At 35.1% G+C, this 57,671-nt stretch carries 42 protein-coding genes and 1 tRNA gene (1 of these 43 only partly in view); 29 read left to right on the top strand and 14 right to left on the bottom strand.

Going from position 1 to position 57,671, the window contains the following annotated elements; all coding sequences use genetic code 11:
* The 7 genes from ACO5GE_RS00820 to ACO5GE_RS00790 form a co-directional block, all read left to right on the top strand.
* On the top strand, nt 1-865 hold the 3' portion of the coding sequence (locus tag ACO5GE_RS00820) for an elongator complex protein 3 (protein WP_484829021.1). It extends 257 nt beyond the left edge of the window; only the last 865 of its 1,122 coding nucleotides appear in the window; the start codon falls outside the window, past its left edge; it ends in the stop codon at nt 863-865.
* Nucleotides 866-1,092: 227 nt separating this feature from the next.
* Nucleotides 1,093-4,635 (top strand): chromosome segregation protein SMC, encoded by a 3,543-nt coding sequence (smc, locus tag ACO5GE_RS00815; RefSeq protein ID WP_484829020.1) that lies wholly within the window; start codon nt 1,093-1,095, stop codon nt 4,633-4,635.
* 62 nt (nt 4,636-4,697) lie between these two features.
* Nucleotides 4,698-5,843: a signal recognition particle-docking protein FtsY gene (gene ftsY / locus ACO5GE_RS00810; protein WP_484829019.1), complete on the top strand. Its 1,146-nt coding sequence runs from the start codon at nt 4,698-4,700 to the stop codon at nt 5,841-5,843.
* 230 nt (nt 5,844-6,073) lie between these two features.
* Entirely contained in the window at nt 6,074-6,883 is an 810-nt protein-coding gene (locus tag ACO5GE_RS00805; protein WP_484829018.1) for a stalk domain-containing protein, read from the top strand.
* A 30-nt stretch (nt 6,884-6,913) separates the two neighbouring features.
* Nucleotides 6,914-8,917 (top strand): stalk domain-containing protein, encoded by a 2,004-nt coding sequence (locus tag ACO5GE_RS00800; RefSeq protein ID WP_484829017.1) that lies wholly within the window; start codon nt 6,914-6,916, stop codon nt 8,915-8,917.
* A 295-nt stretch (nt 8,918-9,212) separates the two neighbouring features.
* Nucleotides 9,213-10,313, top strand: a complete 1,101-nt coding sequence (locus ACO5GE_RS00795) for a TolC family protein (RefSeq protein WP_484829016.1) — start codon at nt 9,213-9,215, stop codon at nt 10,311-10,313.
* Between the two features lie 590 nt (nt 10,314-10,903).
* Nucleotides 10,904-13,144 carry an O-antigen ligase family protein gene (locus tag ACO5GE_RS00790; RefSeq protein ID WP_484829015.1) on the top strand — a complete coding sequence of 747 codons (2,241 nt, stop codon included), beginning with the start codon at nt 10,904-10,906 and terminating at the stop codon, nt 13,142-13,144.
* A gap of 68 nt (nt 13,145-13,212) precedes the next feature.
* Here ACO5GE_RS00790 and ACO5GE_RS00785 read toward each other — a convergent pair whose 3' ends face one another.
* Nucleotides 13,213-14,385: a glycosyltransferase gene (locus ACO5GE_RS00785; RefSeq protein WP_484829014.1), complete on the bottom strand. Its 1,173-nt coding sequence runs from the start codon at nt 14,383-14,385 to the stop codon at nt 13,213-13,215.
* Between the two features lie 514 nt (nt 14,386-14,899).
* Here ACO5GE_RS00785 and rplS point away from each other — a divergent pair.
* From rplS to ACO5GE_RS00755, 6 genes are all read left to right on the top strand, one after another.
* Nucleotides 14,900-15,247: a 50S ribosomal protein L19 gene (gene rplS, locus ACO5GE_RS00780; protein WP_484829013.1), complete on the top strand. Its 348-nt coding sequence runs from the start codon at nt 14,900-14,902 to the stop codon at nt 15,245-15,247.
* Nucleotides 15,248-15,667: 420 nt separating this feature from the next.
* Complete coding sequence (locus tag ACO5GE_RS00775; RefSeq protein ID WP_484829012.1) at nt 15,668-18,868, top strand: WG repeat-containing protein; 3,201 nt, start codon at nt 15,668-15,670, stop codon at nt 18,866-18,868.
* 192 nt (nt 18,869-19,060) lie between these two features.
* Complete coding sequence (locus ACO5GE_RS00770) at nt 19,061-19,273, top strand: hypothetical protein (RefSeq protein WP_484829011.1); 213 nt, start codon at nt 19,061-19,063, stop codon at nt 19,271-19,273.
* A 326-nt stretch (nt 19,274-19,599) separates the two neighbouring features.
* On the top strand, nt 19,600-20,088 hold the full coding sequence (locus ACO5GE_RS00765) for a low molecular weight protein-tyrosine-phosphatase (protein WP_484829010.1): 489 nt from the start codon (nt 19,600-19,602) through the stop codon (nt 20,086-20,088).
* Between the two features lie 717 nt (nt 20,089-20,805).
* Nucleotides 20,806-21,660, top strand: coding sequence for a CbrC family protein (locus tag ACO5GE_RS00760; RefSeq protein ID WP_484829009.1), 855 nt, complete (start codon nt 20,806-20,808; stop codon nt 21,658-21,660).
* A gap of 142 nt (nt 21,661-21,802) precedes the next feature.
* Nucleotides 21,803-22,174, top strand: coding sequence for a nitrous oxide-stimulated promoter family protein (locus ACO5GE_RS00755; protein ID WP_484829008.1), 372 nt, complete (start codon nt 21,803-21,805; stop codon nt 22,172-22,174).
* 169 nt (nt 22,175-22,343) lie between these two features.
* Here ACO5GE_RS00755 and ACO5GE_RS00750 read toward each other — a convergent pair whose 3' ends face one another.
* Nucleotides 22,344-23,888 (bottom strand): ClC family H(+)/Cl(-) exchange transporter, encoded by a 1,545-nt coding sequence (locus ACO5GE_RS00750; protein WP_484829007.1) that lies wholly within the window; start codon nt 23,886-23,888, stop codon nt 22,344-22,346.
* Nucleotides 23,889-24,479: 591 nt separating this feature from the next.
* Here ACO5GE_RS00750 and ACO5GE_RS00745 point away from each other — a divergent pair.
* The 10 genes from ACO5GE_RS00745 (at nt 24,480) to ACO5GE_RS00700 (ending at nt 37,239) form a co-directional block, all read left to right on the top strand.
* Complete coding sequence (locus ACO5GE_RS00745; RefSeq protein ID WP_484829006.1) at nt 24,480-25,877, top strand: efflux RND transporter periplasmic adaptor subunit; 1,398 nt, start codon at nt 24,480-24,482, stop codon at nt 25,875-25,877.
* Nucleotides 25,831-26,583 carry an ABC transporter ATP-binding protein gene (locus ACO5GE_RS00740; protein WP_484829005.1) on the top strand — a complete coding sequence of 251 codons (753 nt, stop codon included), beginning with the start codon at nt 25,831-25,833 and terminating at the stop codon, nt 26,581-26,583. The genes ACO5GE_RS00745 and ACO5GE_RS00740 overlap by 47 nt, the downstream gene beginning before the upstream one ends.
* 1 nt (nt 26,584) lies before the next feature.
* A complete protein-coding gene (locus ACO5GE_RS00735) occupies nt 26,585-27,811 on the top strand; it encodes an ABC transporter permease (RefSeq protein WP_484829004.1) in 1,227 nt (408 codons plus the stop codon).
* Nucleotides 27,812-28,110: 299 nt separating this feature from the next.
* Nucleotides 28,111-29,241: a TolC family protein gene (locus ACO5GE_RS00730; RefSeq protein WP_484829003.1), complete on the top strand. Its 1,131-nt coding sequence runs from the start codon at nt 28,111-28,113 to the stop codon at nt 29,239-29,241.
* A 12-nt stretch (nt 29,242-29,253) separates the two neighbouring features.
* Entirely contained in the window at nt 29,254-30,123 is an 870-nt protein-coding gene (locus tag ACO5GE_RS00725) for a copper amine oxidase N-terminal domain-containing protein (RefSeq protein WP_484829002.1), read from the top strand.
* 253 nt (nt 30,124-30,376) lie between these two features.
* The gene (argC, locus tag ACO5GE_RS00720) at nt 30,377-31,426 is read left to right on the top strand and encodes an N-acetyl-gamma-glutamyl-phosphate reductase (RefSeq protein WP_484829001.1); all 1,050 of its coding nucleotides are present in this window, start codon (nt 30,377-30,379) and stop codon (nt 31,424-31,426) included.
* Nucleotides 31,427-31,491: 65 nt separating this feature from the next.
* A complete protein-coding gene (argJ, locus tag ACO5GE_RS00715) occupies nt 31,492-32,718 on the top strand; it encodes a bifunctional glutamate N-acetyltransferase/amino-acid acetyltransferase ArgJ (RefSeq protein ID WP_484829000.1) in 1,227 nt (408 codons plus the stop codon).
* Between the two features lie 20 nt (nt 32,719-32,738).
* Nucleotides 32,739-33,620, top strand: a complete 882-nt coding sequence (argB, locus tag ACO5GE_RS00710) for an acetylglutamate kinase (protein WP_484828999.1) — start codon at nt 32,739-32,741, stop codon at nt 33,618-33,620.
* 110 nt (nt 33,621-33,730) lie between these two features.
* The gene (locus ACO5GE_RS00705) at nt 33,731-34,945 is read left to right on the top strand and encodes an acetylornithine/succinylornithine family transaminase (protein ID WP_484828998.1); all 1,215 of its coding nucleotides are present in this window, start codon (nt 33,731-33,733) and stop codon (nt 34,943-34,945) included.
* A 377-nt stretch (nt 34,946-35,322) separates the two neighbouring features.
* Nucleotides 35,323-37,239, top strand: a complete 1,917-nt coding sequence (locus ACO5GE_RS00700; RefSeq protein WP_484828997.1) for an S-layer homology domain-containing protein — start codon at nt 35,323-35,325, stop codon at nt 37,237-37,239.
* A gap of 203 nt (nt 37,240-37,442) precedes the next feature.
* Here ACO5GE_RS00700 and gpmA read toward each other — a convergent pair whose 3' ends face one another.
* Nucleotides 37,443-38,195: a 2,3-diphosphoglycerate-dependent phosphoglycerate mutase gene (gene gpmA / locus ACO5GE_RS00695; protein ID WP_484828996.1), complete on the bottom strand. Its 753-nt coding sequence runs from the start codon at nt 38,193-38,195 to the stop codon at nt 37,443-37,445.
* Between the two features lie 192 nt (nt 38,196-38,387).
* Between gpmA and glpX the strand changes: the two genes are divergently transcribed.
* The 4 genes from glpX (at nt 38,388) to ACO5GE_RS00675 (ending at nt 44,055) form a co-directional block, all read left to right on the top strand.
* A complete protein-coding gene (gene glpX, locus ACO5GE_RS00690) occupies nt 38,388-39,371 on the top strand; it encodes a class II fructose-bisphosphatase (protein WP_484828995.1) in 984 nt (327 codons plus the stop codon).
* Nucleotides 39,372-39,744: 373 nt separating this feature from the next.
* Nucleotides 39,745-40,977, top strand: coding sequence for an arginine deiminase (gene arcA, locus ACO5GE_RS00685; RefSeq protein WP_484829040.1), 1,233 nt, complete (start codon nt 39,745-39,747; stop codon nt 40,975-40,977).
* Nucleotides 40,978-41,771: 794 nt separating this feature from the next.
* Nucleotides 41,772-43,019 carry a DnaD domain protein gene (locus ACO5GE_RS00680; RefSeq protein WP_484828994.1) on the top strand — a complete coding sequence of 416 codons (1,248 nt, stop codon included), beginning with the start codon at nt 41,772-41,774 and terminating at the stop codon, nt 43,017-43,019.
* Nucleotides 43,020-43,062: 43 nt separating this feature from the next.
* Nucleotides 43,063-44,055, top strand: a complete 993-nt coding sequence (locus tag ACO5GE_RS00675) for an ATP-binding protein (protein ID WP_484828993.1) — start codon at nt 43,063-43,065, stop codon at nt 44,053-44,055.
* A gap of 175 nt (nt 44,056-44,230) precedes the next feature.
* On the opposite strand, the gene ACO5GE_RS00670 is transcribed toward ACO5GE_RS00675, so the two are convergent.
* The 7 genes from ACO5GE_RS00670 to ACO5GE_RS00640 all read right to left on the bottom strand — a co-directional run bounded on the left by ACO5GE_RS00670 (nt 44,231) and on the right by ACO5GE_RS00640 (nt 49,844).
* Entirely contained in the window at nt 44,231-44,368 is a 138-nt protein-coding gene (locus ACO5GE_RS00670) for a hypothetical protein (RefSeq protein WP_484828992.1), read from the bottom strand.
* 6 nt (nt 44,369-44,374) lie between these two features.
* Complete coding sequence (locus ACO5GE_RS00665; protein ID WP_484828991.1) at nt 44,375-45,103, bottom strand: ATP-binding cassette domain-containing protein; 729 nt, start codon at nt 45,101-45,103, stop codon at nt 44,375-44,377.
* 1 nt (nt 45,104) lies between these two features.
* Entirely contained in the window at nt 45,105-46,646 is a 1,542-nt protein-coding gene (locus ACO5GE_RS00660; protein ID WP_484828990.1) for an ABC transporter permease/substrate-binding protein, read from the bottom strand.
* Nucleotides 46,636-47,073 (bottom strand): MarR family winged helix-turn-helix transcriptional regulator, encoded by a 438-nt coding sequence (locus tag ACO5GE_RS00655; RefSeq protein ID WP_484828989.1) that lies wholly within the window; start codon nt 47,071-47,073, stop codon nt 46,636-46,638. The genes ACO5GE_RS00660 and ACO5GE_RS00655 overlap by 11 nt, the downstream gene beginning before the upstream one ends.
* 394 nt (nt 47,074-47,467) lie before the next feature.
* Nucleotides 47,468-48,169, bottom strand: a complete 702-nt coding sequence (cuyB, locus tag ACO5GE_RS00650) for a cysteate racemase (RefSeq protein WP_484828988.1) — start codon at nt 48,167-48,169, stop codon at nt 47,468-47,470.
* 106 nt (nt 48,170-48,275) lie between these two features.
* Nucleotides 48,276-48,352: transfer RNA gene (locus ACO5GE_RS00645), tRNA-Arg, on the bottom strand.
* Between the two features lie 421 nt (nt 48,353-48,773).
* The gene (locus ACO5GE_RS00640) at nt 48,774-49,844 is read right to left on the bottom strand and encodes a hypothetical protein (protein WP_484828987.1); all 1,071 of its coding nucleotides are present in this window, start codon (nt 49,842-49,844) and stop codon (nt 48,774-48,776) included.
* A gap of 861 nt (nt 49,845-50,705) precedes the next feature.
* Between ACO5GE_RS00640 and ACO5GE_RS00635 the strand changes: the two genes are divergently transcribed.
* Together ACO5GE_RS00635 and ACO5GE_RS00630 are read left to right on the top strand one after the other, a co-directional pair.
* Nucleotides 50,706-51,872, top strand: a complete 1,167-nt coding sequence (locus ACO5GE_RS00635; protein ID WP_484828986.1) for an iron-containing alcohol dehydrogenase — start codon at nt 50,706-50,708, stop codon at nt 51,870-51,872.
* A 113-nt stretch (nt 51,873-51,985) separates the two neighbouring features.
* Nucleotides 51,986-52,678 carry a GTP pyrophosphokinase gene (locus ACO5GE_RS00630; RefSeq protein WP_484828985.1) on the top strand — a complete coding sequence of 231 codons (693 nt, stop codon included), beginning with the start codon at nt 51,986-51,988 and terminating at the stop codon, nt 52,676-52,678.
* A gap of 200 nt (nt 52,679-52,878) precedes the next feature.
* On the opposite strand, the gene ACO5GE_RS00625 is transcribed toward ACO5GE_RS00630, so the two are convergent.
* The 4 genes from ACO5GE_RS00625 to ACO5GE_RS00610 all read right to left on the bottom strand — a co-directional run bounded on the left by ACO5GE_RS00625 (nt 52,879) and on the right by ACO5GE_RS00610 (nt 57,422).
* Nucleotides 52,879-53,745: a VanW family protein gene (locus ACO5GE_RS00625; protein ID WP_484828984.1), complete on the bottom strand. Its 867-nt coding sequence runs from the start codon at nt 53,743-53,745 to the stop codon at nt 52,879-52,881.
* Between the two features lie 381 nt (nt 53,746-54,126).
* Complete coding sequence (locus ACO5GE_RS00620) at nt 54,127-55,125, bottom strand: electron transfer flavoprotein subunit alpha/FixB family protein (protein ID WP_484828983.1); 999 nt, start codon at nt 55,123-55,125, stop codon at nt 54,127-54,129.
* A gap of 17 nt (nt 55,126-55,142) precedes the next feature.
* Entirely contained in the window at nt 55,143-55,931 is a 789-nt protein-coding gene (locus ACO5GE_RS00615; protein WP_484828982.1) for an electron transfer flavoprotein subunit beta/FixA family protein, read from the bottom strand.
* A 180-nt stretch (nt 55,932-56,111) separates the two neighbouring features.
* Nucleotides 56,112-57,422 carry a Na+/H+ antiporter NhaC family protein gene (locus ACO5GE_RS00610; RefSeq protein WP_484828981.1) on the bottom strand — a complete coding sequence of 437 codons (1,311 nt, stop codon included), beginning with the start codon at nt 57,420-57,422 and terminating at the stop codon, nt 56,112-56,114.
* Between the last annotated feature and the right edge of the window lie 249 nt (nt 57,423-57,671).

The following is a 57,671-nucleotide window of genomic DNA, read 5'->3' as shown; positions in this document are numbered from 1 at the left end:
TCATAAATATATTTTGACCGGAGAAGCGAAGTCCATTCGTATCTCCACAAGACCGGATGCGATTGATGAGATGATATTGGAAGAGTTGCAACGATATGGAGTTGAAGTGATAGAATTGGGAGTCCAATCTTTGGATGAAAGAGTATTGCAAGAGAGCAATCGAGGACATGATACCGCTTGTGTTTATCGTAGCGCAAAACTGATTCGAAACTATGGATTTCAGCTGGGATTGCAGATGATGATCGGACTTCCGTTTGACAGTGAAGAAACAGTTTGGTTTACAGCAAATGAATTTGTCAAAATCAAGCCGGATATGGTACGAATTTATCCAACTTTGGTGGTAGAGGATACGGAGCTTGCCACTTGGCTGAAAGAGGGAACATATCAAGCTCTTTCGGTAGAACAAGCAGTGGAACAGGCGAAAAAGTGCAAGGTTCTTTTTGCTTGTCATGATATTCCGGTGATTCGAATGGGATTGCAGGCGACAACAGAAATACAGGAAGGTAGTTCCGTTTTGGCAGGACCATTTCATCCATCGTTCGGAGAAATGGTCTACTCTGCTATTTATCAGGATTTTTTGGAAGAAAAATATTGGTGGAGAAAAGAAGAGGAACAAAGAGAGTTGATGTTTTACGGACGATTGTTAGATGACGATACCGTTGTAAAAGTTACTGTACCAAAAAGACAAATTTCTTGTTGGATTGGTAATCATGCAAGTGTCAAACAATACTTCCAAAAAAAATATTCCGTTTCATTACAGGTAATGGGAGAAATAAGAGAAACTGTTAGATTGTATGGAAGAGAGTATTGTGAGAAAGAAATCTTTGAGGTAGTGTTGCAAAAGTATTTAGAAGAAAAAGAATGAATGATATGCAGTAGAATGGGATAGTTTACGAAACTGAATTCAATTACCATAATCGTAAATTGGAACAATGCTCCTTTCGTGATACTTGAATCAGCACATTGATGTAAGGGAAAATAAGAGTACGGATAGTAGTTAGAATGAAGAGAATAATTGAAATAGATAGAAGTATTAGAAGAGATGAACGATAGAAATGAATTTCTTTGAAAAAAGATGAGGTGTCATAGGTATTGAAATTAAAGTCGATTGAACTAAAGGGCTTTAAATCCTTTCAAAACAAAACAAAAATAGTGTTTCCCGTAGACGGTTTGGTGAGTATTGTGGGTCCGAACGGAAGCGGTAAGAGCAATGTGCTGGATGCTTTTCGTTGGGTGCTTGGAGAACAGAGTGCCAAAACGCTACGTGGTGAAAAAATGGAAGATGTTATTTTTTCGGGGACACAGTTTAAAAAACCGTTAAATATGTGTGAAGTGGAGATTGTGTTTGATAACAGTAGCCATACACTTGATTTGGATTATGATGAAGTGAGTATTCGCCGAAAAGCGTATCGAACAGGAGAGAGCAGTTTTTATATCAATAACAAATCTTGTCGATTGAAAGATATTCGGGAGTTGTTTATGAACTCCGGTATCGGACGGGAAGGGTACTCCATTGTAGGACAGGGTAAGGTAGATGAAATTGTAAATGCAAACTCTCAAGAAAGACGAAAAATATTTGAAGAAGCTTGTGGTATTACAAAATATCGATATAAAAAAGAAGAAAATGAACGAAAACTCTCTCGTGTCAAGGAGAATTTGGATAGAATCGACGATGTATATGCAGAAATAGAGCGTCGAGTGTTGCCGTTGGAGAAAGAAAAAGAAAAAGCGGAGCAATATTTTTTGCTCAAAAAAGAGCTGAAAACTTCTGAATTGAATTTGATTTTGAAAGAAACAGAAGGAATTGTGGAACAGATTCAATCGGATGAAGAGGAATTACATCAAAGAGAGCAGGAACGATTGTCCAAAGAGTTGCAATTGAGTGAGTTGCAAGTGCAGAAAGAAGAACAGGACAATCTTCGAAAAGAACAGGAAAAGTTGCAGAAACGGATGCAACAACAGTTGATAGAGAAAGAAGAGCAACAAAAGAGCTTGGATTACAATATTCTAAAAAATGATGAAATTGTAAAGTCAATCCATATACAGGAAACGTATTTGAAAAATGAATTGATTTCCTTGGAGAACGATATTGTTCGATTGAAAGAAGATAGAAAGAAGCAAGAACTCCTGTTACAACAAAAACAAGAGGAAGGTAAAGAAAAGCAACAACAACTTGAAAAAATGACTTCTAAAGAAGGAGAGGTTGTTTCTTATTTTAGAGAATTGGAAGAACGAATCAAAGAAGAACAAAAGTTATTTTTTGATAAAACAAGTCAAAAAAATGTACTTTTATCAAAAAAAGAACAACTTGAAATGCAACAGAAGGAATCTAAGACAGAAGAAACGGAGCATGAGAGTAGAAAAACAGAGTTGGAGGCAGAGAGATTCCAAGTTGTTCAAGAATTGGAAAAAAGCTGTCATGTATTAGAAATTGTACATGCAGAACAGATGTGTTTAGAACAGAATTTTCGTGAATTAAGAGAAAAAATGGAATCCTACAAAAAACAGATAGATTCTTTAACCGGAGAGTACAATGCATTTCAAGTGGAAGTCAATACCTTAGATTCCAAACGAAAAATGCTTGAAACGATGCAAAGAGAGTATGAAGGAATGCCACACGCAATTAAGCATCTGATGAAGGATTCCAAGTTGGACGGTATCTATGATGTTGTAGCAAATTTAATTGATATCGATAAAAAATATGAAACAGCGATTGAGTCGGCTTTGGGAAGTGCAATCTATCATATTGTTGTAGAGGACAGTTTTGTTGCAAAAAAAGCAATTCAGTTTTTGAAAACAAAGCAGTTGGGTAGAGTGACGATGCTTCCGATACAGAATATGAAGTCGAAATATCCGCATAGTGGTGCAAAACACGAAACTTTTGCAAATCAAGTAGTACGTGTAAACCCTAAATATCAAACGGTAATTGATTCGTTGCTAGGGCGAACGATTTTGTGTGATACCATTGACCAAGCGATTGAAACTTCTAAAAAATATGACTATCAGTACAAAATTGTGACCTTGGAGGGAGATATCTTTAATGCAGGAGGTTCCGTAACAGGCGGTTATCGTTCTAAAAAGGTAAACTTGCTTGCAAACAAGAGGTTGCAAAAAGAACAAGAGGCACTCTTTTTGCAAAAACAACAACAATTATCAGAGTTAGAAAAGAAACGAGAACAGTTGTTGGAAGAAGAAAAAGATGCTTGGCAACATCAACAATTATTGTGGAATCAGTTGGAGGAGAAGAAGAAACAAAAGGAAGAAATACAATTTCAGAAACACCAACGGGAACAAAAAGAAATAGAGTTAGCACGCAGAATTCAAGAAAAAATTAGTCTGTTGCAGCAGTTGAGAGAAAAGCAAGAACAACGTAACATTCAAATAGTATCATTTGAGCAAGAGATTGCCAAACTGGAAGAAGAACAGAAGGTTCATGAAAATTTAATTTTAGCCAAAGAACAGGAAAAAACCGGTTTTGAACAACAGAAACAATTACATGGGAAAGAATTGGAAACCCTCCGTTTAGATGCTATTTCATTACTTCGTCAAATAGAAGGATTACAACATACGATTCAAATTCAGACAGATAATTTGGAGTCTGTTTCCAGACAGATTACTGAAAGAAAACGACAAGAACAAGAGAATCAAGAGAGAGTTGCCAAACTTATAGCAGAACAAGAGAAATTTTCTTTGGAGAAGAAGAAGATACAGGAAGAGAGTATCGTTTTGCAACAGCAGGTGGCTGAATTGGAAAATAAGGAACAAACAAAGCTTGCAGTCGAACAACAGTTGGAAGAAAGAATAAAACAGTTGGAAAGTGAACAACTGAAAGAGATGAGAGCCACATTTGAATTGGAGAAACAACTCAATAAAAATAAAATGATTATTGAGCATTACAATGAAAAATTGGAAGAGGACTATCATCTTGAAATCAGTCAAATTCAAGCATTTTACGATGAGAATGCAAACACGAAAAAGACCTATATCCAAGAGTTGAGAAGAAAAATAGATTCTTTAGGAAATGTAAATCTGAATGCTATTGAAGAGTATGCCGAAGTAAAAGAACGATATGAATTCTATCGAGAACAAAAGCGTGATTTGGCAGAGGCGATGGAAACAACGGAGAAAGTTATTTCAGAGTTACAGTACACGATGTCAAAGGAGTTCAAACAGGAATTTGCAGAAATCAATCGTTGTTTTCAACATACATTCCGTGCTTTGTTTGGAGAAAGCGGAACAGCAGAATTAGTGTTGGTAAACGAAGAAGATCTACTCCATTCCGAAATTGAAATTAAAGCACAACCACCCGGAAAAAAAATTAAGAGTATTGCAGCGATGTCAGGTGGAGAAAAAGCATTGACGGCAATTGGAATTGTGTTTGCAATTCTGATGAGAAAACCTGCACCGTTCTGTTTCTTGGATGAGATTGATGCACCTTTGGATGATATCAATGTCCATCGGTTTAATGAATTTTTGAGTCATCTGTTAGAAGACACGCAGTTTGTAACAATTACACATCGACGTGGAACGATGAAGTCATCCAAATATATCTATGGAGTGACCATGGAAGAAAAAGGAATTTCTAAATTGTTGAGTATGGAATTACAAGAAGCGGGAGATTTTATTGAAGAATAGAAAGTCGGATGGAATCGGACGAAACATAAGATAGAAAATCGTAAAAGAAAGGAAAATACAATATGTTTAAGAAATGGTTTTCGTTTGGAAAAAATGATGAAGAAAACAATAATACAGAAGAGAAAACAACAGACGATATCTTAGAAGAGCAAGAAAAAGTATCGGAAGAATTGGAAGATAGTGCAGAAGAGCAAGCAGAAGAAGTGGAAGAATTGGAAGATACTGCAGAATACCAAGCAGAAGAAGTGGAAGAATTGGAAGATGGTATCGAAGAAGGAACAGAAGAACCTGGCAAGAAAGGTTTTTTTGCACGCTTAAAAGAAGGTCTTTCAAAGACAACGCAAAACATTACGGGAAAGATAGATCAAATGCTTGGAAATTACACTAAAATTGATGATGATATGTTGGAAGAATTGGAAGAAATTTTGATTACATCTGATGTGGGATATGAAACAACGATAGAGATTGTGGAGAGATTACGTCAAAATTTAAAAGCAAAATTGATTGATGATCCTGCAAAAGTGAAACCGGAATTACAACTTGTGATTGAAACGATGTTACAAGAAAATCAAGAAGGATTAAGAATCGACGAATCTCCAAGTATCTTAGTGGTAGTAGGAGTGAACGGAGTTGGAAAGACAACTTCGATTGGGAAGTTAGCACATCAAATCAAAGGACAAGGAAAGAGCGTGTTGCTTGCAGCTGCCGACACTTTCCGAGCGGCGGCGGCAGATCAACTTACGATATGGGCAGAAAGAGCAGGCGTAGATATTGTGAAACATCAAGAGGGAGCAGATCCATCTGCAGTTATCTTTGATGGAATTCATGCAGCGAAAAAAAGAAACATTGATGTATTGATTTGTGATACGGCAGGACGATTGCATAATCGTAAAAATTTGATGCAGGAATTGGGAAAAATCTTTAAGATTATAGAGCGTGAATATCCTGAGGCAAATAAAGAAGTACTTTTAGTCATTGATGCTACAACAGGACAAAACGCGATGAATCAGGCAAAAGTATTCCAAGAAGTAGCACCTTTAAGTGGGATTATTTTGACAAAATTAGACGGAACGGCAAAAGGTGGAGTTGTGTTGGCAATCAGTCAAGAATTGAAAATACCGGTAAAATTTATTGGAGTTGGAGAAAAGATTGATGATTTACAAATGTTTGATGCATCCTCTTTTGCAGAAGCAATGATTGGAGAATAGTATAGATTTCTAAAAAATAAAATGATTTGAAAAGACATCGACGGATAAAATGTTGATGATAGGAAACAGTAAGAAATGATGTTTCTTTAAGTACCTTATATTTTGATATATTCTTACGATTTTATTACAAAACCGTAAGAATATACATATTCGTTTTGTTTTGTAGTATAATCAAGGTGTCTTGATTGACAAGACCGAAAGTTGTTTCTTAGGAAAAGGGAGGGTTTTGCATGAAGAAAAGGATAGTGGCCGTTGCAACGATACTTGCAGTTTCTTTAACAGGAACCGCGTTTGCTGCAACAAGTGCGTTAAATGGGGTGTTTGCCGGGAAATATGTATATGTAGTGAACGGACAAACGAAAACAATGGGAGCAGAGTATCAAACTTTGGAATACAAAAATAGTGTATACGTACCGGTTCGTTTTGTATCGGAAGCACTGGGATTGAAGGTACAGTATGTGCCAAAAGGAAAAGTTATCAATATCACTTCTCCACAGAAACCGATAGCACAAACTTCATATATCACAACCAATGATAAAATTCGTTCATTGGAAGAAAAGGTAAAGAAATTAGAACAAGAAAATGCACAGTTGAAACAAACTATTAAGGACAATAAAACTTCAGTAGAAAAAGAATTTTTGAAAAAAACAACAAATCAGCATTTGGATGCAATACCTGTTTCTCAATTGGACGATAATGTTAAGATTTCAATCAAGGGATATGGTTTTGATAATGGCGACACAGACTTGTATTTGAATCTTCGTGTTGAAAATGTTAATGATAGCGGTGACTCATTCCAACTTTCTCCTGCAGAAACAACAATTTCTGTGAATGGAAAAGAATATAATGGAACTTCATACAACGGTGGCTTGTTACTCTACAATTTATTGAGCAATAAGAAAGACTATGTGGATGGAGCAGTTATATTCAAAGGAATTGATCGCTCTAAAGAAAATGAAGAGTATCTGGTTCGTTTTGTATATTTGGATGGATCAGGGGAAAAGAAACAAACAATTGTTACTCGTTTTAAATTAAAATAAAGTATGTTACGAAAAGAAAGGGAGAATATCATGAAAAAAAGAACGAATGTATTTGTAGCAACAGCATTGAGTTTAGCTCTACTACCAACATCTGTATTTGCTTCTACTCTAACTGTAAGTAATGAAACAGCAAAACAAGGAACTGTTGTTCCGTTCCGAGCAGTTTTGAGTGCAGATTCTGCAGACATTGTGAAACAAGGGATTGTGACCATTTCAATAGAAGATGGCTCTTTTGTTGCAAAGGACAGTAAAGTATTTTTAGGAGAAAAAGAAATTACAAATAATGTATCCGTTTTTGAAAAAAGTATTTTGTGGAATGTGACAAACGACGATGTGGATGCTATCAAAAGAGGAGATAAAATTAGAGTTACAGGAATGGTAGATACACAAGGAGTTGGTTCAAAGAAATTGACAGTAGATGCCAATGCAATCGGTCTTGGAGTAGATACAAAAGTATTTGCAACAATGACAGAAGAAGATACCACTTTTGTGAAAGTGCTTGAAAAAGCTCCATCTGTAGGATATCAAAGAGATTCTTTGAAATTTGCACAAACTGTAGTAGCAGTAAAATCCGGTGAAGAAGTGACAGCTACACTTCCTGACGGAATGGTTTGGGATGAAACAGAAATGAAAAAAGATGCTTCTTTGAAGAATGCGACTATTGTGTCTGTGAAGAAAAATGTTTTGGTATTGAAAGCTGATGCAGGAGCAACACAAGTGTTTGTGAAACCAAATGTACTTGTACCGGAAGATGCTGCAAAAGGTGATGTAACTGTAGAATTCAGTTCTAAAGACAGAAAAGCATCTGCAGTATTGGCAGTTGTGGAAGAATACCAAGTAAGTATGACTGTAAAAAAAGGAACAAAGAAAGAATTTGCTAACAAAAAACAAATTCCGGTAACTGTTGAGTTGACATCCAAAGGTGGAAAACTTCCAAAAACATCTTATGTAGACTTCAAGTTGAATGGTGGAGTTGCTACTGTGGAAGCTGTTGGAGCAAAAGAAACAGGAGATAAAGCAAAAATTACAAAAGAAGTAGAAAAATTTGCATTCCGTACGAATGATGAAGGTAATGTAATGCAATTAAATCTTCTTGTAACACCAAACAAAGGCAGTAAAGTAGTGACTTTAGATGCAGAACTTAGAAATGCATCAGCAAAAGTTGATTTGATGGAAGTAGTAGAACCCGTTACTGTAAAAAAAGCAGCAAAAACAATTCAAGGTGGACGATTGAATGAAGAAGTAGGGGATATCGTATTAGAAGAATCTGATGTAAGAGCATTAGAAGCAGGTGAAGTATATGTTCTTAAAGTGAAAGACAGTAAATTAAATCCTGTAATTTTCGCTGATGGTGCAAAGGTAGATGCAAAAAATATTGTTGTAAAAAATTTCGGTTTAACAAAAACAGATGATGCAATTCAATTTACAGTAGATCGTGCATCTTCAGGTTCTAATAAGGGAGTAGTTACAATCTCCGGATTGAAAGTTTCTACACAAAGAACAATTGCAAATGGAAACTATAAAGCCGGATTATATAAAGTAGTGAAAGCCGGTAACGAAAAAGAAGAAGTTGTATTGAATGACGGAAAACGTTATGGATTGGAAGAGTTGACATCATTTGAACTGTTTACTATCGGTACAGAACAGGCGAAGAAAGAAACAATCTTCACATTAGGTTCTAAGAAATATACAGTAGAAGGAACAGAAAAAGAATTAGAAACTGCTGTATACACAAGAGCAGGTTACACGATGTTACCAATGAGAGTTGTTGCCGAAACAATCGGAGTAAATGTTGCTTGGGACAATACAAATAAAATAGCAACTTTCACAAAAGGTGATGTAGTTGTAAAAGTTGCTCCTGGTAAAACGGTATTGAACAAAAATGGAGTAGATGTCAAAATGAATACAGCAAGTGAAAATGTAAACGGCAGATTGTTCTTACCATTGAGCTCCTTAGGAGATGCATTCGGTTTGGAACGTGGTCAAGGATATGATTGGTTGCCTGCAACAAAACAAGTAGTAGTAAGATACTAGTTTCATTAGCAAGCTATTTTGAGTGAGAGGAGAACATCCTCTCACTTTTTATAGAATCATTTCGATAGACTACCTTCTGTAAAGAGAATCTGAACAAATCATTGGTTACAAAAATGTATTGTTACAGCAATCTAAAAATAATCTGAGAATGCCTATTTATTACAAATATTCCACGATTTTTTTGATCGAACGGAGTATTATAGTATTGGTACAATGATATGTATATAGATGTGAGATTAGAACAAGAAACCATGATAGTGTTGGAGCTAGAATCATAAGTTTGGGAGGAATTATCTTGAAAAGAAAATGTGTGTTAGTAACACTGGTATTTACGATGGCACTCACTTCGATAGGATTTGCACAAACGAAACAAGTGCCGAAGACATTGAGTTATGAGAAAGCGGTAGAGTTGGCAATTAAGAATAGTTTGGACATAAAACAAATAGATAGAAAGCTTCAAAAAATAGAAACAACAAATAAAGAATTGGACAAAAAATCTGAACGGTTAAGTATTCCGGGAATTGATTATCCCGAAAAGGAAGACGATTGGAATCAATTGTTGTATTCGTTAGAAAAAGAAGATAAAGAAAAGAAGTTGAATGAGTTTAGTGCGAGGTATACCAAACGCATGTTGGAAGATACCATTCGAAACTTGTTTCATAGTATAGAATTCTCTGTGTTAGACTTACAAGATTACGATCAACAGATACAATTAAAACAAAAAGAACTTCAAATTGCAAAAGTGAGATATTCTGTCGGCAAGATAAGTCGATATGACTATGATTTAATCAAAACTTCTTTGGAAGGGATGAAACGAACAAAGGAACAAAAGAGATTGGAATTACAAAAACAAAAATTAGAGTTGAATAAGTATTTGAGATTAAACAATTTGGATGAATACACATTGGTTTCCATTCCATATCAATATCAGCCGATTACCTTAACGGATGCAGAGTTGAATTCTCACGCAGTGAGAGCTTCTCATACCAATATGGATGTTGTTGCAAAGGAAAATGGAATTTCTCTCCAACAGTTGTTGATTGATCAAAACCTTGTTTTGGGAAATCGAAAAATTCAACAAGAAGATGTGTATATTGCAAATACTGAAAATCTTAAGTTGAAGGAAGATATTCGTGAGGGCGTCAAACGTGAGTATGCCAATCTGAAATTGACAGAGGAAAGAATAGAGCTTCTGTTATATAGAAAAGAAGTCATGAAACAGGAACTTCAAAATGATATGGTTCGTTTGAAATATGGAAAAATCTCAAAATTCAGTATTGAAGAAAAGAAAATGCAACTTAGCGAATTGGAACGTCAATATACAGAGTCCGTCAAAGAGTATGAATTGGCAAAAATTCATTTTCAAAATTTGTATGTAAGCGGATCAAATTTATAGAAATGACAGTTTATAAAAGAAGAAAGAGAAGTGCTGAAAAGTACAGCTGAATGTAGGGACAGTGTGTTCTTTGGATTTAGCTTCAGGAAATGATCAGTGCTTCTCTTTTTTATTTTCTACCTTTTCCACAATATGTTCCATAACATATAGACATTACTTATAATTATGGTGTATATTCTATATAAAAAATATCGATATTCTGATTCAATCATGTCTTCCTATAGAAAAAAGACAAGTTTCAGTATAGTATATTTCATATAGAGGAATTGAATGAATGAGAACAATAAAGTATAATATTATAATATAGAGTTGACAATTATGATTTGCTATTGTCATATGCTGATTTATGATATGCAATTTAATTTGACTGTTTTATGAGTCTAAGATTGAGAATAGATAGTTCTTTCACATTTGAATTCATAACAATCACATTTACATAAGGAATGAATTGTTGTTTCAAGAAGTATTTTATTATGATATAATAATTATTATAATATATTTAACTAATAATGATTATGAATGACAATCAGATAGAGAATAAAATGGATAGAGTTGAAAAGAGAGAACAATAAAGGAGGATATCAAGAAATATGAAACATCATCCGGAAGAAAACAATTCGATAGAGAATGGAACGAATGTGGAGTTAACGAAGAATCAACCGTCACTAAATAAAGAAGACATGGTGGAGTTGGATGAATGGGGAAGTTTTATGGACATCGAACGAGACGGCGACAGTTCTGCAAAAAAGACGGATTCTGATAAAGTGGAACTTTATTTGCAAAAAGAAGGAGAAACTTCATCAAGCAGTTCTGTAGAAAAATCTATTGTCGATGATAATAAAGAGAACACAACTAAGTTACAATCTGAGAAAGCCATGAGTGAAGAAGAGGAATTGTTTCATGATGACGACAAAGAGGATGACGATGAACTCAGTTTTTTAGAGAGAACTAAGAAGAAAAAAGAGAGATTATTACATGAAAGACAACGCAAGACCTACATTTTTTTGAAAACCGGAACAAACTGGTTATCTTTTCTTCCGTTGATTCTTTTGATAGTATGTTTGCCTTGGGTTTCTTACGTAATATCTCCTGACAGTACTTTGAAAATTTTTCAAAAATGGTCGGGAGATACACCGTCAGATTATCTCTTGTATCAAAAATCTCTTTGGTTGTTGATCAGTCTTCCGATTTTTGCATTATTAGGATTCTTCTACCAAAGAAAGATGGAAAGAAAAAGAGATATTATCCTAAGAGTAGAGTTTCTGTGTTTGATAGGGTATATCATCTTAATGCTTATTTCAACAGTGGTATCAAGATATACAAGCACCGCCTTATGGGGAGCTGAAGAACAACGAGAAGGAATCTTTGTGTTGATAGGGTATGTGATACTTTGTTTCTCTGCTGTTTCACTCTATCGTAAGGAAAAGGATTATAGGGTAGTTTTTTGGTCATTGTCCATTTTGGTAGGAATTTTGACAGTGTTCTTAGTCACAAGTGCTATAGAATATGATTTCTCTCATTTTGAGTTACTACAAGCATGGAGAGAAAATCCTGCTTTGAATGACCTTTCATCAGAAAAGGTTCAGTCCATGGACTTATTTGCACTGACGCTACAGCATACAGAGTTAGGAACATTGTGCGCATTGTTGCTACCGTTCTTTACTGTGATGGCCATTTTCAGAAAAGAAAGAACAATACGTTTTGTATCGATTGTGATGACAATTTGTTCCTGTATCCTGTTGTTTTTCAGTGCGTCAAAATCAGGACTTGCCGGATTAGTTGTAGCAATTTTAGTATTTCTTGTGACATCTGTTCGTAAAGTGATAAAACATTATAAGCAGACACTTGGAGTCATCGCCGCATTTACGGTCTTCTGTGCCGGAGCTGCTATTGCAACAAATGGAGATGTTTTTTTGAAAGGGGCTGAATTGAGAGACGATTTTTACAATCTGTTTAAAAATCAAAATAATGTGGATTTTCATGACGATATTCCTATCAGAAAGGTTTCTGTAGATGGTAAGAGAGTGTTTTTCATCATGCAACAGGAAGTGTTGGAAGTAGATAACACAACACCTGCAGTTAACTGTTTTGATGAAACAGGGCAATATATTGAATTTCAAAAAGAGGATACAGAGCGCTATGTAACGAAGGATTCTCGCTTTACAGACTATTCTTTTACAACAGAATATATTGGAACTATGGATCAAGGCAAAGTTGAAAAAAGAAAAATTATGAGGTTGTATTACCGGAACAAACCGATTTTTATTATAAATTTGGCGGGATTACCACAAAAAGCATTCTTGGATACAGAATATAAAAACTTGGATGTCATGGAGGCACCTTTCTTTGGTTTTGAAGGAAAAGAAAAATTTGCAAACAATAGAGGTTATGTGTGGTCAAGAACGATACCGTTGTTAAAGGACAGAATTTGGATAGGTTCAGGAGCCGGAAGTTTTTCCAAAGAGTTTCCGCAGGGAGATGTTTTGGCAAAATGGTATGTATATGGGACGCCGAATGTTACGATTGATAAAGCGAATAGTTGGTATCTACAAACGGGAGTGGAACAAGGACTGCTGGCGTTATTGCTTTGTATCATAGTATTTTTGTTCTATTTTGTAGAAAGCGTTACTCTTTATATTTTTAGAAAAGAATATAATATTACAGAAACTTTCGGATTGGCAATCTTTATCGGTCTGGTAGGATATAGTGCCGATACCTTCTTTGTGAGCACATCCATATCGGTAGCGCCGTTATTTTGGTGTTTGTTTGGGTTCGGTTTGGGAGCAAACTACTGGGTTAGAAGAATACGAGAACAAAATGTATCAGAATAAACATTGATATAAAATAAATCATAAAAAAGCACTCATTTTGATGTAATATGCAAAATGAGTGCTTTTGTTTATGCTTCATTAAAGTGTTTTGAATCATCCTCTTCTTCAGAATCAATTCCGGCAATTGCTTTTCGATAATAGTTGAAGATATGTTTTTGAGCATTTGCTTCAAAGTAACTCTGTAAAGATTCATCATCACTATGAGAAATCAATTTCTGTTTTAAGGCAGTATTATTGAGAAGAACATATAACTTAGCAATAAAATCTCCAAAATCGTCAGGTGAGTACAATAGGCCGTTGAAATCATTTTCAATCAAATCTACATGACCTTTTGTGGCAGCTGCAATGACCGGAATAGAACATTCCAATGCATGAATAACTCCTTTTGGGACACCTTCGATGAGAGAAGGTGAAAGATAAACATCTGTGATAGCATAAAGCTCTGTTGCATCTTCTTTTTCTAAAAAGAGAGTATTTTTGTATATGCCTTCTTTTTCAACCAGTCGTTTCATAGATTGTAATGTAGAGCCTGTGCCGTTAAAAATTACTTTGAAATTTGGAAAATGTTGAATAATCGGTGCGATGTTTTGAATTAAGAATCTATGATTCTTATCCTGTTCGAAGATATTGTCATAAAAAGCTACAATATGATCTTTTGAAAGTTGGTAACGTTCTCTTATCTTATCTTTGTCTATTGCGGACACCTTGTTTTTGATAGGAGAAATCCCCATTCCGTACAACTTGACAATTGTGTCTTGAGAGAATCCGTATTTTTCTGCAATGTTAAAATCTGTAGCATTGGATACAATCAATAAGTCAGTTGTTTTTCCGGCTTTTTTCTGTCTTTCAAAGGATTTTTTTTCGAGAGAGCCTTCAGAACTTTCATAGAAAGGATACTCTGAAGAAAGATGGAACATTTTTGGTCGATCGAATTTTTTGAAAGAAGAACGACCTGCCATTCTTGCTAAATATCCCGGGATATCTTCGTAGGAAATGACAACAGTATAATTTTCTTCTCGATAGAGTCTGTTAATTTGTTTTATCATTTTTTGTTCCTTCAAAAAACCGCCATCGGCAAAAAAATCAAAATCAATCACCTGATCAGCAAAAGGAACATCAATTTCCGTATCTTGTCCTAAAAGATGAACGGTATAATTATTTTTTTTGAAAAACTCCAAATGAGCACTTAGTTGTTTGTGTATATTTGTTATGGATGAACCAACGAACAAAACTTTTTTCATAAGAATCCTCTTTTCTTATCAGAATGACATGAATTTATATTTGAGATATAATCAACTAGAATTATATCATATCTTGATAGTGTTTTCTATAATGCTTTTTATCACTTCGTACCTTGGAAACAGTAAGATATATTGTTTCTCTGTTGAAGTGATATTAAAATGATATAATCGGTCTGCTCTTTGAAATTTAATCTATTTACTTGTAAAAAGTCGAATTGACCGGCTCGTATTTGAATACCCCTATATCATCTGCTTTAATCAACACTACATCGAAGAAGATGTTTCTTTCTAAAGCAAGAAATCATAGAGTTATAATGAATTTAAGATAGGCTAAACAGAATGATACCATACACCCATTAAATAAGAACGATACAAATAAAAATACAGACAAGAAAATGCTTGTTTCTACGAGGTAATTGTGATATAATATGTTGTATTTTAATAGATTGTGTATTCCGCTGGCAGAAATATGGCTAAGAATGCAATAGCTCAAATTATAGGAGGAAGAAAGATCATGGAAATTTTAAAACAAATTGAACAAGAACAATTAAAACAAGACTTGCCTAATTTTGGTCCTGGGGATACTGTAAAAGTTCACTTGAGAGTAAGAGAAGGAAAAAGAGAAAGAATCCAAATTTTTGAAGGATTAGTAATCAAAAGACAAAACAGTGGAGTAAGAGAAACATTTACTGTAAGAAAACTATCTTTCGGAGTTGGAGTTGAAAAAACTTTCCCTGTACATTCTCCGGTTATCGAAAAAATCGAAGTAACTCGTCGTGGTAAAGTTCGTCGTGCAAAAATCAACTATATCCGTAAGAGAGTTGGTAAGGCTGCGAAAGTAAAAGAAAAAAATATGCGATAAGAGATAGCAAAAAAACAGAACGGAAATACCGTTCTGTTTTTTTTTGACCACATTCGTCTGTTAAATACAAAGACTGTATGATAGAATTTTTGGTAAGTAGTTTGATTTCATCTGAAGATGATTGAAAAGAATGGATCTCAATTCCTGTGAAGTAAGAGGAACGATGTATGATGCGTTGTGATATGGTAAGGATAGGATGGTGTTTTGGTATCATACTGTAAAATAGAACCTAGGGTTTGATGGCAGTAACAGAGTTGTATTTATTTCAAATAAGAAAGTTACATAAAATTATAAAATAAATTATAGTAAGTCCGTTTTTTGGTACAGTGAATCGTGTATACTGTCATTATAGGAAAACATAGTCGGAACAATGTTGAGAGATGGGACGATGAGGTTTTGTGAATTGTAAGGAGGATGATTATGAATACGAATAATAAACTTGACGTGTTAGGAAGAGCTTTTGTTTATGGCGAGCTGGATGAACTTGCTGAATTACTTGCAGATGAGTGTAGTTATCGTTCAGATAAACTCAACAAGAAGATTACCTCTTCTGAACAAATCTTACATCATATCCGAATGGAATATGGTGGTGCCATCAATTCCATCCGTAAAAAAACTCCCTATCGATATGAAATCGTTGAGTTGACAAACATCCTTCAACATGGAGTGACGATAGACAATCTTCGTGGAGAGTCTATTTTTGAAGTGTATCAGAATGGTCTTTTGCTCTATCGAAATGATGCAGTAGAACCGGTTGCTGTTGTATTCATAACAAATACCTCTGACGGGAAGATTGCTGAGATTGAGCTGTCGAGAAATGAGGAGTGGTTTAATCTTGTCTTTTATGGCAAAGATTCAAAAAAAGATATTCCATACACTGTTAAAGCTATGAAAAGATGTGATAATGGTTCGTATGAAGTTAAGATGGATTGTAATGAGAAAACTGAGTACCAAAAACTTGATGATTCTGAAGTGTATATTTGGAGACAGTCCGATCAGTTTGTGAAAAGAGGGCTATCCGATAATGGATATAGATTTATGGAGTCTCAAGTGTTTGATGATTGCATCGGTTACAGATGTAATAGAAATGGTCATGCGTATACAATATATATGTTTGCATACGGAAAAGAAAAAAAGCTATCCTTGGACGGGGAGTATTGTAAGAAACTGACGGATTATCCTCTATCTGAACAAAGTACGGTGCTTGTCATATATTTAAATGTGAAGCGTTGGAACTCTAATCAAGAGACGAAATACCTTATGTCTGATTGCTACGGAAATGGGGGAGAACCTCCCGAAGTTTGGCGTGTAAAAAAAGTAGAAGGAAAATGGATTCTTGAACATTATCGTCATGAAGAAATGTATCATGCCATGGATAAACTGATGTATGCATTTAATCGAGAGTGCATGGATGGATATGATTGTGTCATCAGTGATGATTATCCGATATCTATCGATGTGAATTTTCCAATTCGTTTTATGACGGATGACTTCTATCAGAATATGCTTCAGATTCATCAAGAGTATGGTGATATGAAAATCGGTTATGTTTGTTTTAATGATACTATTTACATCGCAGTTTTGTATGTTGACGGTTTCGGATATTTTAATTTTACCTTGGATTATAGAACAAATAAGATTGTTGGAATGTCTGTAGAAGACTTTGATGAATCTAACTACAAAGAGTTCATAAAATCAGAAGAGCGTGAAAACGAAAACCGATACAGTAATATTCCTACAGCCATCAATGTGTCTGTTTTGAGTCCGGTTCATACAGAACGATTTGCTTTCAAAATTTCTTTTGATAACGGGGAATGTAGAAAATATATTCTTCCAATAGATAGAGAAGTGGAGTTGGATGATACTGTTTCTTACAAGGGATATGATTTTACAGATGAGATTTGGAATTCTGCAAGGATGGTAGAAAGTTCAGATTCTCATCGTGGAACGGCTATTGCATTCAGCAATGAATTTCGTATATCTGTTCTAAAATGCTATGAAGAAGGAGAGCTATACTCTGAGCCGGAAATATGCAATGATGTTATTCTTGAGGATGATGAAAAGAAAATAATTCGACTTTGGAAATGGAATGTGAACGATATCTATAAGGATGGAGAAACCGGATTAGTCAGAGCACTACTGACAGGAGATTCGTTTACTCATGGAGGAATATCGACTCTTGCAACCTGTGAAGGGAAACGCATCTGCTCTATCAATTTTAATTATTTGGAGAGCTTTCATGAAGGATTTTCATTGGTTGGCAAAAGAGGTTACGGATATGGTTTCGTCGATAAAGATATGAACTTCATCACTTCTATGATATATGATGATGCAGAGAAGATTGAGGACGGTAAATTTGAAGTGTGGCGTGAAAAAAAATGCTTTTTTGTGGATGGAAGTGGAAAAGAAATTCCTGCCATTCCCGAAAACGCTAACTTAAAGTATCAATATGTCGGCCAATTCCGTGAAGGAATGTGCAAAGTCTCTACCTTGGAACCTGACTTTATGGATCTTGCCTATCATTCTGATGATTCTGACATTGCGGGGATTTGGGGTTTTGTAAATGAAGATGGTGTTGAAGTGATAGCGCCTCAGTATATTTACGCAGACGACTTTCGAGGAGATATTGCCATCGTATGTAAAGGTAAATGGACAATTGATAAAAAGTGGGATAATGAGCATAATTCAGGTAAGTATTGGACGGACGAGGAATTATGGGGTGGTATAGATAAGGAAGGAAATGTTGCGATTCCGTTCATCTTTTATGAGATAAAACGATTTTGGGATATAGACGGTACATCCAGAGATGATGTTTTTGTAGCATACTATGTCAATAACTGGGAAGAGGGCAACTGGGGTATTATAGATAATCGAGGAAACTGGATTACAGATCACACTTTTGAATATATTAACAATACTGAATTCTATGGTGATATGTTTGTGTTCTGTAAAGAAGATGAAGAAACCGGTAATGACCTTTATGGAATCTACGATATGAAACAAAATAAGGTGATATTTAAGCCGAAATTCCAATATGCAAGTTTTGATGAAGACGGATGGATTCATGTTCGAGAGTTTGATGAGGAACTCGGGTACGAAGTTGAGAGAATCATCGACCGTGAGGGTAATGAAAAATTTCATTCCATCTACACATCTATTAGAAGGTATGGAGAGTTGCATGAAGTTGAAATTAGAGATATGTGTAGCGAGCTGTACAAGGTTACGATTAGAGATGAGAATGGGGAACGCAATGGATTGATTGATGGGGATGGAACTGTCATCCTGCCTTGTGAGAATAAGATTGTCTTTCATGAGATTGATTGTGAAAGAAAATTGTTTGTTTTTGAAGATGGGGACAAACAAGGGATGAAAGACTTTGACGGGAATGTGATTGTAGACCCGATTTATGATACAATCTGTAGAGTTAAAAACCCTTTGATTACTGTTCGAATCGGTAAGAAAAACTATCATGGAAGGAGTAATTGTAAGGAAGGCTTAATGTCAAAAGACGGAACGTTGGTTCTACCTGTGGAATATGAAGATATTTGTTGTTATCAAGATAATTATATTACTGCTTGTAGAGATGGGTATTGTGAAATGCTCTATTATATCGAGAAATAATCTTCAGAAGGATAAGAAATTTTTTAGGTGTAGAGTTTGTGATATGGTAATCATAAACGAATCTTCGTACTGTTTAGAACAGAAAAATTAAGAATAACTGCTCTAAACAGTATGGAGGTGTGATAAATTGGAAATGTAGCAAATGGAAGAAGTAAGAAATAGAACATGATACTTTTGATGGAGGAGTTTGAAATGGTGAAGATATGTCCTAAATGTAACTCGAAAAATACGATTCCTATTATATATACATGGCCTTCTGTAACTCATGGTGAGGAGGAAAAAAAAGGAAATCTCATCCTTGGTGGTTGTTTGGTATCAACAAGTGAGGCAGGTGGAGAGATAGACCGTCATTGTAAAGACTGTGGGTATGAATGGGCGACAACAGATTTGATGAAGAGGAGATAGGAAAGTTCGCATTGGATATTGTTACCCATTGATATTCTATATACTAATTTTAATTATGAATAACAATGGATGTTTGAGATTTTTAAGGATGAAACCGGTCGTAGCTTAAAGGAAATAGAAAATCGTGAAATGGAGTAGGATGTCTGAAAAGGGAATAATTGTAAGAGAGAAGAGGATGAAAACAAAAATGTAAAATTTATGATTCAGACAAGCTGAGTATATCGTTATATAGTAGTTTGAATACAAACTATGTGTAAGTATTCATCAAGCAAGATAACAGAGGAAAAATTTAAAGAGCCATTTCATCAAAAAAGGAGAAAATACCTATGATAAAAATACTTTTCGTCTGCCATGGCAATATTTGTCGTTCGCCCATGGCAGAGTTTCTATTCAAAAAAATGATTAGTGATGCGGGAATAGATAATCAATTCATAGTAGAATCTGCTGCGACAAGTTCGGAAGAAATTTGGAACGGAATTGGAAATCCTGTCTATCCTCCTGCGAAGAGAAAGTTAAAGGAGCACGGTGTGGAATGTGACGGCAAGCGGGCACGTCAAATTACCAAAGACGACTATTCAAACTATGACTTGTTAATTGGGATGGATGAGCGCAATATTCAGAATATGTTGCGTCTGTTCGGCAAGGATAACGAAAAAAAGATACATCTGTTATTAGAGTATGCGGGAGAGGAAAAAAGTATCTCTGATCCTTGGTACAGCAATGACTTTGATACAGCATATCATGAAATTGAACGTGGATGTAAAGCTTTGTTGGAACAGTTATCGGATAAAAGTTCTACAAAAAATGAAAAGTAAGTAAGTTTGTAGATTTATGTGACAAGATTGTCTTAAAAAGAGTGAGTATAATTTTTAGTTTCAGAGTTCTTGATAAGATAGAGATTGTAAGAATATCGTCTTACAATCCAAAAAGTTATCAGTCAAAACTTTGTATTGTAAGAGGATTCACTATCGAATACAATAAAATTATAATTGATTTCGTTTAGATGAAGGATATGAGCAACAAGATATGGGTACTTGATTTTGATAGAGGGATAAACGATGGAATGAATGTCTGAACAATATGTCTATTTTGCAATTTTTTATATATAATTCAGTAATTTTTAGTCTTAATATTTTTGAGAAGATAGAGATTGTGAGAATATCTACTTTGCAGTCTAAAAAGATATCAATCAAGTTCTTGTGCACTAAGACAAGACATTATTTTATAAAAGATGGATGTAGAGTGTTACTGTTGATTGGAAGAGCGATTTGAGTCATAATATTCAAAGAGGAAGTCATTTGTTTTTTGATATATGAAATGGGTTGATGAACCCGAATCCATGTTTGAAAACAGTTGTTTGTTTCAAACTTTTTTTATATGATTGGCTCGTTCATCATCTTACAGGACATAAATGTCGTATTGTTACTGTTTATTTGAAGAGTGTTTTGTGTAATAATAGTAAAAAAGAAAAGTTGTTCTGTTTTAGAGGGATTATCATAGATAAATCTAATGATAAGGAATAAGGTGATGAAGTGAATCCATACTTGAAAGAATTGATAGTGTTAAAACAAAATTTCAAACTTCATGATGGGGATAAGGCAAGTGTATCAGCCTTATATCAATTTGCCGACAGACTTTTTGGAATTGAAGAGAGAGATGCGAAGGAAGTCTTGGCTGATGTCTATTATCAGCTTGGAATGATGGAGAGTGCGTTTCGAGTTTTTTCGACTATTTTTGATAAGAGTGACAGAAAACAGATTAAAAAATTTGCAACATTACAAGAGTTGAGCACAAATCGTGGAGATCGGTTTGCTTTACCGCGACCTTTGACGGAAATGGAAAAAGCTGAAAGAAAAGAGCTCCTTAGACACTTACCTCATTTTAGATATCATCCCGATCCGCTGGAAACAGGTGCATTTGAAGAGGGAGAGGAAAAAGACTGTCCTTGTTGTGGCAACAAAAATACTGTTTATTTTTCTTCCATGCCATATTATGTGGATAATGTAGAATATCTTTGTCCGACTTGTATTGCAAACGGGGAGGCTGCAAAAAAATTTGACGCTACATTTGTTCAAGCTGCAGAGTGGGAAGGAGAACGAGATACTGAAAAAGATGATGAGCTTTTTTTACGCACACCGGGGTATTTAAGTTGGCAAGGAGAACATTGGCTTTTCTGTTGTGATGACTACTGTGCATATTTGGGGACGGTTGGAACGCGTGAATTAAAAGCGATGGATATTGCAGACGAAGTGTTTGAAGAGTATTATATGCACGATGATATTTTTGAAGATGTGGAAGAATATCTTGTCAAAGACGGTTCTATTTGTGGATACTTATTTCAATGTCTTCATTGTGGGAAATATCGACTTTGGGTAGATGCGGATTAGATGATTCCTTACATGACAGAATCGATTTGTCAGTTTGTACCACAAAACGAGAGAAATTTTATTCTTTTTGGACAAGAAATGGTGGAAGTTAGAGTAAGAAATAGGGTAATTATATTTTTCGGGAGGAGAGATGGTGCGGTAAATGAAAGGTATCATAACAGAAAACAAGGAAGAACATAAGATAGATAAGAAGAGGCAGAAGGAAATTGACATGGTCTCTGAGATGATTCAATTATATTGCAAACGAAAACATAAAAATCTATATCATAATGGGATACTGTGCGATGAATGTCAAGAGTTGATGGATTATTCCATTGCTAGAACAACACGATGTCCGTTTATGGAAAGCAAAACATTTTGTAGTAATTGCAAGGTTCACTGTTATTCACCCAAGATGAGAGAGAAGATACGGGATGTTATGAAATTCAGTGGACCGAGAATGATGTTGGTTCATCCGGTTACTTGTATTTGGCATATCATTACAAGTTCAGCTGAAAAATTAAAAAGAAGATAGAAGAAATCATAGATGTTAGAATCGACAAGAAGAGCGATGTTGATAAAGACTAAATATAAGATAAAAAAGTATCCCCTGTTAAAATAGAGTTGTTCAAACTTTAGTTTCACAGGGGATATTATTTATGACTGTGTCAGATTGGGAAAGTCTTGTTTTTGGTACAAGGTTGTTATAGTGTTAATGTCATCTGCTTGACTTCGGCTAATTCTGATTTGTAGCATAGAATGATGAGAATATCTCCCGGTAGAATAACGGTATTTCCGTTTGGAATGAATTCTTTTACACCTCGTTTGATAGAGACAATCAGAACGTTTTTTGGAAATAAATCTTCTCTTAACGCTTTGTTACATATACTCATATTTGAGGTGATGGATAAAGTGGTTACAACTTTATCCGTTTCGTCTTCTTCTGTATCGGAATCAATTCTGTTTGCAAGAAGTCGTTCCAATAGAGATTCATAAATCGGTTTGGAATTCAAAAATTCTGCTACGAGGTAAGAGATGATTGCAACCAAACAGAAACTTAACATATGAGAAAAGCTTCCGGACATTTCCGTAACGAGCATAATTGACAGAATTGGAGAACGAACGACTGCTGTTAAGATCCCTGCCATTCCCAGCACGATGAAGTTATGGATATAGATAGCATCAAGCAAGTGGACTTGTTGACAGAATGTGGCATAGATGACACCGCTTAGCGCACCGAGTACCAACACCGGCAAAAAGATACCACCTTGTGTAGAGCTTCCGTAACTTAATGAAGTGAACAGTAATTTGAGAATCAACAAGGTAATGAGCATACTCAAAGTGAATGTTGAACCGGTAATTTTTTCAACTAAGGCATGTCCTCCACCCAATACATCGTAACAAGCAAATCCCAATGTGATGGATACCAGGAATGCAATGATAGGTCGATATGGTTTTGGAATCGGTAAGATATTATGAAAATCTTGACCAAGCAACAGTACTTTGTTAAACAAAACACCTACCAATCCTGAAAATATTCCAATTCCTACAATGTGCCAGTAGTGGAACAGCGGAAGAGCCATCGGAATAGAGATGAAGTAAAAAGAGGACTTCAGGCCGAACACATTTTTGGATACATAGTCTGCAACAACAGAGGCGATCAAACAGGGAATCAAAATGAGTGGCGAGAAATTTTTGTGCATTTCTTCCAATGCAAAAATGGTTCCTGAAATAGGTGCATTGAATGCTGCGGCAAGTCCTGCACTTGCGCCGGCAGAAATCATAAACCGTTCTTCGTTAATATCTCTTTTCAAAAATTTGGATAGTAATTTTCCAACAGCTCCTCCGATTTGAATAGAAGGGCCTTCTCGTCCAAGTGACAGTCCGGCAAGGTTTCCAAGTCCTCCACCGATAAATTTGGAAATTAAGATAGCAACCGGATTCATTTTTAGAATGCCGAGCAATTCTCCTTGAATTTGAGGAATACCACTTCCGCTACTGAGAGGACACCATCGAATCAACCATCCGACGATACAAGCAAATAGCGAAAAAGCAACAACCAAAAATAGAATATGTTCAGTAGAGTAGGTAGAAAAAAGCGTTTTTCTGACAGTATCCAGTTCCGACAACATCAAGCGATACAGAACTGAAAAGAATCCTGCTCCCAATCCGACCAAAAATCCATCGATGACAATTCTTCTCTTGAGTGTTTTGTAATTATGCAAAGCAGTTTGTGTTTTGGTAGACACAAAAATCACATCCTTAGTTATTGTAATATGAAAAAATTCTATAAATGTTTTTATTTTTATTGTGTGGGAATATATACTGAGTACAAATTGCAAAAAATAATTAACAACTCATTATGGAACATCAGACGGAGTTGCAACAGTGTATTGTTTTCGTCATATTTTTTGTCAAGCATTTGTTAAAATTGAGCGGATACGATGAGATTCGTACCTATTCAATATCACCAAGGAAATTGCTATTCATGGAATGAATACCGATTTCGTTTAGTTCAGTGATGATATGAATAATTTCCTAATCGAACACACGACAGCTCTATTGAGTTTTTTCGTATCAGACAATAGTTTCTCCATTTGTTGATGATTCTTGACAATGTGGTCTATTTCCTTCAATAGAGATGTAAAAAAGGAAACATTCCTACCCAGTTTAAACAATTAAGAAAAAAATGTAAACTCCGGAAGGATAAAAATAGAAAAATTTTTGAAAAAATATTACTAATTTGTAATATTTTTGTAACAGAGATTACGATTTATTAATGTATAATTGTATTAAAAATAGAATACAGTTTAATTTTTATAAAGGATGTATCAATAAAGATGGATTGTATCAGATTGAGAGGAGATTTGAAACATATGGAACAAAGTAAAGACTTGATTACTACAACCGATGGACCTGCAACACCTGAAACAAAATTCAAACAAAAGAAATCGTGGAAAAATAGAGTGAAGAAGAGATATATCATTCTTGCGTTGCTTGTTTTGGTAGGCGCATTGGGTGCCAAGAGTTTATTAGGGACAAAACAAGCTGCAGATATTCCTGTCAAGATGGGGAATGTGACAACAAGGGATATTGAAGAAACATTGTTGGTGGAAGGGCCTGTTTCCGGTTCGGAGACGGCTGAGGTAACTTCCGTTTTGAACAATAAAATCCTTCAAATCAATGTAAAAGAAGGAGATTATGTCACAAAAGGACAAGTTTTGGCAGTTCTTGACAGTACAGACATCCAAAATGAAATTTCTTTAGCACAACAAAAATTGGAGTTGTCTAAACTTACAACGGATGAAACCGTACGTCAACAACAAACAAACTATGACAATGCAGTAAGTACTATGAATGACGCAAAACGTGTTTTGGATCAAAACAAAAGTTTGTTGGAGGCCGGCGCAATTTCGGAAGATGAATTTATTTTAGCGAAACAAACATACGAAAAGGCAGTGATTGCAGTAAACGGTTTTGATGCAGTAAACGGAAAGGTTGTTCCTACTGAATCACAAAAGAAAAGTATCAGCTTAGATAGAAATACGATTGCTTTGAAACAAAAAGATATTGAAAAAACGCTGATTAAAAGTCCAATTAACGGAACTGTTACCAGAGTAAATGCCAGATTGGGAAGATATGCAGCCGATACGGAAAACAAAGCTGCAATGTTTGTCATTGAAGATTTGGTAAATCTGAATGTAAAAGTTCGTGTGGGTGAACAACAGATTGGAAAGATAAAACTTGGACAACAGGTTATCATATCTTCCAATATTCTTGGAAAGAAAACTTTGTCCGGAGTAGTTGAGAGTATTGCACCGTCAGGAGAAGATAAAGATGCGACCGGTACGAAAAAAGTTATTCCACTTACAATCAAGATTACAGAAAAGAGCGATGTTTTGATTCCGGGAGTGACGGCAAAGTCAAAAATTATCATCGCAAGTAAAAAAGGAACGAAAGCCGTTCCGTCAGAAGCTGTTCATGCAGATTTGGAAGGCAATAATCACTATGTGTACAAAGTGTCGGAAGATAATACGATAAAGAAGGTGCCTGTGCAAATCAATTTACAAGATGTATTCTATACGGAGATTCTATCAGATGATCTGAAAGAAGGCGACAAAGTTGTTTTGAGTAGTGGAGAAGAAGTTTTGCAAGAAGGAAGTAAAGTAAGAGAAGACCAACAATCCACAGATGTATCTTCCCAAGAAACTAAAGAAGGTGAAACAATTGCCGAATAATGACAAAAAAGTTGTAATTAAGGTAGAAAATTTGACGAAAGTATATCGCAACGGAGAAGTTGAAGTTCATGCGCTTCGAGGAATCAACTTGGAGATTTGTAAAGGAGATTTTGTCGCAATTATGGGAACTTCCGGATCCGGTAAATCGACTTTAATGAATATTCTTGGATGTTTGGATAGACCTTCTTCCGGAAACTATTACCTGGAAGGAATTGATGTCAAAGATAAGACAGATGATGAGCTGTCTGAAATACGAAATTTAAACATCGGTTTTGTCTTTCAATCCTTTAACTTAATATCACGTACCAGTGCGCTAAAAAATGTTGAGCTGCCTATGGTATATGCAAAAATAAAGTCATCTTTGCGTGAGGAAAGAGCTATGGAATTACTTGGAAAAGTGGGATTGGCAGATAGATATGCACACATGCCGAATGAATTATCCGGTGGACAAAAACAAAGGGTTGCGATTGCAAGAGCTTTGGCAAACAGACCGTCAATTATCTTTGCTGATGAACCGACGGGAGCGTTGGACAGTAAATCTTCAGTTGAAATTATGGATATCTTTACACAGTTGAATAGAGAAGGAAACACCGTTATTGTCGTTACACACGAACCGGAAATTGCAGCATTTACAAATCGAATTATCACGTTCAGAGACGGACAGGTGGTAGAAGATGTAGATAACCGAAGGACAAAGGAGGAGTAAGATGCTTATTAAAGAAAGTTTTTTGTTAGCATTATCCGCAGTTCGTGTAAATCGGATGCGTTCTTTTTTGACAATGCTCGGTATCGTGATTGGGATTAGCTCCGTTATCGGAATTACAGCTATCGGAGATAGTATCAAGTCAATTATGGGTAAAGAGATAGACAACATCGGAACAAATCAGATTTATATTGCGCTGAGTTGGGATAAACAAGAACATGGAGATAATGAATTCTTCACAATGGATGATTTTCGGGCAGTGGAAGAGAAATTTGGTGATAAGATTGTATATATGGTTCCCGGGAATGCCAATAAGGAAATAGAACGAGAATTTGGGAATAAAAAATATACGATTGCTCTGACAGGAGCAAGAGGAGGATTATTGGAACAGAGATCCAATATTACCATAGTATCAGGTAGGATGATTACGGAAGAGGATGTCGAACAAGAAAATAATGTCATTGTCATTGACAAGAAATTGGCTCAGGAAGTTGCAGGCGGAGTGGATGTTATCGGTCAAAAATTGGAAATTGATTTCGGTGACAGCGTAAAAGAACTTACCGTAGTAGGAGTGGTGGAAGAAACAGTTTCGGCATTTGCTCAACAGATTGGGATTTCTGATAAGAATAAAATAACTTGTTATGTTCCATATACTCTGTTTGATGTAGAGTCGGAGGGGATGGGGTATATCGGTTTTTATCACCGTAAAGATATGTCAATTTCACAGGAGGAACTTGCGAAAGAAGTAGAGAACTTTTTGGTTGCAACGAAGGGAGTACCGAAAGATTCTTATCGTCAGGAATCTGTAGAAAAACAAGCTTCCCAAATCAACGGAATATTGGGTTTGATATCACTTGGAATCGGAGTCATTGCATCCATCTCTCTGATTGTCGGAGGAATCGGGATTATGAACATTATGCTCGTGTCCGTCACAGAGCGAACTAGAGAAATCGGTATCAGAAAAGCATTAGGTGCTAAGACAAAAAATATCCTATTTCAATTTCTGATTGAGTCCAGTATCTTGTCATTGATTGGCGGGCTGATTGGAATTGTTTTAGGACTTGGAATCGGAAAGTTGGGAGCAATTTTAGCAAAAGTGGATCTAAAAATTAACATTCCGGTCATTATTGGAGCTGTTATCTTTTCATCACTTGTCGGAATGTTCTTTGGACTGTATCCTGCAAAAAGAGCTGCAAAATTGGATCCGATTGAAGCATTGAGATATGAATAGCAGGATTGTTTTGAGCAACTTTAGAGAAGACAAGGAGAACAAGAGAGAACGCTTCAATTGTTCAACTTGTCTTTTGCATTATGTGTGGATGATTGGGAAAGTATTTAAAAAATTTTTGGAAAATGATACCAATTTGTAATCAAGTTGAAACGATAGTTTGTTATACTGAATAAATAAGAAAGAAAAAAGACAAGAGTTTGAAACCGTTTGATAGATGAAAACCAAGATGTTTAGAAATGAAATGATAAAGGATAATAGTTATAGAATGATTCTATTCCCAAAGGTAAGGAGGAGAGAAAATGAAGAAAATAACAGCATTAGGATGCTCGTTGTTATTATCGTTAAGTTTGGTACAACCGATATTTGGTCAAAATGTTTCAGGGAAAATTGGAAAGCCTACACAAATGTCCATCATAACAGTAAGAGAACAGTCAAGAAAATATATTTTCGGACAGGAACATTACAATTATAAAGAAGAGGAACTGAAAAGAATGATAAACGACTATCAGGACAGATATGGGAAGAGATATGTAATGACAGATGAGGAAGGAAACGAGGTTGTAAAGTATTTTTATAATGAGGATGTTTCGTACGATCCTGTCAATGCAAATAAAGATTTTTTAGAATTGTTAAATGAAATGAAGGATAGAAATGAAAAAATGGCAACCAACTCTTTTTTACAGTTGTTGCAACAACAAAACAAAGTGTTTCTTGCTAAAAATCAGGTAGAGTATCAGAGAGTACGATTGGAAGGACAAAAGCGTTCTTATCAGTTAGGTAAAAAAACAAAGGTAGACTTACAAAAGGAACAGTCGCTTTTAAGGGAATACCAATTACAGTTAAAGAAAGAAGAATTGCTATTACAACAACGATATGAAGACTTGAATCGATTGTTGGGGTATCCGTCTTCTTGGAGATATGAGTTAAATCAAGCAGAAGTTGTTCGACGAGTGGGAGAGGGAAAAAACTCCATTGCAGTTCCTTTTCATTTAACATCCAAAGAATTGTCAGAGTTAAAACAGTTAAAAGATCAAAAAGAAGAGCTTGAAAAGAAGAGAAAAGCACAGGAACAACTGAAAGACAGTTGGAAAACCGAAGATGAAAAAGACAAAATTCGCGAAAAAATCAATCTTGTTGAGAAGGAAGAAAACTATCAAGACGCAGAAGATAAGCTCGTTTTGCAATTGAAGAAGACTTACTTGGGAAATATTCAACAGTTCACAGACTTATCAACCAAACAACAAGAGTTGGAACAGGAGAAAAAAGCTTACTCCAATTTACAGTTAAAGAGAAAATTGGGCAAAATAAGCAAGAGTGATTTCTTGTACTTTGAAAAAGAGTATTATACGAAAGAAAAGGAATATTTAGATGCTGTGATTTCAATGTATCAGAGTATCGATGGTTATGAAAAACTATATGATAAGAGGTAGGAGGAATGTGTTATGAAAAAAATCATAAGTATTGGATTGGCTTTGGTTATTATGGTGGGAACAACATCATTATCATTTGCAGAAAAGAAAGTCAGTATTCAAATTGACGGGAAACCGATGAAAAACGGAGCAGGTGCAATCATTATGAAAAATCGTACCATGGTACCGTTTCGTGCAGTATTTGAAGAACTTGGTGCTGACATGATACAATGGGATAAAGAAACCAAGACAGTCACAGGAGTAAAGGGAGATACCACAATTATTTTGTCAATCGGAAACAATGTATGTTTTGTCAACGGAGAACCTCAGACAGTCGAAGTTCCACCCGTTATCTTGAATTCCAGCACATTGATACCGCTCTCTTTTGTCTCTGAAAAATTGGGATATCATGTCGGATGGCAAGCAAATACAAAGACAGTAAAAATAATGTCTGATGAGTATTACTTGTCTGTTGGAAACAAAGAAATGGACAGTTTGAATAACGCTTCTTCCAATAAAAATCAACCGAAACCCGTCAAACCGACACCACAACCAATACCAAATGTGAAACCTCAGGACAGTCCAACAGAACAAACGGGACAGTTTGCAAACGAGTTAAAAGGTGCTTTTGCAATGCAAAATCTAAGTAAAATGAAATTTGTTGCAAAATTACAAAGTAACGGAACTCTTGAAATCATAAATTTATCCTCAAAAAAACCTGTTTCCGGAAAGTATCAGGTAAAGGGAAGTCAAATTACCTTTTCATCAGATATTTTGAATGGTGTATTTTCGATTGAAAAAATCAACGGTAATCGTACCTACTATATGCTGAAATCTTCCAACGGTTCTGCAGTTGCCATCACATCCATTTCTGAGGAACAATACAGCTCTGCGTTGAAATAACAAACGAAAGAAGGAGATGAATCCATAAAGATATCATAAAAAACTGTTTTTTGAAAAAATTTAGAAAAATTCTTTTTTAAAAAATCTTGTGTTTCCAACAAACACAAGATTTTTTTATGAAATTCCCTATAAATCCCCTTGAAATTAAAGCGAAAAATGCTTATTATAATAGTGGTATGTAAAATGGATATAAAGATGAATCATGCACAAATTTTTAAGAATTGTTTAACAAATTAAAGGGAGGCAACAAAAAATGATTAGATTTTCAATGATTGGTGCGGCAAGTAATGCCGGCGGTGAAATGTTAAGATTGATGATAAATCACCCTGAAACAGAATTAGCTTATGTGGCGGACGGATTCTCTTCAGGATTACACATCACAGAAGTACACCCTGCATTACAAGGATACTATGATACAGTATTATTATCAGATAGCGACGAAGATGTAGAAACAATTTTGAACGGAACAGATGTACTTTTCTTAGCAGTAGATCCTGGAAAAGTATTCCCAATTGCTGAAAAAGCTTTAGCAAAAGGCGTAAAAGTAATTGACTTCGGAGCTGATATTCGTTTCAGAGACTCTAAAGTTTGGGAACAATGGTACAATGTAAAATGTGATTATCCACAAATGTGTAGAGATGCTGTATACTCTATTCCGGAGATTTGGAGAGATCAAATTAAAGGAAAGAGCTTGATTTCTAACCCTGGATGTTACCCAACTGCATCTGCATTAGGATTGTATCCATTTGTTCATAATAACTTAATCGAAAAAGATACTATCATCGTTGAAGCAATCAGTGGAACAACAGGAGCAGGAAGAAGACCTGACTTTGCTAAACTTCACATGGTGCAAGATGGAAACTTCAAAGCTTACGGAGTTGCAGGACACAGACATACTCCAGAAATCGAACAAAGTATCGAAATGATTGGTGGAGAACCATCTAAAATTATCTTTACACCTCACTTAGCTCCAATGCCAAGAGGAATTCATGTTACAATTTACGGAAACTTGAAAAGACCTATGACAAATGATGAAATTTATGAACTATACTTGAAATACTATAAAGATGAACCATTTGTATTCCCTCACAAAGCAGGAGATTGGCCAAATACAAAATGGACAGTAGCTACTAACCACTGCCACCTTGCAGCAGCTTATGAACCAAGAACACAAAGAATCATCATCTGCTCTGTAATCGATAACATCGGTAAAGGTGCTGCAGGACAAGCTATCCAAAATATGAACATTATCTTCGGATTAGAAGAAACAACAGGATTAAAACTTGCTCCAACATTCCCATAAGAAATAGGAATTTGGATTAAGAAATAACAGTTGATTAAAAATTGTATATTGAAGGAGGAATATGTATGAATAATACATATCGTTTTGTCGATGGAGGAATCACAGCACCAAAAGGTTTCCAAGCTGGTGCAAAAGCATGTGATGTTAAAGGAAATAATTCCGGTAAACTAGATATGGCTATTTTATTCTCAGAAGTAGATGCTGTAGCAGCAGGTGTATTTACAACAAATAAATTCGCTGCTCCACCGGTACTTTACTGTAGAGAAGTATTAAAAAATGGAAAAATTCGTGCAGTTGTTGTAAACAGTGGAAACGCTAACGCTGCAACAGGAAAAAAAGGTTTAGAAGATGTAAAAGCTTTAGCTGAATGCGCTGCTAAAGAATTGAATCTTAAATCTGAAGAAGTATTTGTATGCTCTACAGGAGTTATCGGAGTACACCTTCCATTAGAAAGAATGTTAGAAGGAGTAAAAGCGATTGTTCCAACATTGAGTAAAGACAACGGACACATTGCTGAACAAGCAATCATGACAACAGATACAGTTCCAAAAGAAATTTCTTTTGAATTGGAATTATCCGGTGGAACAGTTACAATCGGAGCTATGGCAAAAGGATCTGGAATGATTCATCCAAACATGGCAACAATGTTGGGATATTTAACAACAGATGCTGTTATCGCTCAAGCAGATTTACAAGATATGTTAACAAGAGCAGTAGACAAGAGCTACAATATGTTAACAGTTGACGGAGACACAAGTACAAACGATAGCTTCGTAGTTATGGCTAACGGACAATCAGGTGTTGAAGTAAAATCAGAAGAAGACAAGAAAAAATTCTATGAAGCAGTTGAATATGTAAACATGGAAATGGCTAAAAAGATTGCTGCTGACGGTGAAGGAGCTTCTCACTTAGTAGTAGTAGAAGCACAAAATCTTCCAACAGAACACGATGCAAGATTAGTAGCTCGTGCTGTAGCAGGATCAAGCTTGTTCAAATGCGCTATCTTCGGAAAAGACGCTAACTGGGGACGTGTAATTTCTGCTGCAGGTTATTCAGGAGCTGAATTCGCAACAGATAAAATTGACGTTAAATTAGCAAGTAATGCAGGAGAAATTACAGTAATGCAAGCTGGTGCTGGACTTTCTTTTGACGAAGATACAGCAGCTAAAGTATTGAACGAAAAAGATATCACAGTATATCTTGACTTCCATGATGGAGATCATAATGCAACAGCATTTGGTTGCGACTTAACATACGATTATGTAAAAATCAATGGAGATTACCGTAGCTAATCACTATTCGGGAGGAAATTATGGCAAACGTACAAGAAAAAATCGCCGTTTTAATGGAGGCTATGCCTTATATTAAACAATATCAAGGTAAAGTTGTAGTAGTAAAATTTGGCGGAAACGCAATGATTAATGAAGAAGTTAAACGTGCTGTATTAGAAGATGTTGTTTTAATGCAAGCATTAGGAATGAAACCGGTTATTTCTCACGGTGGTGGACCTGCAATCAATGAATTACTTGAAAAATTGCAAATTCAAAGTGAATTTATCAATGGACTTCGTGTAACAAGCAAAGATGTTATTGAAGTAGTTGAAATGGTATTAGCCGGAAAAGTAAATGGAGAATTAGTACAAAAAGTAACTGCAGCAGGTGGTCAAGCAGTTGGAGTTTCAGGTGTAAGTGCCGGAATCTACCACTGTGAAAAAAGACAATCTGATGTAGATTACGGATTTGTTGGAGATGTTGTGTCTGTAAACCCTGCAGCTGTAGAAGCGTTGATTGACAAAGGATTTATTCCAATTGTTTCACCAATCGGTTCTGACGGACAAGGAAACTCTTATAACATCAATGGAGATACAGCAGCCGGAGAACTTGCTGCTGCATTGAAAGCAGAAAAACTAATCATCCTTACAGATATCGAAGGACTTTGCAACGATATCAAAATCAAAGATGTTATCAATTACTTGAACGTAAAAGATGTAGCACCTTTGAAAGAAAAAGGAACTATCGCAGGAGGAATGATTCCAAAAGTTGACTCTTGTGTAAGCGCTATTGAAAAAGGTGTTAGAAGTGTTCATATTATGGACGGAAGACAACAACATAGCGTATTGTTCGAAGCATTCGTAAAAGACGGATACGGAACAGTTGTAGGAACAGAATGCGAAAGCGTTGGAATTAAGTGGTAGTAATCCAAATTCAATTTTGGGTATCATTGTATCGGCAGTTCTGTTTATAGGACTGCCGGATACAACTTTTTATAAATGATTGATTGAAATGGAAAAAAGGAGGATTTACAATGAACGAAAAATTCACATCAAATGCAGCCATTGCTGAAGCTGGAAAAAAATATTTAATGGACACATACGGACAATATCCAGTAGGAATGGTTAGAGGAGAAGGAAGCTATATTTGGGATGCTGACGGCAAAAAATACATTGACTTATTGCAAGGTGTTGCTGTTAACGCATTGGGACACTGCTATCCATCTGTTATGGAAGCTACAGTTGAAGCAGCTAAAACATTAACACAATGTGCGAACTACTTCTTCATCGAACCGGGTGTTCGTCTTGCTAAAATCATCGTTGAAAACAGTGATTTTGACAAAGTATTCTTCGGAAACAGTGGAGCTGAAGTAAACGAAGGAGCAATGAAATTAGCTCGTAAATACCAAAAAATGCAAGGACATCCTGAAAAATACACAATCGTAAGTTTGAGACAATCTTTCCACGGAAGAACATTAGCTACACTTACAGCAACAGGACAAGATAAATCTCACGCAGGATTCGATCCATTGCCAGCAGGATTTGGATATGCAATTATGAATGATATCCAAAGCGTTAAAAACGTTATTGATGCAAACACAGCAGGTATTATCTTAGAACCTGTTCAAGGTGAAGGTGGAGTTATCCCTGCAACAAAAGAATTCCTTCAAGAATTACGTGCACTTTGTGACGAAAAAGACATCGTATTGATCTTTGACGAAGTACAATCAGGATGCGGAAGAACAGGACATCTATTTGCATACCAAGGATACGGAGTAGTTCCTGATGTTATTACATTGGCAAAAGCGTTAGGAAACGGTATTCCAATCGGAGCATTTGCTGCAAGAGGAAAATTTGCTGACGTTCTTCAACCAGGAAACCACGGAACAACATACGGTGGTAACCCAATCGCTACAAATACAGCAGCAGCTGCATTAACAGCAATCATCGAAAACAAATTGCCTGAAAGAGCTCAAGAAATGGGAGCATATTTGCAAGACGAATTAAGAAAACTAGCTAAAAAACACCCGGTAATCAAAGAAGTTCGTGGTAAAGGTTTAATCGTTGGAGCAGTAGTAGATGTTCCTGATGCACACGTGTTCACAAACCCATGCTTTGAAAAAGGCTTGATTTTAAACTGTACAGCTGGAAACGTATTGAGATTTGTTCCTGCATTGAACATTCCAAAAGAAACTTTGGACGAAGCATTAAAAATCTTAGACGAAGTAATGACAGAACAAGGATTCTAAGAATTTCATGATTCATTATTAACTATAAACAAAAACCTACCTTTAATAAAATTATAGTTTACTATGGTTTTGATCTAAAATATATAAAGCTAAAAAAGACAAGGCGTCATCTAATGGTATAGATGACGCCTTGTTTTATTACATAAATGGATTATCTATCAAAATAATGATAGAAATATCTAAGAATTATGATATAATATAAAAAGTCGATTTATTCAAACAAACTTTTTGAACGGATTATGTAGTAACGAAAAAGAACTTCAATTATCCATAATCTAAGATGAAATCATATTGTAATATACTTGTTTTAGAAATAACACAAACTTACAGTATAATGAAACTATTGAATGATTGAATAAGAAAAGGGGGATATTCCTATGAATAAGAAAAGAATAGGAGCATTGTTGTTAGGTTCCATGATGATGTGTACGACCGTAACATCTTATGCTGCAAATTTTAAAGATTTGAACAATCATTGGAGTCAAAAATACGTTGATGATGTAGTATCAAAAGGAATCGTCAAAGGATATGACGACAATACCTTTAGACCATCACAGCCGGTAACAAAAATTGAAAGTATTATTATGATTTGTAACTTGTTCCAAGAATCGGAAATCAATGATGTGTATGCAAAAAACAAAGCGAAGTATAAAGCAACCATGACAAAAAGCAAGATTCCAACTTGGGCTGAAAAATATATTGTATTCGGGGTAGAGAAAAAACTTTTCCCTGAAAAAAGTATTCCATACTTTATGAATGAAACAAAAGGAAAATCCGTACAAAGTTTGTCATTCCGTCAAGAATTTTCTATGTTGTTAGTAAATGCGCTGTCTTTACATCAAGAATTTGCGAAAACACCATCCGTAAAATATACTGATGCAAAAAATATTGATGCAAAGGCGCTACCATATATTGAAGTATTAGGTAGAAAAGGTATTATTGCTCCAACAGGAGAATTTAATCCTAAGAAGAAATTGACTCGTGCAGAAGCTGCTGTAATGCTTTCTAAGAGTTATCCGATGTCTCCAAAAGGAAAAGGGAAACAACCGGTACCGGCTACACCTACTAAACCTACTCCAACGCCTGCACCAAATGTAAATAAACCTACAGTATCTGAAACATCTTATACCGGAAAAGTTGGAACAGTTTATGTAAATGGAAACAACGTTACAATTAACTGGGTGGATGCACAAGGTACATCTAAAGTATTTACCAATACAGTAGATCAAATCAAAGTTACGATAGATGGTGCTACAGCCACTGTTACTGATGTAAAAAGAGATGCTAAAGCAATATTGAAAGCAAGTGGAAACAAAGTATTAGAACTTGATGTGACAACTGGAGGAACACCAAATATACCAAATCCACAAAATGCTCCAAATGTAGGAGCGGTACAATTTGTAGGAACAGTGAAATCTTATGTAGATGATAAACTGGAAGTTGAATCAACAGGTGAAACAAGAACATTTGATATTACGAATAACAGTAAAATATTGATTAACGGTAAAGAGGAAAGAGCAAATAAACTGCAAGCCGGACAGTCTGTTACAGTAGTATCTATCGGAAATGATGTTATTCAAGCAATTGCTACAACATCGATAAAAACGACTGAAACTTTCGGTGTCATTAAAAATATTGATAGAGATAGTATTACAATTACAACACCAAGAGATGGTATTGTAAAATATGATGTTACTTCATCTACAAAAATCTATCGTGGTTCCAATCGATTAGATTCTTTAGAAAGACTCTATGTTGGTGAAAAAATATCTGTAAAAGCAGAAGGATACACGGCAACCTCTATTGAAGTAGAAGAATCTAAAATCAGCTTACGAGGAGCAGTTGTAGTAGGTGTGAGCCTACGAACAAGAGGGGAATCTGAAATTATTGTAGAAGATAGAGATAAACATGTATATACCTTGCAAGCAAACAACAGAACAAAAATCTATGTTGAAAATCGTCTTCGCAGTTTAGATAATGTGAAACTGGGTTATGAAGTTGATGTGAAAGCAGAAAACGGATATATTGTAGAGTTGTCTACAGAAAGAGAATATGCAACTCAAAGTGTTCAAGGAAAAGTAATCTCCGTAGATTTTAGAGAAGATATTTTGGTAGTGGATACCGGAAGTAGAGAAGCTAAGGTAATCATCGGTCCAAAAACAGAGATTAGAAATTCTTACAACAACAGTCCAAGAAGTTTGAATAATATCTTTGAAGGATATGAAATTCGTGCAAACGGAAGTTATCATTCCAATGGTTTTGAAGCAAGTCGTATTATTTATTTTGACAATTAAAAACAGGCAGTAAGATAATAAAAAGATAAGTTTAACCCCCTAATGTCGAATTTTTTCAACATTAGGGGGTTTGTATTATAGGATGAGTAATGATATTGGCCCTATAACCCGACTCCTCCTAAAGTTGGTCTGATGTTAGAGAGTGTTGTATAATAAAGAAAACCACCGACAATGTCGGTGGTTGTTTAATTTGTATCATATTTTTATTTTTTAGCGTTTGCTTGATTTTTGACTGCATTCATTTTTGCTTCTACTTCTGCAGGATCACCAAGGTAGTAATGCTTAATCGGTTTGAAATCATCATCTAATTCGTACACAAGGGGAATTCCCGTTGGAATATTGATTCCCACAATTTCTTCATCAGATACATCATCCAAATATTTCACAAGAGAACGAAGAGAATTACCATGAGCAACGACAATTACCTGTTTTCCATCCAACATATCTTTTTTGACAGTTTCTTCATAGTATGGAATTACACGAGCAACGCAGTCTTTCAGACATTCTGCCAAAGGTAGTTCTTCTTTATTTACATTTTTGTAAGGATCTTGATTTGCTGGATTTTTTTCATCTTCTTCTGTAAGGTAAGGAGGTCTGATGTCATAGGACCTTCTCCATTCAAGAACCTTTTCTTTTCCATATTTTTCGGTTGTTTCCGCCTTGTTTAAACCTTGTAATTTTCCATAGTGACGTTCGTTTAATTTCCAAGATTTGTACACCGGAATCCATTCTAAATCTAACTCTTGCAAAATGTGATTTGCTGTATGAATAGCACGTTTTAGATAGGAAGTGTAACATACATCAAAACGGAATCCTTCTGCTTTTAAGAGTTGTCCTGCTTTACTTGCCTCTTGATGACCTGTCTCAGACAAATCCACATCCATCCAACCGGTAAAAAGATTTAATTTATTCCATTCACTTTCACCATGTCTTACTAAAACCAATTTATAACCCATTATTTCAAAGTCTCCCTTCTCATAATATGTAAGTTGTAAGTATTATATATACATCATCTATCATACTACAAAATAGGGTAGAATGAAATCAAAAAAGAGAAGTTTTTGTATTTTATGAAAATCTTTGACATTTATTTTGACATACTATATAATGAAATTTAGAAGAATAGTATAGAATAAATGGAGGTTGACATGGACAGAAATATTGCCTTAGAATTAGTAAGAATTACAGAAACAGCGGCATTAGCATCAGCAAATTATATGGGACGTGGAGACAAAAATGCAGCTGACGGTGCAGCAGTTGAAGGAATGCGTGTTTGTTTTGAAAGTGTAGATATTCGTGGCGAAATTGTAATCGGAGAAGGAGAATTGGACGAGGCTCCTATGCTTTATATTGGAGAACGCGTAGGAAGTGGATATGGACCAATGGTTGATATTGCCGTAGATCCGATTGATGGAACGAATCTGATTGCAAAAGGTCTTCCAAATGCAATTTCGGTTATTGCGATGACAGAACATGGAAAAATGTTAAAGGCTCCGGATACATACATGGATAAGATTATTGTAGGTCCAAAAGCGAAAGGTGTAATCGACTTGGATGCACCGGTTCATGAAAATTTGAAAAGAGTTGCTACTGCAAATGACAAACAGCTTTCCGATTTGACATTGACTATTTTGGATCGTCCACGTCATGCGGCAATCATTAAAGAAGCAAGAGAAACAGGCGTTAGAATCAAGATATTCAACGAAGGTGATGTTGCGGCAGGAATCGCAACTTGTTTTCCTGATACGGGAGTAGATATTTTGCTTGGAGCAGGAGGAGCACCTGAAGGTGTTATCACAGCGGCAGCAGTTAGAACACTTGGTGGAGATATGCAAGGAAGACTTCGTCCGATGAGTCCGGAAGAAATCGAACGTTGTCATCAAATGGGATTCAAAACAGATGAAGAGATTGGAAGATTATTAAAATTGGATGATCTTGTTTCGGGAAAAGATATTTTATTTGCTGCAACGGCAATTACAGACGGAGATTTGTTAAGTGGAATCACATTCTTATCAAACAGAAGAGTAAAAACACATTCTGTTGTAATGAGATCCAGTACAGGTACTATTCGTTTTATAGAAGCAATGCATAATCTAGATCAAAAAGAATTCTTAAAACAATTCAATCTATAAGATTCCTGTGAGTTGGAATGTGGGTTGGATATTGTTTGAATCATCATTTTTCAGAGAGAAACAATATGATTAGATGAGTTTTTATATAATAGCATAACATACAGATATGTTTAACGAATATTTGAATTTTGTAGTTATGAAACAACAAGTTCATCTACAATTCATTTCCATTTCAGGTAGAGTGATATCGTATCATCAAGATAGAAAAGAAAATCAGCGAAAGCCGGTTTTCTTTTTTTATATAGAATTATCAAAAAAGTCTTTTCAAAAATTGCTTTTATATTATAATGAAGGTGAGGGGTCTTTGTTTACGGAAATTGTTTTCTGTAGGCTCTTGAATAAAAATTATATAAGAGAAAGGATTGTGGTTGTGATGACAAACAGGCGTAATTTACAAGTTTATTCTGAAATTGGTAGATTGAAGACGGTGTTGCTACATAGACCGGGAAGGGAGATTGAAAACGTTACTCCGGATTTGTTGGAGAGATTATTGTTTGATGATATTCCGTTCTTGGAAATTGCACAACAGGAACACGATGCATTTGCTCAGATATTAAGAGACAATGGAGTGGAAGTGTTGTATTTAGAAGAATTAGCTGCAGAATCATTGACAACGGATGAATTGAAGCATCAATTTGTCGATGAATTCATTGAAGAGGCAAACGTTGAGGGAGAAAAAACTAAAGCATTGGTAAAAGAGATGCTTTTGGGAATCGACACCAACTTGAATATGGTCATCAAAATGATGGAAGGAATCGAAAAAGCTGAATTACCTGCATTTGAAAAAACAACATTGAGCGATATGGTAGATTCTGATTATCCATTTGTGATTGATCCTATGCCTAACCTATATTTTACAAGAGATCCATTCGCTACTATCGGAGGCGGGATTTCTTTGAACCACATGAGAACTGTCACAAGAAACCGAGAAACCATTTTTGCAAAATATATTTTCTTATATCACCCAAGATTCAAAGACCAAGAGATACCAAGATGGTATGATAGAACAGAAAAGACAGCCATTGAAGGAGGAGATGAGCTTATTTTATCGAAAGATGTGCTTGCAATTGGAATTTCCGAAAGAACAGATGCCGCATCAATCGAAAAATTAGCGAAGAAAGTTTTTGATACAAACGAAAGCTTCAAAAAAATCCTTGCATTGCATATCCCAAACAAAAGAGCATTCATGCATTTAGATACTGTGTTTACGATGGTAGATTATGATAAATTCACAATCCATCCGGAAATTGAAGGACCTCTTACCGTATATTCCTTAACAAAGGGAGATAACGGAACAATTAAAATAGAAAAAGAAAGCAAAGAATTAGAACAAGTGCTTGCTGAAGCATTGGGACTTGAAAAAGTTACTTTATTGCGTTGTGGTGGAGGAAATCCAATTGCAGGAGCAAGAGAACAGTGGAACGACGGAGCGAATACTTTGGCGATTGCACCTGGAGAAGTTGTAGTGTATGCAAGAAATCATGTAACAAATAAATTGTTACAAGAAGCAGGAATTAAACTTCATATCATGCCATCCAGCGAATTGTCCAGAGGTCGTGGTGGCCCAAGATGTATGTCTATGCCATTGTGGAGAGAAGATATTTAACAATCAAATCAGATATGATTCTTAAGTGCAGAGCCGACTTTCAAAAATAGAGTCGGCTCTGTTTTTGTATTTTTTTCGTATGTTTTGATGAAAAATGTCAGATGTGATAAAATATGATATAAGAACTTTTTGTGATAGGAAAGAATAGAAAATATGTTCATACGAAAAACTGGTGAACTGGTACACGATAAAATAATAGAACAATAAAAAATAGAAAAATAGAACACATTCAATCTTTCAAAATTGTACGCTTGAAATGTGTTATCACTTCGATTTATGAATCCTTTTAGAGATGGTTTCCATGCATTTTTTCAAGTTTTAAAAATTTTAATTTTTTTAGAAATGGATGAAATGATTGGATGATGTTCTTTCTTGTAATCTTTATCTTATCAAATTTGTAAATACGATTTATGAATCTTTTTAGAGATGGTTTCCATGCTTTTTTTCAAGTTTTAAAAATCTTAATTTTTTTAGAAATGGATGAAATGATTGGATGATGTTCTTTCTTGTAATCTTTATCTTATCAAATTTGTAAATACGATTTATGAATCCTTTTAGAGATGGTTTCCATGCTTTTTTCAAGTTTTGAAAATCTTATTTTTTTAGAAACGGATGAAATGATTGAATAGAGTTTTTATTCTAATCTCTTTCTCCTAAAATGGGATATCGTATTGTTTGATTGGAACAGAAATGGAAGGATGAATGGAACTTTGAAATCATGATGATTAGCTAATTGCAATCGAGAATCTTGTTGGAAAAATGATAAATTATAGTGATAGAATAGAGGGAAGACGATGTTTTTTAAAGAAGAAGTCAATGAAGAGTTGTTGGATACATTGATACCAAACACTTTTTTTGAGCAATTGCTACCAATTATGGAGCCGAAATATTTGCGTATTTATTTGTATGCATACTATCTTTGCCAAAAAGATACTTCCTATACATGGAACAATCAGTTACTTGCAGATAAATTGGGAATATCTATAGATGAGGTTTTGGAGGCGTGGGATTTTTTTGAATTGTGTAAGTTGATTGAAAAACATCGTCCTCAAGGAGCGGAAGTTTGGGATTTCTCGGTAGAATTCAAGAACTTGAAGAGGATGTATACCTCTAGAGATAAGACAACTGCATCATTGGAAAAAAACTTGATGATTAGTCAAAATGAAGAGTATCAAAAGATGTATGATAAAATTGAATCTATTTTGGGAAGTCTTGTAATGAGTCATCACAGAAGAGCTGTCAATGAGATGATAACAGCATACAATCTACCAAAAGATTTGGTAGTGGAAGCATTTCGTTTTGGTGTTCAAAAAAAAGGATTTTATTCTGTACAAAAGGTATTGTCCATTCTTCGTATTTGGTATACGGAGGGTGTTCGTACTGTAGAAGATTTGGAACAGTTTTTGTTGGCAAAAGGAGATCGCTACGGATTATATAAGAAGATTCTTTCGTTCCTTGGTGAATATCGTATGCCGACCAAAGCAGAAGAAGAGCTGATGGATAAGTGGTTGGATGATTATAAGTTCAGTATGGAAGTGATTGAAGAAGCATTTGCCAAGTCTATCGGTATCAAATCCCCAAATATGAAATACATTGACGGAATCTTGAGAAATTGGCATGAGAAAACATTGGATTTGAATCTACAAAAAGAAAAGAACAGGGAACAGAAAGATCCCACTTTATTCCGTTTGAATATACTGGAAGGTTTCGGTTTGGAGAGAAAAAATCTGACATCGGAAGAACAGGAACAACTTCGATTTTTGTATGAACACTTCAGTATGGAAGAAATATTGATGACGATGGAGTATATCAAAAAATTAAATATGGAAAAAAGTATTGTTAATCTGTATCGTTTGATGAAGAATCCTGAATTGGATGATTCTAAAAAACCAATTGTGAATCAGCAGACACAATCTATTCAAAAAGAAGAAATTCAGAACTTGTTGACAGAAAAAAGAAAGACAAAAGATGAGATAAGAGAAGAAGAACTGGAACAAGAGATGAAATTGTTTTATCAAAAAAAAGGGAAGAAATTGAGATAGGAAAGATGAAATTGCATGGGAAAGACGGAAAAGGAGGGATTAGATGGATCGTAAGACACAGTATATTTATGAGAGAAGGCGTGAGGAAGCAAAACGATATTCTGAGGAAAAAATCAAAGATATTTATCAGAACCATCCTGTTTTGGAAGAAATAGATCGTTTGATTTCCCAATACCATATTGATATCGGGCGAGCGAAGTTGTTGCATACCGATGTAGCTACAATGGAACAGGAATTGGATTGCTATAGAAAAAAAAGAGAACGGTATTTACGAGAAAATGGACTTTCAAAAGAAGATTTTGAGGTGCAATACTTTTGTCTAAAGTGTCAAGATACAGGATATCGTGAAGATTTGGAAGGAAGATATATCCCTTGTAGTTGTCTGAAAGAGTTTACTATCAAAGAGATTTATGAAAATTCCAATATGAAAAAGAGATTGGAACAGGAAAGTTTTGATCAATTTGATGAAAAGATATTTGATGATGAGAGATTGTATCCTTTGCTTAGTGGAGAGGTAGTGACACAACGCCAAAATATTTTGTCAATCAAAAAGTCCATGCAGTATTTTGCAAAACATATCAAAGAGGGAGAAAAAAGTGCATTGTTTTTTGGGCAAATAGGACTTGGAAAAAGCTATCTTTCTTCCTGTGTAGCAAAAGAGGCGATGCAGTTGGAAAAAACAGTGATATATTTCAGCATTCGAGAATTGATAGACTGTTTGGAGTGTTATGTTTTTCGTAGAGATGAATATATTAGGCGATATCGTCCGATTACTAGAGAGATGATATATGAATCCGATTTGTTGATTATTGATGATTTAGGGAGTGAAATTGCAAATCAATTTGTGCAATCTGAGTTATTTCATATTATCAACAGCCGTATGGAGAAAGGGAAGCAGATGATTATTTCAACGAATAAAAATCCGTTGGAACTGAGAGATATTTATGGGGAAAGAATTTACTCGCGTTTGCTGATGTATTTTGATTTGTATGAATTTATTGGAGAAAATTTAAGAAGAAAAGTAAGTTTTTCTTAAAAATAAAAAAAGAAGGGATATGTGTTTTGAGACAATATTCCTTCTTTTTTATGATTTGAAATGACAGCGAATGTATCTGAGTTTGACGGTTAGCTTGGATGGCATCATTTTTGATAATCATTGTATTTCTTTTTTCAGTCTTTGCTCTTGTGAAATTGTTTCATCGTTATTTTTATCATACAAGACAGACAACCTTTCCAAATCCTTTCACTTTTACCGGCGACCAACCTTTTTTCATTTGTAGCGTGGGCACTTCCTGAAATACTAACTGTTCTATTCCAGCTGATTTGTAAACTACCACTGCTTTCATCATGTGTTATCACCTCGTCATATCGATTAACTTTTTTACAAAATCATTGCTCGGATGGTTCCATACTTCTTCTGTTGTTCCAAATTGTTGTGTTTTGCCTTCATCCATTACCAGTATATGAGTTCCCAACTTAAATGCTTCATAGATATCGTGTGTAATAAAGATAATCGTACAATTCGTCAGATTATGGATTTCTTTCAAATCTTTTTGAAGTTGGTACCTTGTGATCGAATCTACTGCACCAAACGGCTCGTCCATTAAGAGAATCATAGGCGAATTGGCGTATGCTCTTGCAATACCGACACGTTGTTGCTGACCGCCGGATAACTCGTCAGGATACTTTTCTTTTATGTCCAAAGGTAAACCGACAAGATTTAGCATTTTATCGATAATCTCATCAATTCTCTTTTCTTCTTTCTTTTCGAGTCGTGGAACATACCCTATATTTTCCGAAACTGTCATGTGAGGAAACAGTCCATTTCCTTGAATGGCATAGCCGATTTTTCGTCGAAGTGAGATAATGTCCTCATTTAGAATGTTTTTATCTAAAATCATCACATCCCCTTCATCAGGTTTTATCAATCCATTAATCATTTTTAGGAGAGTGGTTTTTCCTGAACCTGAAGTACCTACGATACAGATGAAATCACCTTCTTCTATACTAAGGTTAAAATTTCGAATAATCCATTTCCCGTTGTACGTTTTTCCAATATTCTTGTATTCTATTATTTTACTCATGCTATTCCTCCAAAAGTCCTTTTTCTCTTAGGAAATTTTTTGCGACATCACTTGGATTCTCTTTGTCGATTTCAACTTTGTAGTTCAGATTTGCCATCGTAGGTTCGTCGATTAATCCGTTCAATTTTTCCAATACGTCATTCAGTTCCGGATGTTGTTTGAGTATTTCTTCTCTTACCACCATACCTGCCATATAGCTCGGATAGAAACCAAGATCATCTTCAAGCACTACAATTCTTGGATCTGACAGTTGGCCATCTGTTGTAAATACTGTCATAACATCAATTTTTTTGTCATATAATGCTTGATATTTCAAACCATTATCCATATCTACATTCTTTTTAAATTGTAATTGATAAGCATCGGTAAGTGCATGATATCCGTCTTCTCTTTCAAAGAAATCGTATTCTGCTCCAAATATAAGATTTTCTGAATACTTCGCTAAATCTGAGAAAGTTTTAATATGGTATTTTTCTGCCAAATCAGCTCTGATTCCTAAACTGTAAGTGTTATTGAATCCAAACAAACCTTTCCAGATCAATTGGTAGTTGTTTCTATAGGATTCATTAAGCAGATGGAATTTGTCGTTCGTATAAATTCCTGTTTTTTTCAATACGATTTGCCAAGAAGTTCCAGTGTATTCAGGGTACATATCAAAATCTCCCTTTAGCATTGCAGGATGGATGTTTCCTGTTCCACCTCCAACTCCATGTGTGATGTTTACATTTAACTTGGTATCCTGTTTGATTAGTTCTCCGACGAGTTCAGCTAAGATATATCCCTCTGAGGTTGGCTTTGATGCGATTTCTATAGTATCCTGCTTGTCATTTTGATACAGTCCAAATGTAAGCAAGCATACAATCAAAAGAAAGCTCAATACGATTGGTGTTTTTTTATGAGTCATTTTTTTTAATTTACGACTTGTAACTAATTTTCCTAGTAAACTTAAAATACCATCTACTACCAGTGCCAATAATGCAATTAAGATACTTCCTATCAAAATCAGAACATCATTGTTTGTGGTTATTCCTCTGTAGATTGCCACACCTAAGCCACCTGCACCGACAAAAGATGCGATACCGGCTAACGCGATTGTCATCGTTACCATATTCATAATCGATGAAAAGATGACAGGAAATGCCAAAGGAAGTTTAATCTGATATAAGATTTGAAATTCTTTACTTCCCATAGCTCTACTTGCTTCAATGATTTTAGGATCAATGTTGGTGATTCCTACATAGGTACTTCTGACAATAGGAAGTAGTGCGTATATCGTAAGTGCAATGACTGCTGTTGTATTTCCTATTCCGGTGAAAGAAATTAAGAATCCTAAAAGAGCTATCGACGGAACTGTATAGGCAATATTAACAACTGATATAACATATCCTGCAATTTTAGGTTTTTGTGAAATAAAGATGCCGATAGATAGTCCTACCACGATGGCAATCATTACTGCAATAAATGTGATAACGATATGTTCTGTAAATAAGTTTAGATAAAAGGATGAGTTGTTTGACAACTCTTCCAAAATGTTATTTATCATCTTCATCCTCCAAATTTGAAATAATTTTCCTTAACATAGATTCAAAGGTTTCTATCTCTTGGATTGAAAAATCTTTATAGAAAATGTCAATCATCTTATCTGTTGCAATTTTAGATTTTGATTCCAATAATTTTCCTTTGTCTGTTAAGAATACATATTTCCTTCTTTTATCTGTATTACTCATTTTTCGATAAATTAAATCAGAATGTTCCATTTTAGTAAGCATATTGGTTAGGGTGTTGATTGCAAGTCCTGTTTCTAAAGAGAGATCGGTACTGCTAAGACCGTCATTTTTCCATAAAGAATATAAAATTTTGCCTTGTTCTCCATTGAATTCTGTTAGACCATATTCAGAAAATAGTTTATTCAACTTTCTTCCACTAAGGAATTTTGCTCTTCCGATTAAATATCCACCTTCTATTTTCATTGCATCTCCTTTCATTTCTATATAGAAATATCTTCGTTAATACTACGATATAGAACTATTTTTGTCAATCGATAAATTTCAAAATATACTTGCATTTCTATCCTTTAGATTCTCTTTTCTTCTTAAGGTTAATTTTTCTTATTTTTTGATTTTAAATTAGGTTTTTTCTCAATGGGGATCTTATCCTTGATTCGAAATTGATATAGTGATGTGATTTTTTATCGTTATGATGGTTAGTCCTTTTCAAAAGTTTCCTATAAAAAAAGAACTAAGCAAAACACACTTCACGAAATAGAGAAAGTGTTTTTCTTAATTCTGTTATTTTTGTTATCGCCCTTTCAACAATCGTGAGAAAGTGGTTTCCTGTTATGGAATTTCAGATTGATGTTTAGGATTATGACTCAGAACAAGCAAATGCAATAGCACTTTTTGCCAAAATAGATGAGGAGTCGAATACCGGATATGAGATATGGTAGTTTTCGAACAGAAGAGGAGCCTCAGTACATCCAAGCAAAAAGTCTTGTGCTCCCTGTTGCATAAAATCATCCAATAATTTCATCAAAGCGTCCGGATTTTTCGGTTGTCCTGACTTGATAGCATAAAGCATATCCATAATCAAAGATTTTCCGTATTCATCCGGCAACAATAAGTCGACATCCTTTTGTTTTGCAAACGAATCCTGATACAAACCGCACGAGTATGTTCCTGTGGTAGAAATGAGAGCAACTTTGTGTACGGTGTCTTTATATTTCAAAATTTCCTTTGTCGTTTCTTCTACAATATGTAGAAAAGGAATATGGATGTGTTTTTTGATTTCATCATAAAAATAGTGTGCAGTGTTGCACGGCATCACAAGAAATTCTGCACCGGATTCTTCCAAAAAAGTTGCAGATGCAATCAATTCAGATAGAGGGCTATTGGTTCCGTTCAAGATATAATTCGTTCTGTCCGGAATTTGTATTCTGTTGTCTATAATCATAGGAATGTGGTCTTGATCGCAGGAAGCCTCTGTAAAACGAACAACTTTTGTTGCAAAGTCCATTGTCGCAAGAGGGCCCATACCACCAATGACACCCATTTTTTTCTTATGTTTCATAAAACAATGAGATCCCTTCTACATTCTATAGTAAAACTATATCATTTTTTAAATGATATAAAAAGAAGTTCCAAAGAAAAAGACTGCGATGTTTCGCAGTCCATACTGGTGTACCCAGAGGGATTCGAACCCCCGACCTTTTGGTTCGTAGCCAAACACTCTATCCAGCTGAGCTATGGGTACAAAACATTGTAACGATGTTTACCCATACAAGTATACAAGTCTTCCTGTTCTTTGTCAAGAATTACAATGAAAAAAGAAGAGAAAATTGCATTGATGATAAGGACTTTTATTCACTGCAAAAACAACTTGATGAAACAAGGAGAATCCATATCCTTTCGAAATGGAAAGAAAATTTCCTTGTGAAAAACGAAATTCACGACAACTTTGCTTGATTTTGTGAAACTGTTCTATTCATTTGTTCCTGTGATTCACATTAGGGTTATTAAGTGATATGTTCGAAGTTCATTTTACGGAAACGAACTTTGCATTTCTATCGTTGGATTACCGATTTCGTTGATATCCTCCCATCTTCATGTTGGTAGGTTATGTTCTACGATTATCAGAGAAGCTGGAAAAGTTTTTCCGTTATGGGAAATACAATTTAGAGACTGTATGGTTGCTCCAATTCATTTAAGATACTTTCTCTCTCTTGAATAAGATAGCGTGTATCGGATGGAGTTTGGTTGATTGCAATTTGTTTTAGCTCGTTGATTTTTCCTTTTCGTGGAAGATCGAAGATAATTCCAACTTCTAAGTTTGGATAGGTGAGTGCCTCATAATCTCCGTTGTTGTCTCCCATATAGAGAATAGGTGCTTTATGATAAAGTTGCTCTAAGGTATGAATATAATCAGCTTTTCCTTGGCCGACTGTTTCTATCTGTGAGGAATCCACTTCCGGTAAGAATTGACCTGTGTGATTCTGTGTGAGCTGAAAACCTATGATTTCACCTTTTTGAAAGCCATAGCCAAACTTAGGAGAACAACCGAACTCTTCTACAAGAACTTGTTTGGTGGCACTGCATACATAGACATCAATGAAATGTTCACGCAAGGTGTGGAATAAATTAACTTGTTCAGGAATTGCGCGAAGACCTGTTGGATAGGAACATGATTTTTGCACACCGTTTAATTCGAATGAAAAATTTGTTGAGGAAAGAGGTTCTTTCGACCAATATGAGAGAGTTTTTTGACCAAGGTTTCTCAATTCAGATTCTGTCATATTGTAAAACAGATACATATCGTTTCCACCACGCATATTTTTTTTGATACCCGGTTCTAATAATCGATAGAAGTATGCCATTTGTGCGACAAAGGCTTGATAATCTAAGGATTTATTCCATTCTTTAGAAGAAGAGATTTGTTTTTGTTGCATCACAATAGGATATCTTCTGATGATATCTTTGATCAACTCTTCCCCAAAAGAATTGGGTTCTACCGTAATGTCTTTTGTAAGCACAGATGAAAATTCTTCGCAAGTCATACGATATTCTAAATGAAATAATTGATACAAAAAAGTCGCATCTTCCATATCGAACACTGCCGAAGTATTGTCCCAATCCGTTACAACATAGTTTCGTTCATATTTTGGTGTGTCTGAACTGCTCTTTTTTCTTTCTATTAAATCGCATAAGGTTTCGTATGTTGTTTGTGACCAATTGTTTTGTAGTAACATAAAATAACTCCTTTTTGGGATATGTCTCTTTAGAGTACAGTCATAAGAACGAATAGGGTATGTTTTTATACATCAGTGGTTCTATTTTGACAGCTCTGAAAAAGTAAATTTTGATAATTTCTAATGTAATCATAGTAGATGATAATAGGAAGATTTCAAAGAGGTAGACGTGGACTTCATTGCTCTTTGTTTGATAGTCATCTCATTCTTCCAAAATCAATTCACTCAGGTGTGTTACTCCTTCAATGTTGCTTTGTTTCTGATAACACACCTTTAAGCGATTAGATAAGAGTGATATTCTTTTTTTCTGCTGTTTTCAATTATAATCAGTCTGCTGATTCGTTGGTATCAGTATGTTCTTCTCTATAGATGTAAAGCAGAATAACAAGTAACAGTATAGATTTAATAAGGTTTAGTATGGTGCTTAATACACCGGCATCACCGGAAGTTTCATCTATTATATTTAGGAATAAAATAATCAATACGATTGATTTAATATTTTTCATTTTGTATGGAGTAATAAAATAAACATCGTTCACTGAGAAAAAAAGGTTACATTCTCTTTTTAGGATTGCTTGATTTGCTGATTGTTAGCCCTAACAACGATAATGTTAAATCATCCTGTGATTATGTTTCAAACTCTTCTCCAATTCCCCTCCCTTTTTTACATAATATTACCATAATGTACCATAGTAGAGTTGTAAATAGTTTTTATCAAAATAGTGAAATTTATTTCGTCGAAATTTGAAGAGTAGGATTGTGAATATTGTGATTTGAGAGAGGCTGATTGTTCGTATATGAGCATTCTGTTCAATAAAACCATAATCTATGGTATAATGGATAAGAAAAGGGGGATACAGTATGAATCCATTTATTTATGAAATACCGACAAAGGTTTATTTTGGAGAAAATCAATTACAATATTTGGGAGCTGAACTAAAAAAATTCGGTAACCGTGTATTGCTTGTATATGGGGGAGGCTCCATCAAAAGAAACGGAGTTTACGATAATGTTATTTCACAAGCGAAAGAGTCCGGTTTAGAAGTGTTTGAGCTTTCCGGAGTAGAACCTAATCCTAGAGTAGATACAGTACGAAAAGGAGTTCGCCTATGTAAAGACAACAACATTGATGTTGTGTTGGCTGTCGGAGGAGGATCTACCATTGATGCAGTGAAATTTATTGCTGCAGGTGCTCGTACCGATGCAGATCCTTGGGACTTTTTTACAAAGGGTGCAGCTATTGACAGTGCATTGCCGATTGTAACAATTTTAACTCTTGCAGCAACAGGTTCAGAAATGGATCCCTGTGGGGTTATCAGTAATGAAGAAACAAACGATAAATTAGCACGATATTCAAAACATCTTTTCCCAAAAGTATCGTTTTTAGATCCGACGATTACCTATAGCGTAAATGAGTATCAAACTGCTTGCGGAGCGGCAGATATGTTATCTCATATTATGGAAGTGTATTTTAACAGAGAAAAGGATTTATATATGTTGGATGCAGTCATGGAAGGTTTGATGAAGACGATTGTGAAATATGGTCCGATTGCAGTTAAAGAACCTCAAAACTATGAAGCACGTGCTAATTTGATGTGGGCAGGAAGTTGGGCTATCAACGGATTTATTGATGGAAGTAAAAATACTGCATGGAGTTGTCACCCGATGGAGCATGTGTTATCAGCATATTATGATATTACACATGGACTGGGATTGGCAATTTTGACTCCAAAATGGATGGAATATTGTCTAGATGAAACTACAGTAGACAAATTCTACCAATTTGGAACAAATGTGTTTGGAATCAATCCTTCTCTTCCTCCAATGGAAGTTGCAAAAATGAGTATCGAGCATGTAAAAACATTCTTATACAAAGATTTGGGATTGAAGAGCACATTGACAGAAGTAGGGATTGGAACAGAGCATTTTGACATTATGGCTGAAAAAGCTTGTCACGGAAAGGTATTACCGGCATTCAAACCTCTTGGAAAACAGGATATCAAATCGATTTTTGAAATGTGTTTGTAGAAGTTGGATATTGCCATAAGATGGCTATTCCGATGAGGTTGATATTTCTGTTATTTCCTACAGAAGATGGGATAGAAATGAAAAGGTAGTTTTATTATATAAGGAGGAATTCAATGTACGATCAACCGTTGAACAGTACAGTTTTGAAATCGGCGAGCATGCCAAAAGATTTGGGCGATTTTTATGAAGAAATGAAGCCGTTTCGGTTTTCTATGATGAAATATGAATGTGTCATTCGAGAAATCAAGACAAAACTGGAAGTGCTCAATAGTGAGATGTCTATTCGAAACAAACGAAATCCGATTAAGATGGTACAGACAAGAATCAAACAACCTGCGAGTATTATCGAGAAGTTAAAAAGACGAAATTTACCAATTTCTGTAGAGTCTATGGAAAAGAATTTGAATGATATTGCAGGACTTCGTGTCATCTGTTCTTTTATTGACGACATCTATGAGCTTTCAGGAATGCTTGAAAAGCAGGATGATGTTAAAATTATTGAAATCAAGGATTATTTCAAAAATCCAAAACCGAACGGGTATCGAAGCTATCATATGATAGTGGAAGTTCCGGTGTTCTTTTCAGATCACAAGGAGTTTATTCGAGCTGAGTTGCAAATTAGAACGATTGCGATGGACTTTTGGGCGAGCTTGGAGCATCATTTGCGTTACAAAAAGAAGACGATTGATTCAGAGGAAATCGGTGCAAAATTATTAGATTGTGCAAATGTGATTGCAGATACTGATGAAAAAATGCAAAAAATATTATATGAGATTATGGATCGGATTGAAGAGTTCGATAAGTAGGAAGTTGCAACTCACAATCAACAAAATATGATGTTATCATCAAAATGATAGACTTACAAACGGTATGGAATATATGTTTATTTTGTATTGAATTTACGGTTCAATAGATTTTGAGATAATATAAAAATAGTCGGAGAAAACTCCGACTATTTTTGTGTGTCAGTTCTCTATATTAGGATAGAGAAACAAATTTAGCAATATTATTTTTTCTTTTCGCCATAATTGGAACGGAAAGAATCTTTTTTCACGATGACATTATTTTCTTTGATTTTTCTCGAAAGAACAAATGAGTTATTACCTTTTTGTTCGCGAGTTAGAGAAACTACTTTCTTTGTAGTATCTTTCATTGCAATTAGCTCAATTGTAATATTTGAATTATCAGCAGTTGCCTTAATTTTTACAGGAACTTTGTATGTGTTTTTGAACTTAAAATTTAAAGAACCATAATTTACAGCTGCATCATATCCCGGAGGATAGTAGGAGATACGCAAAGAGTGGTTTCTTCTTTGAGTAATGTCTACACCGCTATTTAAACAAGCATTGAATAAGGTAGATGATACTTGACAAACTCCTCCACCATATCCGTCTACGAAATCTCCATCAAAAATAACTTTTGCATTTCGATATCCTGTTGCTTGAGATGTAGGCCCTACTACTCGGTTAAAATCAAATGTTTCACCGGGTTGTACGATTTTTCCGTTTAAAGCACTTGCAGCTTTTTTGATATTGAATTTTCTGTTAGCCGGAGATGAAGAAAAATTAGAAGTTGATTTTCCAAGAGAAAGTACTTTTGGCGCTTGTGGAGCTTGTTGTGGAACCTGAGGTGGCTGTGGCTTCACCGGAGTTTGATTATAATAATTTTGATCTAAGGTATCTAATACTTCTAAGTCGGTCGGAGTAGTATCGGAAATATCTTCTGTATATTCTGTATCAGAAGGAACGGCTTGTTCATCCGTAGATGAAGGAGCAGTTGTTTCCGAATTTGTTGATTCTACATCTGCGAAAATTGCAGAAGTGCTAAGTAGTGCTAATAGTAGTGTTGATGAAATGATTTTTTTTATTTTCAATAAAAAGACCTCCTTTTATAGTAATAGTTTCAAATAAATGTATTTTTATAATAAGAAATACAGAATTCCTGTAAAACGTATATAAATCTATAATATCACAAAATATAATGAAAATAAGAGAATTTTTTTATATATTACAAATTGTAATATTTTTGTAATATATAAAAAAGAACAATCAGTTAAAAACATGAAATGCGATATCATGGTATTATGAAACAAAGCATTCCAAGTGATCCTTCTGACATTTTTTGACGAATTACTCAGTATAATTTGATAGTAGAGTCAATATGAGCATTGATTTGTGTAAATAACATTTAGAGACAAAAAAGTTTTTCTTGTAAGATTGCAAGAAAAACTTTTTGTCAATACTATGTTGCTTTATTAAAAAATATCTTTTAATTCTTCTGTTAAGGCAGGAATTACTTTAAATAAATCTCCTACGATACCATAATGTGCTATTTTAAAAATTGGAGCATCAGGATCGGTATTTACTGCAATGATAAGATCAGATTTTTTCATTCCTCCAACATGAGGAAGTGCACCTGAAATACCGAATGCAAAGTAGATTTTTGGAGCAACTTTCGTTCCTGTAGTTCCTACTTGATTTTCTTGTGGCAACCAGCCTTTGTCTACCAAAGGTTTTGTGCATCCCAAGGCTCCACCGACTAATTTTGCAAAATCTTTTACGATTTCAATATTTTTTTCTTCCTGAATTCCAAGTCCGCAAGAAACAACAATCTTAGCATCTTTTAGGGAAACTTCTTTTCCGGATTCTGTTTCGTTTTTAATAAATTCCAACACTTTAGTACGAATGTCTGATGGAGACAGTTCAATCGTTTCGTTTGTGATAACTCCTTGTCGGGAGGCATCCGGTTTGTTCCCACGGAACACACTGCTTCCAAGAGATCCGATTTGTGGAAGAGTTGATGTTAAGATTGTGGAATATAATTTTCCGTCAAATGTCGGTCTAACCCACATCAAATCTGTTTTTTCTTCATTCCAATAAATATCTGTACAGTGAGCAACAAGTCCAAGTTTTCTTCTTGCTGAAATTCTTCCCCCAAGATCTTTTCCGTTGTTTGTTGCACCGATTAGGATAGCAAACGGTTTATATTTATCAATCAATTGATCCAATGCAGTTGTAAATCCGTCTGTTGTATAGTGTTTATATAGAGGAGACTCTACGTTGATTACCTCATCAGCACCATATTCAATTAACATTCTTGTAGATTCTTCGTTGTTTTCTCCAATGAGAACAGCAACCAGTTTTTCACCTTTTTGGTCTGCTAACTCGCGCCCTTTTCCTAAAATTTCAAGACAAACTTGAACCGGTTTATTATCTACTTTCTCGATGATGACCCAAATATTTTTATATTCCATTACTGTATCCCCCTGTTCTATCCAATCAAATTTTCTTTCAAAAGAATGGAAACTAATTTCTTTACTGATTCCTCTTCTGTTGCTTCTTGAATTTTTGTTCCTTTTTCCAACAATGCAGGTGGAAAAACATTGTGAACAATTGTTGCAGAACCGTTACGACCGGAACGATCTGTATCAATGCCTACAGTTGCTGCATCTAAAACAGGAATTTCTGCCTCTTCAGCTCTTTTAAGACCTTCTTCCGTTGCTTCACGAGGTTCTTGTGCTTCTCTACTGATAGTAAGAACAACAGGATAAGAAGATTCTACTTTTTCAACTCCGTTATTGGAATCACGATAAGCAATTACTTTATCTTCGTATGCTTCTACTTCTTTTACATAAGTGATTTGAGAATATCCAAGGAATTCTGCAACTTCCGGACCAACTTGTCCTGTATCTCCGTCAATTGCTTGTGTTCCTGTGAAAATCACATCAAATTCATCGATATGTTTGATACAAGAAGATAGGATGTATCCTGTTGCCAAAGTATCTGATCCTCCGTATGCACGATCGCTTGCAAGATAGCCGTTGTCAGCTCCCATAGCGATACATTCTTTGATTGATTGGACACCATCCGGTGTACTCATTGATAAGATACTTACAGTACCTCCGAATTTTTCTTTTAGTTGAAGTGCTTGCTCAACTGCGTATTTGTCAGCAGGGTTTACGATAGAAGGAACACCTTCACGAATAAGGTTATTGGTTTTCCGATCGATTTCAACATGTGAAACGGATGGAACTTGTTTGACACAGACTAAGATTTTCATAATTGCCTCCCATAAAATAATTTTTTATTATAATTGTTAAAAAACAAATGATATCAAATTGATATTGGTACTTTCTTTATATATCCTTTTTTACATTTTTTATTCAAAAAAAGATAATAACTTCTGGTTTTGTTTGTTTTTTCCTTTTCATTTAAGATTTAAATGTTGTACTGCGAAATGTCAGGAGCATTTCTTTTTGAAAGAAATTGTATCCATGATGAGAAAACAAAATGGTAGTAGAAAAATGAAATATGCGTATCTAAGACACATTACATCAGCACCGATGGTCGCAAGTGGAACGGACAACATAATATTCCAAGGTATCCAACCTGCAATGATAATACAACTGTTTTCCAAATAGAGTGCCAGAACCTTCTTGTCAAGAACAATCGGTTCAAAGAAATGTAAGGTAAGCATAGTTCCCAAACTTTGGTTACAACCAATCATATTCATAAAAATTGAGGTTATCATCAATGCAAAAAACGAGGTTGTTTTGTTGGCAAAGACGATCACAATATGATTGATTTTGGAAAGAAGTGGTGTTTTTTGAAAAATTCCAAGATAGCAGGCAGATATAATGATAATAGAAATTACACGAATCATGGATGACATCCCACCACCTGATAACAACAAAATGGTGGTATCCTGAGTTTCAGGTCGAAATCCGAAGATAAGACATTGTAAAAGAGAAGATGGTGTCATTTTTTGTATCATAACAGATATGACCGAGGCGCAAAGTATACTGGAACTCATGATCATTTGAATCGGTGCACGAAATATCGAAAGAAAAATCATCAATACAACAGGAATACATACAATTGGTGAAAGTGTAAAGAACTGTTGAAAGGATTCTATCTTTTGTAGAATTTCTGCGTTGGATATATGGTCTGTTGTGTGAAAATAGTAGAGTAAACAAGAGATGATAAATGGAATCAAAGCAGTTTTTAACATTTTAATAACGGTTTCATAGACATTGGTTTGTGTTAATTCGGCGACCAACAGTGCACTGGATGACATGGGCGAAGAACGGTCACCGAAAAAAGCTCCGGATATGACTGCACCTGCAGTAATTGCGGGATTGATACCCATGGTGTAACCCATTGTCATACATAAAACCCCAACTGTACCTGAGGAACCGAAACAACTACCCATCAAAAATGAAACAAAGCTACAACACAAAAAAACGGATAGGATAAAATACTTTGGAGAAATGATATGAATTCCGTAATATACCATAAAAGAGATGGCGCCACTAGAACGCCAAGTGGCAGTAAGCATTCCGATAAGAAGAAGAATCGTTAGGATTCCTTTGATTCTTTTGATTCCAATCATCCACATTTGGAATAATTGTTTCATAGAATGTCCTAGATAGAAACAATAGATTGAAAAACAAAGAAGAGATCCTGCAAGAGCGTATAGGATATCTCTTCCCAATGTGATACAAAGACCGATTTGAAGTAAAAACAACAACAGGGTAATACCTTCTGCCATAAAAATCCTCCTTCCCTAAAACATAACAGTTCAATATTTGAAGATATTATACCATAAAGTCAAACAGTATTATTGGTAAAGTGATACGATATTGTCTGTAAGAATGAGTTGACTAAGATATCGTGCAATCTGCCTTATGGATGTATAGTTCAAGAAATAGTTGAGTAAATAACAAGACAAAAAGATAAAGAGATAAAAAGATAAAGAGATAAAAAGATAAAGAGATAAAAAGATAAAGAGATAAAAAGA

This window comes from Filifactor sp. (assembly GCF_057248345.1).
The sequence above is the reverse complement of the archived record's forward strand: the minus strand, read 5'-3'. Positions and strand labels throughout refer to the sequence as shown.

What these genes read in the sequence shown, in the direction of transcription:
- ACO5GE_RS00765 (WP_484829010.1), top strand. Translation starts at nt 19,600, where the DNA reads ATGATAAAAATACTTTTCGTCTGCCATGGCAATATTTGTCGTTCGCCC.
- ACO5GE_RS00730 (WP_484829003.1), top strand. Translation starts at nt 28,111, where the DNA reads ATGAAGAAAATAACAGCATTAGGATGCTCGTTGTTATTATCGTTAAGT.
- ACO5GE_RS00700 (WP_484828997.1), top strand. Translation starts at nt 35,323, where the DNA reads ATGAATAAGAAAAGAATAGGAGCATTGTTGTTAGGTTCCATGATGATG.
- ACO5GE_RS00655 (WP_484828989.1), bottom strand. Translation starts at nt 47,073, where the DNA reads ATGAAAATAGAAGGTGGATATTTAATCGGAAGAGCAAAATTCCTTAGT.
- ACO5GE_RS00680 (WP_484828994.1), top strand. Translation starts at nt 41,772, where the DNA reads ATGTTTTTTAAAGAAGAAGTCAATGAAGAGTTGTTGGATACATTGATA.
- ftsY (WP_484829019.1), top strand. Translation starts at nt 4,698, where the DNA reads ATGTTTAAGAAATGGTTTTCGTTTGGAAAAAATGATGAAGAAAACAAT.
- argB (WP_484828999.1), top strand. Translation starts at nt 32,739, where the DNA reads ATGGCAAACGTACAAGAAAAAATCGCCGTTTTAATGGAGGCTATGCCT.
- rplS (WP_484829013.1), top strand. Translation starts at nt 14,900, where the DNA reads ATGGAAATTTTAAAACAAATTGAACAAGAACAATTAAAACAAGACTTG.
- ACO5GE_RS00670 (WP_484828992.1), bottom strand. Translation starts at nt 44,368, where the DNA reads ATGATGAAAGCAGTGGTAGTTTACAAATCAGCTGGAATAGAACAGTTA.
- ACO5GE_RS00610 (WP_484828981.1), bottom strand. Translation starts at nt 57,422, where the DNA reads ATGGCAGAAGGTATTACCCTGTTGTTGTTTTTACTTCAAATCGGTCTT.
- glpX (WP_484828995.1), top strand. Translation starts at nt 38,388, where the DNA reads ATGGACAGAAATATTGCCTTAGAATTAGTAAGAATTACAGAAACAGCG.
- ACO5GE_RS00615 (WP_484828982.1), bottom strand. Translation starts at nt 55,931, where the DNA reads ATGAAAATCTTAGTCTGTGTCAAACAAGTTCCATCCGTTTCACATGTT.
- ACO5GE_RS00660 (WP_484828990.1), bottom strand. Translation starts at nt 46,646, where the DNA reads ATGATAAATAACATTTTGGAAGAGTTGTCAAACAACTCATCCTTTTAT.
- cuyB (WP_484828988.1), bottom strand. Translation starts at nt 48,169, where the DNA reads ATGAAACATAAGAAAAAAATGGGTGTCATTGGTGGTATGGGCCCTCTT.
- ACO5GE_RS00725 (WP_484829002.1), top strand. Translation starts at nt 29,254, where the DNA reads ATGAAAAAAATCATAAGTATTGGATTGGCTTTGGTTATTATGGTGGGA.
- ACO5GE_RS00640 (WP_484828987.1), bottom strand. Translation starts at nt 49,844, where the DNA reads ATGTTACTACAAAACAATTGGTCACAAACAACATACGAAACCTTATGC.
- ACO5GE_RS00770 (WP_484829011.1), top strand. Translation starts at nt 19,061, where the DNA reads ATGGTGAAGATATGTCCTAAATGTAACTCGAAAAATACGATTCCTATT.
- ACO5GE_RS00755 (WP_484829008.1), top strand. Translation starts at nt 21,803, where the DNA reads ATGAAAGGTATCATAACAGAAAACAAGGAAGAACATAAGATAGATAAG.
- ACO5GE_RS00775 (WP_484829012.1), top strand. Translation starts at nt 15,668, where the DNA reads ATGAATACGAATAATAAACTTGACGTGTTAGGAAGAGCTTTTGTTTAT.
- ACO5GE_RS00740 (WP_484829005.1), top strand. Translation starts at nt 25,831, where the DNA reads ATGTATCTTCCCAAGAAACTAAAGAAGGTGAAACAATTGCCGAATAAT.
- ACO5GE_RS00800 (WP_484829017.1), top strand. Translation starts at nt 6,914, where the DNA reads ATGAAAAAAAGAACGAATGTATTTGTAGCAACAGCATTGAGTTTAGCT.
- ACO5GE_RS00665 (WP_484828991.1), bottom strand. Translation starts at nt 45,103, where the DNA reads ATGAGTAAAATAATAGAATACAAGAATATTGGAAAAACGTACAACGGG.
- ACO5GE_RS00630 (WP_484828985.1), top strand. Translation starts at nt 51,986, where the DNA reads ATGTACGATCAACCGTTGAACAGTACAGTTTTGAAATCGGCGAGCATG.
- ACO5GE_RS00635 (WP_484828986.1), top strand. Translation starts at nt 50,706, where the DNA reads ATGAATCCATTTATTTATGAAATACCGACAAAGGTTTATTTTGGAGAA.
- ACO5GE_RS00620 (WP_484828983.1), bottom strand. Translation starts at nt 55,125, where the DNA reads ATGGAATATAAAAATATTTGGGTCATCATCGAGAAAGTAGATAATAAA.
- ACO5GE_RS00790 (WP_484829015.1), top strand. Translation starts at nt 10,904, where the DNA reads ATGAAACATCATCCGGAAGAAAACAATTCGATAGAGAATGGAACGAAT.
- ACO5GE_RS00735 (WP_484829004.1), top strand. Translation starts at nt 26,585, where the DNA reads ATGCTTATTAAAGAAAGTTTTTTGTTAGCATTATCCGCAGTTCGTGTA.
- argC (WP_484829001.1), top strand. Translation starts at nt 30,377, where the DNA reads ATGATTAGATTTTCAATGATTGGTGCGGCAAGTAATGCCGGCGGTGAA.
- ACO5GE_RS00745 (WP_484829006.1), top strand. Translation starts at nt 24,480, where the DNA reads ATGGATTGTATCAGATTGAGAGGAGATTTGAAACATATGGAACAAAGT.
- gpmA (WP_484828996.1), bottom strand. Translation starts at nt 38,195, where the DNA reads ATGGGTTATAAATTGGTTTTAGTAAGACATGGTGAAAGTGAATGGAAT.
- ACO5GE_RS00675 (WP_484828993.1), top strand. Translation starts at nt 43,063, where the DNA reads ATGGATCGTAAGACACAGTATATTTATGAGAGAAGGCGTGAGGAAGCA.
- ACO5GE_RS00805 (WP_484829018.1), top strand. Translation starts at nt 6,074, where the DNA reads ATGAAGAAAAGGATAGTGGCCGTTGCAACGATACTTGCAGTTTCTTTA.
- arcA (WP_484829040.1), top strand. Translation starts at nt 39,745, where the DNA reads ATGACAAACAGGCGTAATTTACAAGTTTATTCTGAAATTGGTAGATTG.
- ACO5GE_RS00705 (WP_484828998.1), top strand. Translation starts at nt 33,731, where the DNA reads ATGAACGAAAAATTCACATCAAATGCAGCCATTGCTGAAGCTGGAAAA.
- argJ (WP_484829000.1), top strand. Translation starts at nt 31,492, where the DNA reads ATGAATAATACATATCGTTTTGTCGATGGAGGAATCACAGCACCAAAA.
- ACO5GE_RS00785 (WP_484829014.1), bottom strand. Translation starts at nt 14,385, where the DNA reads ATGAAAAAAGTTTTGTTCGTTGGTTCATCCATAACAAATATACACAAA.